The following is a 57,671-nucleotide window of genomic DNA, read 5'->3' as shown; positions in this document are numbered from 1 at the left end:
CCCTGATTGCCAAATACACTATAGCCGGACCGCGCTATACCAGTTATCCCACCGTCCCGTTCTGGAACACGGATAACTTTTGCTACCACGAATGGCAGCAGCGACTCATCACGACCTTTGCCGACACCAACGCCCGCCAGGGAATCAGCCTGTACATTCACCTGCCTTACTGTGATAGTTTATGCACCTTCTGCGCCTGTCATAAACACATTACCCGCAATCACGATGTGGAAAGATCCTACATCGACGCGCTACTGACTGAATGGCAACTGTATATTGAGTTAATTGCCCAACAGCACGGACCGGAACGACCCCGGATTGCCGAACTACACCTCGGGGGCGGTACACCGAGTTTCTTTTCACCCCATGAACTTCGGCGGTTGTTAACGGGCCTGTTTCGCTACGCCGACCCAACAGATCAGCCCGACTACGGCTGGGAAGGTCACCCCAATAACACCACGCCCGAACACCTGCAAACATTGTACAACTTCGGCTTTCGGCGGGTAAGTTTTGGGGTACAGGATTACGACCCGGTGGTGCAGCAGGCCATTCACCGGGTTCAGCCCTTTGCGAATGTCCGGCGCGTGACGGAGCAGGCCCGGGCCATCGGCTACACCTCCATCTGCCATGACCTGATATTTGGTCTGCCCCGGCAAACGCCCGGCTCGGTGCGCCACACCATCGGGCAGACACTGGCACTGCGACCCGACCGGATTGCGTACTACGCATACGCCCACGTACCTTGGCTAAAAGGAACGGGGCAGCGCAGTTTTGACGAGAGTGACCTGCCTTCTGGCATACAGAAACGGTTGCTCTACGAAACGGGCCGTGACCAGCTCGAACGAGCCGGGTACACCGAGATTGGCATGGATCACTTCGCGCTGGCCCACGACCCACTCCACCAGGCTATGCAGGCCGGTACGCTGCACCGTAACTTTATGGGCTATACCACCCGGCAAACCACGCTGCTGATTGGGTTGGGCGCATCGGCCATTGGCGACACAGGCGCGGCTTTTTCGCAGAACATAAAAGAAATAGCGACCTATCTCCGAATCGTGCAAAGCGGTCAGCTACCACTCCTGCGCGGACACCTGCTTACGGCAGAAGACCAGTTTATACGGGGGCAGATTCTGAACCTGATGTGCCGTTTTCGTACCTCCTGGAAGCCTACCGACTGGAGTGAGCCGACCTGGGACATGCTGGAACCGCGCCTGAACGAACTGGCTGCCGATGGCCTGATTGACTACGACGACACGGCGCTATGGATTCGTCCGGCGGGTCGCCCCTTTCTGCGTACAATCTGCATGGCCATCGACCCGTCCATGCACCAACCCTGCTCATCTGCCCGGCCTGTTTTTTCCCAAACCGTCTGACCCCGAACCTGTTCTGCCAGCAGGGAAATATCGATTATGCGGGCCATGCGCTCCGTTTCACCTTCCACAAAAGCCGTCCGATCAACCGTGTTCTGACGGGATCATCCTCCGCAAACTGACGTTGTTGGTATTTACAGACGAAAGCTTCCATACACTTCTTCATCGGGCAGGGCGGGGGTGAAGTGATTAGCAGCGCCTTGTTCATGCCCATGAAGCTGTTAAACTGGAATCATCCATCCCTCAACACCATTGACCTGAAAATCAACCTATTGATTGACAGAGGTAAATTACAATTAAATTCCAGGCCATTGTTTTCACGTTGAAATTGTGTTGGTGAAGTACCAACAAGCAGTAGGTTTACACGCATTGCTCGTTTACTGTAGTAGTCAAAAAACGCCTGAATCCTACTTCGTTCATGTCACCATCCGTAACCCGTCGCCAAACGCTGGCTCTGTTAACAGCCTCCGCCGGCGCAACCCTGGCTCCCACTTCAGCAACCGCCGAAACGGTATCAACTGCCCCTGCGGCTCAGTCGCCATTCACCCTCTCCCTGAACATGAGTACCATTCGGGGGCACAAGCTGGGCTTTGTAAAAGAACTGGAAACTGCGGCTAAAGCAGGGTTTAAAGCCGTTGAAATCTGGATCGAAACCTTACAAACCTATCTGGCCAGTGGGGGCACACTGCCCGAAGCGCGTAAGCGATTGAGTGATCTGGGCATTACCGTAGAGAACGCCATTGGGTTTGCGCCCTGGATTGTGGATGACGAAGCCACCCGTGCTAAAGGACTTGAGCAAATGAAGCGGGAAATGGACCAGCTAGCCCAAATTGGCTGCAAACGGGTTGCCACCCCCCCTATCGGTGCCCAATCGCCGGGGAGCCCTAAAATAGATCTGTACAAAGCCGCCGAACGGTACCGGGCTGTTCTGGACATTGGCGACAAAACGGGCGTGGTACCACAGCTGGAACTGTGGGGTTTTTCGCCTAACCTGAACCGCTTGGGCGAAGTGATGTTTGTAGCTATTGAAAGCGGCCACCCTTCTGCACGGGTACTACTGGATATCTATCACCTCTACAAAGGCGGCTCCGGCAATACGATGCTGCCCCTGGTCGGCAAGCCCGCTATCGAGGTATTTCACGTAAACGACTACACCGCCGACTTCACTCAGGAGAAAATCACCGATGCCGACCGGGTATATCCCGGCGATGGTATTGCGCCCCTCAAGGAAACCCTGAAACTCATCAAGCGCACCGATAAACCCATCGTACTGTCGCTGGAAGTGTTCAACAAGAAATACTACGCCCAGGATGCGCAGATCGTAGCCAATACGGCCATGGCAAAAATGAAAGCGATGGTCGCGGGTGTATAAAGAGTCATTGGTGGTCATTCATTGTCATTCGCTTCGCGGTTATCGGTTATCATTTATAGGCAGAATTTGGCACCACGAATGATAATGAATGACGATTAATGACTGCGAAGCGAATGACAATATCAATGTCAATACGCCCAGGCCATCAGCCCGCCGTCCACCGAAATGGTCTGCCCCGTCACATAGCCCGATGCGGGCATGCACAGGAACGAAACGACCGAAGCGACTTCTTCCGGTTCGCCCACCCGGTTCATGGGCGTGCGTTTCAGAATACCCGCCAGTTTTTCGGGGTTAGTGAGTACGGGTGTTGCCAGGGGGGTATTGATGTACCAGGGAGCTACCGCATTCACCCGAATGCCATCCGCAGCCCACTCCACGGCGAGGTTACGCGTCAATTGCAGCATGGCCGCTTTGGTCATACCGTACAGCGACCCGCTGCTGGTATGCGCCAGCCCGGACACTGACGACACCATCACAATTCTGCCCATTCCCGACGATTTGAGCAATGGGTAAGCCGCCTGGGTCAGTTCATAAGCCGAGCGCATATTAGTATTCAGTACGTGGTCATAGTCAGCCGGACTATAATCCACCGTAGGTTTCCGAATGTTCGTTCCGGCATTATTGACCAGAATATCCAGCGTATCACCCGTTTGGTAGAGGGCCGCAATGATAGCACTAGCCGCACCTGGCTGGCTTACATCTGCGGCAATCCCCCCCACATCGTGCCCCTGATGCCGGTAATCGGTAAGCTGCTGTTGAAGCAGCGCGTTATCACGCGCAACGATAAATACCGACGCGCCGAGGTCAAGAAACTGACGAACGATGGCTTCGCCGATGCCTTTTGTGCCACCCGTTACGAGGGCGCGTTGGCCGCTTAGCGACCAGAGAGACTGATTCATAATGGTCAGGTAATGTGTCTTTCTGCAAACCTACGCAGCCGGTTTATGGTAATATGCCCGCTCGCTACTATTTTTAACGTTTTCAGACAAACTAATCTCATGAAGATACGAATCGGGTTATTGGTCGTATTAAGTACCACCCTGAGTGTGGCACTGGCACAGAATAAGCCCAAAGCGGAAGATGTTCAGACCTTCACGCTCAAAAACGGCATGAAATTCATGGTTCTTGAAGACCATTCGATTCCCAATGCCAATTTCTATACGTTCTGGAAGGTGGGTTCCCGCAACGAAGTACACGGCATTACGGGGCTATCTCACTTTTTTGAGCACATGATGTTCAATGGGGCGAAAAAATACGGTCCCAAACAATTCGACCGTACCATGGAGGCTAATGGCGGCTCGAACAATGCCTATACCACCGAAAACACAACCGTTTATACAGACTGGTTTCAGAGCGGTGCCCTCGAAACGATATTCGACCTCGAAGCCGACCGTATCCGCGACCTCGCCATTGATTCCAGCATGGTGGAGAGTGAACGTGGTGTCGTCTTATCGGAGCGGAGTACCGGTTTGGAAAACAGTAACTACCGGGTGCTGAGTGAGCTGGTTGGCGCAACGGCCTTCGTTGAGCACCCATACATGTTTCCGGTCATTGGGTTCGAATCCGACATCAAACGCTGGACTCAGGCCGACCTCGAAAAATACTTCAAAACGTATTACTCCCCCAACAACGCGGTGGCCGTTGTGGTGGGCGATGTGACGCCTGCCCAGGTAAAAAAACTGGCTGAACAATACCTGGAACCCATTCCGGCTCAGAAATTACCCGACAGTCTGCGCACGGTAGAACCCCCGCAAAATGGCGAACGCCGGGCAACCACCTACAAGGACATTGCCACCCCGAATATTCTGCTGGCTTATCACATACCGGCTACCCGTCATCCGGATTACTACGCACTTGATTTGCTGAGTGGGGTGCTGAGCTCGGGTAATTCCTCCCGTCTGGTGAAGTCGCTGGTACTGGATTCAACCCTGGCATCGCGGGTGTTTACCAACGTAGAGCTATCGTTCGACCCAGGCCTGTTTACCATTTATGGTATTGCCGCCAATGGTATTTCGGCCGAAAAACTGGAACATTCGATCGAGTATCAGATTGACCGGATTATAACTGAAGGAATTACCGATACCGAACTCCAAAAGCTAAAAAATCAGAAGCTGATGGAGTTTTACCGGACGATGGAAAGCATCAACGGTAAGGCGAACTCGCTGGGTACGTACGAACTGTTTTTCGGCGATTACAAAAAGTTATACGAGGCACCGGCCCTCTATAATAAGGTAACGAAAGAGGATATTCAGCGGGTGGCGAAAACGTACCTGACCAGCCGAAATCGTACCGTAGGCTACCTGCTGCCCGAACCGAAAACCAATCCATCAAAAAACAACTGATTCCAATTCGGGACTATTACGTCTTTTCAGGACTTACATTCTAAGCGATTTTTGCATCCCGACGCAGGAGGGATCTCAAGTGTTAGGATAATTCAAGATCCCTCCTGCGTCGGGATGACAAAAAAACTTCATGAAACAGATACCCCTAATTATTCTAGCCCTGTTGCTCACAGGTGCTTCCTGGGCGCAAACGTTCAAACTGCCCCCTTTCCAGAAGTTCAAACTTAAGAATGGGCTAACCGTCTACCTGATGGAACAGCATGAGGTACCGCTCATCAACGTGTCGGCGGTGTTCGATGCAGGCGCCGTGCAGGATGGGAATCGCTACGGATTGGGCAACATGACTGCCGAAGCGCTGTTGTTCGGGAGTGCAACGTACACGAAGGCGCAACTGGAAGAAAAAGTGGAGTATGTGGGTGCCAGCCTTGATACCTACGCGGGCAAAGAAACGGCAAAACTAACCGCTTCGTTTGCCGTAAAAGATGCCGATTTACTGTTCGGCATTATCCAGGATGTACTGACTAAACCCACCTTCAACCAGGCTGAATTTGACAAGTATAAGCAGCGGCAACTGCTCCAGTTAACGCAGCAGAAGGAAAGCCCCAGGAACGTAATTAATTCGTATTTCAACAAGTTTCTGTTCGAGGGCCATCCATATGCCAATCCCATCACCGGTACCCCAACGGCCGTATCAGCTATTACGGCGGCCGATGCCCGGCAGTTTTACCAGAAAAACTACACCACCGATCGGGCCGCCATTGCCATCGTGGGTGACTTCGATACGGCCGCTATGAAAAAACGCATTACGGACCTGTTCGGAAGCTGGAAAACGGCAGCTGCCACCTCGCCCGCTATTTCGGAGCCAACGGTTGCGTTCGACAAAAGCCGGGTACTGCTGGTGAATAAGGATGATGCCCGCGAAACCACCTTCCTTATTGGCGGCAAAGGCATCACGCAGAGTAACCCCGATTTTATTCCCGTCACGGTGGTCAACACCATTCTGGGCGGACGCTTTACGTCGTGGCTAAATGATGCCCTGCGGGTCAATTCAGGCCTGACGTATGGCGCGGGAAGTCGATTTAGCACGCTTCGCAAAAGTGGTACGTTTGCGATTTCAACCTTCACCAAAGTGAGCACCACCACTGAAGCCATCGACATGGCTGTACAGGTGCTGGATAGTTTGCACCGAACGGGCATCGACGAAAAAGCCCTTACATCGGCTAAAAACTACGTAAAAGCCGATTTTCCCCCTCGCTACGAGTCGGCCAGCGAACTGGCAGGTCTACTGACGGATATGTTCAGTTTAGGGTTCGATGAATCGTTCATCAATAATTTCCAGAAGAATGTTGACGGTATTACGGTCGCTAAAACCCGCCAGATTATCGACCAGTATTTTCCGAAAAACAACCTTCAGTTTGTACTCGTTGGCAAAGCAGATACCATTCGGGACAAAGTCAAAAAGTACGGTACCATTACCGAAAAGGAAATAAAAGCCGACGGGTTTTGATTAATCAGAAATAAATCTTTGACAAAGCTGGTAACGCGGTTAGCCAGGAAACTATACGATCAGCTTTGTCAAAGTTGGCAACTGGTTTATCATGCAAACTATTAAAACCTATCTGGCCCTTTCGGCGTGGTTAGTTCCCCTCCTGGGTATAGCACAACGCATCGACAATACAGCCTCGTTCCGGCAAACGGGATCGGATAAGTCTATTCGCCTGCATTACGACAACGACCTTTTCACTGGCACCGATTACTACTACACCCAGGGGTACACTATTGAAGTCGTTCATCCGGCTCTTCGAAAAAACCCACTTACCCGATTGCTTCCCAACGTAAAAGGTAGTCAGACACCGTACGGACTGGCCTTTGAGCATTTGGGATTTACGCCAACGTCAATTCGGAGCAACACTATTTTGGTGGGTAACCGACCATTTGCGGCTTGTATGGTGCTCAAATCATTCAGTGTATCGACCGATACGCTGCGCCGGGCCAGGGTGTCGTCGGTGTTGAGTACGGGTATGGTGGGGCCGGTTGCCCTGGGAAGCGAAATCCAGACAGCCCTTCATCGGCTCACAAACGGGGTTGAACCGCACGGCTGGCAGTATCAGATCCGGAATGACGTTATCCTGAATTATACCCTCAGTTACGAAAAACAAGTTTATGCCTATCGTCATGCACTGTCGGTAAGTGCTATGGGGCAGGCCCAGGCTGGTACGTTCTCGGATAGGTTGCAAGGGGGTATTGTGGTAATGACAGGGCAATTCGATTCTCCGTTTGGCCCTGCTCCGAACCGCCGTCGGTTACCGTGGCAACTGTATGTTTATGCCCAGCCCATGATCAGTTTGGTGGGCTACGATGCTACCCTGCAGGGCGGCCTGTTCAATCGAAGTAGTCCATACGTGATTCCGACCGACCATCTGACGCGTACTACGCTCCAGACGAACATTGGCGCGGTGTTCACGTACAAAAAGTTGTACCTGGAATACTACCAGTCAGCGCTAAGCCGCGAATTTGAAACGGGCCTGTCGCACCGCTGGGGTGGGGTAAAAATGGGTCTATTGTTCTGAAAGAATCGCGCCGTACCAGGCATCCACTAGCTATATCGCTCGGCAAAGCGACTGATACGTTCGTTGTATTGATCGAGCATCGCATCATCAACTGACTCGGCCTGCTCCAGTTCAAACCGGAGAAAATCAATCCGGTCAGCCCCTTCGATCATGCCTTCGAACTTGAGTTCCTCTTCCACCCATTCCGCCGTTTTCTGTAGATCAACGGCCTGAGCAAGAACGGCCTGAACAATAGCCGTTGTCCGGTCCGGGTCCTGCGTCGTCAGGAGCAGCGTACGGATGGCCATTGTATAGTCAGCGTACGTCAGTCCCCGGACTGGTAATTCAGCACGAACCCATTGCACGGTTAGTGTCTGAATCAATTCTTTGCAGGGCGGGCTTTCGAGATCGTTGGGGCGAATACGTCGGTTCACGGGTCAAATATACGAATTTGGCACCAAGCCATTTCGAAAGAGACGGTTACGACCGGAAAGCAACCTCCCCCGACAAACCAACAAGAATGACAATAGCACTAGCTAGTCGAGTTATCAGGCGACCGAATGGCAGCGGGCATCACTATTTCCAAAATTTCCGTTACTTTTGCCCTGAGTTTTCGGTGCCTGATGTCGTATCATAGCGACTTTCAAGGCTTAAAAGGGAAGTTGGTGTGACGCCAGCGCTGTCCCCGCAACTGTAAGTCTCTTACCCAATCCGTTCAACCTACATGGTCACTGTGCTTACAATCAGCACGGGAAGGCCCGAACCGATGAGACGAGCCAGGAGACCTGCCGACAACCATTCGTTGTTCCGGTGTTCGGAGGAAACACCCCAACCGCGTGCTGATAGTCCGATAGTTCGGCAGTCCGATGTTTCGGCAATTTGAACTGTCGGTAGTGCACAAACTTTTTTATACGTTCATTGTGAAAAAGCAAACCCTTCGCTGGTGGGTTTTAGGGCTTTTTTCTGGCTTCATCCTTAGTCAGGGGAATTGTTTTGCGCAGGTCGATTCGTCCGGTCTGGCGCAAAAAAGCACCGGTGTATCACTATCAGCCGTGACGGTGCGGGCCATCGCACCCGAACGATTCCTGGCCGGGCAGAAAATCCAGCACGTTGACTCGATAACGCTTCGCCAGTTCCAATTTGGTTCGCTGATCGATTTACTGGCACTCAACACACCCATCGCTTTCAAGAATTACGGCCCCGGTCAGTTGGCTACGGTCGCCTTTCGGGGCACCTCGGCCAACCATACGGCGGTACTCTGGAATGGCATTAATATCAACCAGCCCAACCTCGGCCTGACAGATTTTTCGACCTTACCCGTGGCGGGTTTCGACCGGCTGGCGGTGCAATACGGCTCTTCGGCCAGCGTGGTTGGGTCGGGCGCCGTGGGTGGGAGTATACTGCTGGGAAGTAATGCCGACTGGCAGCGTACATTCAGCGTAACCCTGGGGCAGCAGTTTGCCTCGTTTCAAAATAACCAATCGCAGGCCGGTATTCGATACGCGACATCACTGGGTCAAAACTGGAAACTGTCGGGCAAGACGTTTGCGTACCGAAACAAGTTCAACAACATATACCCTTACACCGAACGCCAGCGCTATTTTCTGGAACCATCCACCACCGCCCAGCGCGGTTTCGTCCAGGACCTATACTTTCTGCATAAAAGCGGCAAACAGTTTTCCGTCAATGCGTGGCTCTCGGACAATGACCTCATCATCACCCCACTCGATACCATCGCCCGCGAGCGTACCCGAACGCAGTCGGCAAGGTTGCTGGCAACGTACGAAGTCAACAACCTGACTATTCGGCTCGGCTGGATTCGGGATGTGCTGGATTACGCTAAAAGTGATTTCAATGCGCCCAGCCACACCGAAACCGAGCGATTAATCAGTCGGGCCGAACGTGAATTTACCCTAGTTTCTACACCATCGCGCCAGTTGAATCTCCGGATTGGGGGCGAGTGGTCGCACTACCGCACCCGAACGGATGGTTACGGAGGCCAGCTGATTCAGGAAGACCGGGAAGATTTGTACGCGCTGATGCGCTACCGGACGCCCCGGTGGCTGTTATCGGCCAATATTCGTCAGGCTTTCGTTACGCGTTTCAATCCACCCATTACCCCTTCGTTCGGGGCCGAATATCAGTTGATTCAGGGAAGTCATTTTACGCTGACGGCCAAAGGGTCGATTAGCCGAAATTATCGCGTACCGACGCTGAACGAACGGTATTGGATAGAACTGGGCAACCCCAACCTCAAGCCCGAAAGCGGAGTCAATATGGAAACCGGCCTGGCTGCCAAAGCAACATTGTCGGATAATCTTGCCCTAACAACGGAGCTTACGGCTTACCACAACCGGGTCGATGACTGGACATACTGGAACCCGGCTAAAGAGTACCACGTCGAGAATCTACAACTGGTGGTAGCACGTGGACTCGAATTCAATACGGGGCTGGTGTATACCCAAAACCGGTGGCAGGCGGGTGTCCGACTGGGTTACGCCTACACCCGCTCATCGCAGGAGCGGGTGTACGATGCCTACGCACAGGACGTTGTGGGGAAGCAACTGCCGTATGTACCCATCCACACGGGTACTGCCAACGTATGGATGCAACGGGGAAAAACCCGGCTATCGGTACAGGCGCAGGCTAACTCGCGCCGGTACTTTACGGCCGATAATAGTCAGTTTCTGAAAGGAAACACACTGGTCAATCTGCTGCTTGAACACAGTGCCAAACTGGGTCCGGTCCCCGTTCGGGTGCAGGGTAACATCAATAACCTGTTCGATGCGCTCGTGGTGGGCGTCAAACAAAATGCCCTACCGGGCCGAAACGGATCTATCAATCTTATCGTTAATTTTTCTTCCGTTAATTAATTCATGAACAACCAATTGAAAAAATCAATGGCTATCGGGCTGGTTGCCCTGAGCGTGTGGAACTGTAAAACCTCCGACCCAGAGCCAATGCCCTATGGTGACGGGGTTTACGTTATCAATCAGGGTGCTTTTCTGAAAAACAATGGTAGCCTGTCCTACATAAGCCGTATCAGTAGCACAGTGGCGACCAATATATTCATACAGGCCAATCCATCGCTTGCTGTTAGCGGTGGTTCGGGGCAGGGAGGAAATGTACAGGACTATACCGAAGTAAACGGGAAAGGCTTAATTCTGGTCGATAACGGTACCGTTGGGCAGGACAAAGTCGAAATTGTAGAGGCAGGAACGTTTGTGTCCCGCGCCACCCTGAAAGCACCAGACATCGAGAATCCACGGCTGGTTATCCAGGCTGGTCCGAACAAAGCGTATGTTAGCTGCTGGGACGTTTCGGGCGATTATAATGCCGGGACGTTCTACAAAGACCCCGGCTACATTGCCGTAGTGGATTTGAATACCGGTACCGTCAGCAAAAAAATACCGGCGGTAAAAGGCGTAGAACGAATGGTTCTGGTTGGGAGTGAGGTATTCGTGGGCAGTAATGCCTATAGTGGCGATAAAACGTTGCTGGTTATTGATGCCAACACGGATGCGGTGAAAGAAAAAATAAATTTGGGTAGTACTCCCGAGCCAATTGCGCTTGATGCCAACGGAAAACTCTGGATTCGGGCCGGTAAGGATATGGTCAGAATTAACCCACAAAGCCGGCTTGTTGAACAACGGCTGACGTTTGCTTCATCGCTCGGTACCATAGCTATTGGTGCCGACAAAAGGACATTCTACTACACGCTAAGCGGTAAAACCTCCCAGTTTTCCATTGAAGCAACCACCGCAGCGGGTACGCAGGTATTGAACCGTTCTTTTAGTGGCGCACTGGGTATCGACCCAAAAACAAGACAGATCTACGGCAGCGTTATTCCAACCTACGACCAGGCTGGCTACGTGATCCGCTACCAGCCCGACGGCTCACTCATTGACTCGGTAAAAGTAGAAATAGCCCCGTCCGGGTTCTTCTTTAGATGAGCACCCCACGCGCCATTATGAACTGGAGCGGAGGCAAAGACTCCGCTCTGGCCCTACACCAAGCCCAACAATCCGGCCAGTGGCATATTCACCATCTGCTGACATCGGTGAATGAACAACACGGGCGCGTGAGTATGCACGGCGTTCGGACGGGACTGCTGGAAGCACAGGCCCAGCGACTCGGGCTGCCCCTGCAACTACTGTCTTTACCCGGCGATGTGAGCCTGGAAACGTATGACCAGCGCATGAACGAATTGCTTCGAAACGTCGAAGCAATCGGCATTACCCATTCCATTTTCGGAGATATTTTTCTGGAAGATCTGCGGCTGTATCGCGAAACGCAACTACTACGGGCAGGCCTGATCGGTTCGTTTCCCCTCTGGCAACGTAACACCACCGAACTGATACACGAGTTTGTGGATCTGGGTTTCCGGGCGGTGCTCGTCTGCATCAATGAAAAGCACCTCAGCGCCGACTTCGCTGGTCGGGAGCTAGACCTGGATTTACTGAAAGACCTGCCCACCACCGTCGACCCCTGTGGCGAAAACGGGGAGTATCACTCGTTTGTGTATGATGGCCCTATTTTTTCGTCTCCCATTAGTTTTACCAAAGGAGAGGTTGTCCGGCGCACTTACACGCCATCGGGCGGCACGGATTGCCATAGCGATGAACCAGCTCAAAACTGGGACACCGGTTTCTGGTATCAGGATCTACTAGTGGCCGGTTAGCTACTGAGCCAAATTTCATCACAACCAATAAGCCCTGTCACAAACTGAAAGTTGGCAGGGCTTATTGTTTTACAACCTGTTCCCTCATCACTTCGTCCTTATGCTGACCGGCTGATTATCATGGACAAATCTGTTGATCGGGCATAGTAAAATATCCTCTAGTGTCTCTTTTAAAGCAAGCTTTTGAAATTCTCCTACCCGGTGCTGATTACAGCGTGCCTGCTTTTCTTTAACCTTTAACAACTATTTTACGATGAAACCGTCAAGACGAAATTTTCTACAGTCAATGGGCGTTGGGGTAGCCAGTTTGGGAATCGCTCACCCATCGACTGCCGCTGGTGCGTACCTGCCTAAGTCAGCGAAGCCCGTCGGCGACGAGCAGATTCTGTTTGTGGGAGACACGATAGCAGTGGCCAACACAGAATACGGGAAGGTCAGAGGGTTTATTCTTCGGGGCATTCACCAGTTTTTAGGCATCCCCTACGGAGCCGATACATCGGGAAGGAATCGGTTCATGCCCCCGAAAAAGCCCCTGGCCTGGACCGATATTCGTCCCGCTCTCTGGTGGGGGAATTCCGCTCCCCAGATCATGGAAAAGCGATACGCCAATCCGTATGCTTCGTTTGTTGACCATTGGAACTATGACGATGTTTCGGAAGACTGTCTAAAACTGAATATATGGACGCCTGCACTGGATACGCAGAAAAGGCCGGTTGTCGTCTGGCTTCACGGAGGTGGTTTCACCAATGGGAATGGGATTGAACAGGACGGCTATCATGGCGAAAATCTTTCCCGCCTGGGCAACATCGTTTTCTGTTCACTCAATCACCGACTCGGCGCCCTGGGCTATAGCCATCTGAAAGCGGCTGGTGGCCAGGGGGATGGACCGCTTGCCGCGTCGGGTAATGTGGGTAATCTGGACATGGTAGCGGCCCTCGAATGGGTTAAAAATAACATTGCCAATTTTGGGGGCGACCCTACCAACGTAACCATCATTGGTCAGTCGGGGGGAGGAGCAAAAGTGACCAGCCTGATGAATATGCCCGCTGCTAAAGGGTTGTTCCATAAAGCGGTTGCGCTCAGCGGCAGTTCGCTGGCAGGCACCGATAAGGCCTATGCCGAAAAACTAGGGCTAACGATTATGGAAGAGGCTGGTCTGAAGCCCGGCGAAATTGACAAACTCCAGCAAATTCCGTGGCGGGAATACATCGACATCGCCAATCGGGCCGTCGGAAAAATGACCGACGAAGCCAAACGGATGGGTATTCAGCGGGGTGGCTTTTCGCCCGTGGCCGACGGAACCCATGTGAACGCAGGGAATTTCTTCACAGACCCCAATCAGTTCTCGGCCGATATTCCACTGATGCTCTGCTCTACTTTTCACGAGATGAATCCCGACCGGACCGATGCCAGTCTGGAAAACATTTCGCTGGCCGAAGTGAAAGAAAAAATCAAACCCCGCTTCGGCGAGAAAACCAGCGACATTGTGGATGCCTACGCCCGAAATTTCCCCAGAGCCCGCCCAATCGAGTTGTGGGCGCTGATTGTTTCCAACCGAAAGAATGTTGTTGCCACCGCCGATGCGAAAGTATCGCAACAAAAAGCCCCCGTGTACGTGGCCTGGTTTGGCTGGCAGCCACCGCTGTTTGATGGTCGGATGCGCGCTTTCCACTGCGACGATATTTGTTTTTGGTTTTACAATACTGATCTGATGCTTACGCATACTGGCGGAGGCAAACGCCCAAAAGCGTTATCGGAAAAGATGGCCGGTTCGTTCCTGAATTTCGTTAAGAACGGCAATCCAAACGGGGGTGGCCTACCTACCTGGAAACCTTATACAACCCAGAACGGAGAAACCATGATTCTGGATGATACCTCTGTATTGGCCAACGACCCTGACCGGAGTGCCCGGAAATCATTGGCATAACCAGTAACGGACATGCGGCATAAAAACGCAAAAGCAACTGGATAGTCGGATTTTATCAGTAACTACCTACTGTTTAGTTGCTTTACCCTGTACACTCCCCGGATGATATTTTTCTGTTCTATGGCCTATACCGGAACAATATTTTCATCGTTGATGAGGATATTTATACTTGATTACCCTTTTAAATCAAACTCAGTTGTATAACCGTATGAAACGCAGAGAAGCCATCCAGCAGGCAGCCCTCATGATGGGCGTCGTTCTGTCGGCACCCACCCTGGCCGGGGCCATGGGGCGCATTACCAATACTGGCCCCAGCCTGTCCGTTTCGCCCGGCCAGGAAGCCCTGCTGGCCGAGGTAGCCGATATTATCATCCCAACCACCAGCACACCGGGCGCCAAAGCCGCCGGCGTCGAGAAGTTCATCGTTCGGGTCATGCGCGACTGCTATCCGAAAGAGGACCAGGAGAAATTCTACGCCGGCCTGGCCAAACTGGATGCCGATAGCAAAACCAAATTTGGTAAAGAATTTACAACACTGGATACGGCCCAGAAAAACGAAATGGTCAAACAAACCATGACGGCCGATAAACCCTTTTTCCTGCGCATGAAGGAGTTAACCACTACGGGCTACTTCACATCCGAAATTGGCGCCACAAAAGCCCTCGAATACCTACCCGTTCCGGGCCAGTTTAACGGTTGCATGCCCATCAAACCCGGCCAGAAGGCGTGGGCGTTATAGTTAGTATTAGGAGCGAGGAGTAAGGAGTGAGGAGCCGTCCGGCGGCAAAAAATCAGCCGTATGCCTTCTCACTCCTCGCTCCCAACTCCTCATTCCTTAAAAAAATATGAACCTCAATATTGACGCTATAAAAGACCAGACGTACGATGCCATTGTCATCGGGTCGGGTATAACGGGTGGCTGGGCCGCCAAGGAACTAACCGAAAAAGGGTTACGGGTACTGATGCTGGAAAAAGGGCACCAGCTCGAACACGTGACGGGGTATGAATCCGCCACCAAAGACCCCTGGGAAACAAAATACAACGGCCGCCTGACGGAAGAGCAGAAAAAAACGCACCCGAAACTGGCCCGCGATTACCCCTACAATGAAATGACCGAAACGTACTGGATGAAAGATACCGACTCGCTCTATAAAGAAGAGAAACGGTTCGACTGGTACCGGCCAAATATTGTTGGAGGAAAATCCATTATGTGGGGACGGCAATCCTATCGCATGAGCGATATTGACTTTGAAGCCAACGCCAAAGAAGGTATCGCTGTTGACTGGCCAGTTCGCTACAAAGATGTAGCCCCCTGGTATTCCTACGTCGAAAAATTCGCTGGTATTTCGGGCGAAAAACTCAATCTGCCCCAACTGCCCGACAGTGAGTTTCTGCCCCCGATGGAGATGTACTGCGTGGAGAAAGAGGTCCGCAAGCGCATCGAAAAGAATTTCCCGGGTCGGAATATGACCATTGGGCGGGTCGCTAACCTGTCTAAAGCCGGTGAAGCCCAACTGGGCGTTGGCCGCGCTCCGTGCCAGTACAGGAATAAATGTTCGCTGGGTTGCCCCTACGGCGCCTATTTCAGTACCCAGTCCTGCACACTGCCCCCGGCGGCAAAAACCGGTCGGTTAACGCTACGTCCCGACTCGGTGGTGACAGAAATCAAGTACGACGAAAACAAACAGAAGGCTACGGGCGTACATGTAGTCGATGCCGTTACCCTCCAGGGTAAAGAGTATTTTGCCAATATCATCTTCGTGTGCGGCAGTGCGCTTGGTTCAACGGCCCTTATGCTGAACTCAACCTCCAGCCGTTTCCCCAATGGACTGGGTAACGATTCGGGTGAGTTAGGCCATAATCTGATGGACCACCACTTCCGTATTGGTGCCGCCGGCGAGTGGGAAGGCGACTTGGACAAATATTACATTGGTCGTCGGGCCAACGGTATTTATGTACCCCGTTACCGGAACATCGGTAACGACAAGCGCGACTACGTGCGTGGCTTTGGCTATCAGGGTGGTGGCAGTCGGCAGGGCTGGCAGCGCAACGTGGCCGAAATGAGTTTTGGGGCCGATTACAAGGAAGAACTGACCAAACCCGGCCCCTGGACAATGGGTTTGGGTGGATTCGGCGAAACCCTCCCCTACCATGAAAACTACATGTACCTCGACAAAAACGAGAAGGATAAGTGGGGCATGCCGCTCGTGGTGTTCAACGCCGAACTAAAGGAAAATGAGAAGAAGATGCGCGTCGACATGCTGAATGATGCGAAAGAAATGCTGGAGTCGGCAGGCGTGAAGAATGTACGTGCTTACGACCGTGGTTCTTACCTCGGCATGGCCATTCACGAGATGGGAACCGCCCGCATGGGGCACGACCCCAAAACGTCGGTTGTCAACTCAAATAACCAGCTTCACGCCGTCAAGAATGTTTTCGTTACGGATGGTGCTTTCATGACATCGGCTTCCTGCGTCAACCCATCGCTTACCTATATGGCCATGACGGCCCGGGCTGCGGATTTTGCCGTGAAAGAAATGAAGCGAAAAAACCTGTAAGCACCCAACAAAATAGCGATGAACCTCACTATAGACTCCATAAAAGACCAGACCTTCGATGCCATCGTGGTTGGTTCAGGTGTGTCTGGTGGTTGGGCAGCCAAAGAGCTGACGGAAAAAGGACTCCGCGTACTGATGCTGGAACGCGGCCACGCCCTCGAACACGTGACGGGGTATGAATCCGCCACCAAAGACCCCTGGGAGCTGAACTATGCAGGTCGGTCAACGATGGCGCAGCGGGAAGCTTTTCCGCAGAAAAACCGGAACACGCCCGTCAACGAAACCAACGAATCGTACTGGATGGCGGATAAGGACGCTTTCTATCGGGAAGACAAGCCATTTTCCTGGTATCGGCCCAACATCGTTGGGGGAAAGTCCATCACGTGGGGGCGGCAGTCGTATCGGTTCAGCGACATTGACTTTGAAGCCAACGCTAAAGAAGGCATTGCTATTGATTGGCCCATTCGCTACAAAGACGTAGCTCCCTGGTACTCGCATGTGGAGAAATTCGCCGGTGTTTCGGGCGAAAAACTCAATCTGCCCCAACTGCCCGACAGTGAGTTTCTGCCCCCGATGGAGATGTTCTGTGTGGAAAAAGAGGTCCGTAAGCGCATCGAGAAGAATTTTCCGGGCCGAAACATGACCATTGGGCGCACGGCAAACCTCTCCAAAGCAGCTCAGGCGCAGATGGGTGTTGGCCGTGCCTCCTGCCAATACCGCAACAAATGTGCCCTCGGCTGTCCCTATGGGGCTTATTTTAGTACCCAGTCCTGTACATTGCCTCCGGCGGCAAAGACCGGTCGTCTTACCCTCCGGCCTGACTCGGTGGTTAAGGAGATTTTGTACGACGAGAATAAAAAACAGGCAACGGGCGTACGCATTGTTGATTCCGTTACGCTCGAAAACAAGGAATATTACGCCCGCGTCATTTTTATGTGTGCCAGCACCGCGGGTACAACGGCCATTATGCTGAACTCGACCTCTAACCGCTTTCCGGCAGGGTTTGGTAACGATTCGGGGCAGTTGGGCCATAACCTGATGGATCACCACCTGCGCGTGGGTGCGGCCGGTGATTGGGAAGGCGACCTGGACAAGTATTACATTGGTCGGCGGGCCAACGGTATTTACGTACCCCGTTACCGGAATATTGGCAATGACAAGCGCGACTACGTGCGTGGCTTTGGCTATCAGGGTGGTGGGAGTCGGCAGAACTGGCAGCGAAACGTGGCCGAAATGAGTTTTGGAGCCGATTATAAGGAAGAGCTGACCAAACCCGGCCCCTGGACAATGGGTTTGGGCGGATTCGGCGAAGTGCTCCCCTACTACGAAAATCGGATGTATCTGGACCCGAACCAGAAAGATAAGTGGGGCATGCCCATCGTCGTGTTCGATGCCGAAATCCGCGAAAATGAACACAAAATGCGGAGCGAGATGCTGAACGATGCCATCGAAATGCTGGAATCGGCGGGACTGAAGAATGTAAAAGGACACAATGACCAATATGCCTTAGGCATGGCCATTCATGAGATGGGAACCGCCCGCATGGGGCACGACCCCAAAACGTCGGTACTGAACGCGCACAACCAGGTACACGAAGCCAAAAACGTGTTTGTAACGGATGGAGCCTGCATGACATCGGCCGCGTGCGTTAATCCGTCGCTTACCTACATGGCCATGACGGCCCGGGCTGCGGATTTTGCCGTGAAAGAAATAAAGCGGAAAAATTTGTGAAAAGGCTACAAAAAATCCCCCGTTATGAAACATAATTTCACAACGGGGGATTTTTTGTACAATCAATCTAGAACAATCTCCCTATGAAGATGAGCACAATAGCACCAACTACTGCAATGAGCAGGTTCATAACCAAGCCGTCGTTATCGGGGTCGTTGCCCAGTTTACGGGCAATAAAACCACCGACAAATCCGCCTACGATGCCCAACAAAATGTTGACGATAGCCGAATTATGGCTATCCATAATTACACTAGCGAGATAGCCTGCAATGCCGCCGATTAGAATCGAATACAGAAAACCCATGAGTTTAAGTGTTTAGGTGAAATGCCAATGTGGCGATGCAATTGTACATAAAAGGTATCACACTTGAATTATTACAGGAAAAAAAATGATTAAAAATCCAAGATATGACAGGTAAAAAGACGTGTTATACTAACTTTACAACAGAGGTAACTGTTTGAAAATCTTTTATAAAATACGACTATCAACCGGCAAAAAATATGACTCCTTTTTTCAAGAATAAACGTACTGCTTTTTTCCAGAGAGCCCTTTTCCTCTCTACGGCTGGTCTTTTTATCGGCAGTGTATTCATCGGAGCTTATCAGAATCGAAACCTGAACGCAGCATCGGACGGTTACCTGACCCGCCTGTTTGCCCGGTTAAATGACGATGATAAGCATGACCCCAAGTATGCAGTTGGCAGTCTGAACGTAGCACCGGGCCTGGAAGCGACACTGTTTGCAGCCGAACCCATGCTAACTAATCCGACGAACATCGATGTAGATGAACGGGGGCGGGTGTGGGTATGCGAAGCCTACAACTACCGCCCGGCCATTACGGGTAATCCAACGCATAAGGAAGGCGACCGGATTGTGATTCTGGAGGATACGAATGGGGATGGCAAAGCCGATGTCTCGAAAGTTTTCTATCAGGATCCAAGCATCGAATCGCCCCTCGGAATCTGGGTGCAGGGTAACAAAGTCATCGTTTCCGACAGCCCGAATGTGTGGATATTGACAGACGAAGATGGCGACGATAAAGCCGATAAAAAAGAACTACTCTTTACGGGTATTGGTGGGGAGCAGCACGACCACGGCATGCACACCTTTGTTTTTGGCCCAGATGGAAAATGGTACTTCAACTTTGGCAACGCGGGCGAACAACTTCTTGACAAAGACGGGAAACCCGTTATCGATATCACCACCGGGAAAGCCATCAACAAGCAGAATTTTAAGCAGGGAATGGTATTCCGCTGCGATCCGGGCGGGAAGAATGTGGAATTGCTGGCACAGAATTTCCGGAATAATTACGAAGTAGCCGTTGATTCCTACGGTACCCTCTGGCAGTCGGACAATGACGACGATGGTAACAAAGGTGTTCGGATTAACTACGTAATGCCCTATGGCAACTACGGGTATACGGACGAAATGACTGGTGCGGGCTGGCAGGCCAACCGGGATAACCTGGAACCCGAAATCCCCCGTCGGCACTGGCACCTGAACGACCCCGGCGCGGTGCCCAACCTGCTTCAGACCGGAGCCGGTTCGCCAACGGGTATTATCGTGTACGAAGGCAAGTTATTACCTCAGGTATTTCAGAATCAAATCATTCACTGCGACGCTGGTCCGAACGTGGTGCGGTCGTACCCGGTACAGAAAGACGGCGCGGGCTATACGGCCAGCATTGTTAACGTACTGGAAGGTACCCGTGACCAGTGGTTCCGTCCGGCGGATGTCTGCGTAGCACCCGATGGTTCGCTGATTATTGCTGATTGGTACGACCCCGGCGTAGGTGGTCACCAGGCCGGTGACCAGAATCGGGGGCGTATCTATCGGGTCTCCCCACCGAATTCACCGTACACCATGCCGAAAGTGGATGTTACCACCACCAGTGGAGCGATTGAAGCACTGCAAAGCCCGAATATGGCCATCCGGTATGCGGGCTGGCAGAAACTACACGACCTGGGTAAAAAAGCCGAAAAACCACTGGCAAAACTCTACAAATCGTCCGACAATCCACGGATGCAGGCTCGGGCCCTTTGGCTGTTGAGCCAGTTGGATAACGGGTCGAAGTACGTCGAAACAGCCTTAAAAAGTGATAACCCGGATTTACGCATCACCGCACTCCGGGCTGCCCGCCAGCTCAAAACCGATATTATTCCGTACGTAAAGCAACTCGTCAACGACAAAAGCCCACAGGTTCGCCGGGAATGTGCTATTGCGCTGCACCGCTCGCAATCTGCCGAAGCCCCGGCTTTGTGGGCGCAGCTGGCCAGTCAGTACGATGGGAAAGATCGCTGGTATCTGGAAGCGCTGGGCATTGGGGCCGAGAGCAACTGGGACAGCTACTATACCGCGTGGGTAAAGCAGATGAACAACGATCCGCTGGCGAACGTGGGTGGTCGTGACATTGTGTGGCGGGCACGGACGAAGGAATCTGTCCCCCTGCTGGCCAAGCTGGCTGGTGACCCTTCCGTTGATTTGAATCAGCGATTGCGGTACTTCCGGGCGTTTGATTTTAACCCCGGTGCCACTGAAAAATCGAATGCGTTACTCGGTATTTTACAGGCTAACAGCAATTCTACCGACGTCACTAAATTAGCGTTACGCCACCTCGACCCGGACTTTGTCAAAAATTCACCCGTAGCTGCTGCCGCCTTATCCAAGTTAATGAAAGAGGTTTACGGAACGCCCGAATACGTTGAACTGGTGACGCGCTTTGAACCAACGTCCGAAAACGCAAACCTGCTCAAACTGGCTATCGCCAAAGCCATGGACGGTATGGGCCGGGATGCGGCCCGCCAGTTACTCAAGCAAAAAGGAGAGGCCATGGTGTGGGACGTTATCAATGGACGGTCCGACGGTTCGGGCGATCCGGATGCGGCTAAAAATGTGCTGATGGCCTTGCGCCGGGTTGGTAATACCGAATCCATCAACATACTGAAAACGGTTGCTTTGGACGAGAAAAGACCCGTTCTGCTACGGAAAGAGGCAACCCGCTCGCTGGGCGGGAGTAGTGATGGCGAAGATCTTGTTATTGCGCTGTTGAAATCCGGTGCTATCAAAGGAGACTATAAGGTTACTGCCGTTCAGGGTGTAAGTGGTGCCTGGCGTAAAAACATCCGGAAAGAAGCGGCTGCTTTCCTGGACAGCAATCCAACTGCGGAAGGTAAAAAACTGCCCGGCATGAATGAATTGCTGGCTATGAACGGCGATGCGTCGAAAGGGCTGAGCGTGTTCAAAAACAACTGCTCTACCTGCCATCAGGTGAACGGCGAGGGCATGGATTTTGGCCCTAAACTGTCGGAAATAGGCTCCAAATTGCCGAAAGAAGGACAGTATCTGGCTATTTTACACCCCGATGCGGGCATCAGCTTTGGCTACGAGGGCTGGGAAGTGAAGTTTAAAGACGGTAGTTCCATGACAGGAATTGTATCCAGCAAAACAGAAACGGACCTGCAAATGAAGTTTCCGGGTGGGGTAGTCCAGAATTACAAAATGGCCGATGTTGTGTCGATGAAAGAACTGGACTCTTCTATGATGCCATCCGGTTTGCAGGAAGCTATGAGTACGCAGGAAATGGTCGATCTGGTGGACTATTTGTCAAGTTTGAAAAAGAAATAAACGAGTATACCCTTCTCTAACGCTGGTAGAAACCAGTTGAATGAATCAATTATGCAACGACGCAACTTTGTAAAATCAACCTTTGGAGCGGCTGGATTAGGTCTGGCTGGTGCTGTAGTTTCGGGTGAAGTTCTGGCGGGCAACCGGCATGAACCGGCAGCTCCGCTCGCCAAAAACAACTTCAAACTCAAATACGCCCCCCATTTTGGTATGTTTGAAAACAGTGCCGGTAAAGACCCCATTGACCAGCTTAAGTTTATGGCCGATATGGGATTTACCGCCATGGAAGATAACGGTATGATGGGCCGTGACCCGGCGCTGCAATCGAAAATTGGTGAAGAAATGGCCCGTCTGGGTATGGCAATGGGTGTTTTTGTGATCGACAAGGGTGGCAATGGGCAGAATACCCTGGCCGCCGGCAAGCCTGAATACGTCGAGATATTTTTGAATGGATGCCGGAAAGCGGTAGAAACTGCCAAGCGCTGCAACGCTAAATACGCCACCGTTGTACCCGGTGATTTTGATCGTAACATGCCCATTGGCATCCAAACCGGCAACGTAATTGATGCCCTGCGCCGGGGAGCCGACATTCTGGCACCTGCCGGACTAGCCATGGTATTGGAGCCGTTGAGCGACACCCCCAACCTGTTTTTGCGAACGTCCGATCAGACCTATGAAATCTGCCGGGCCGTGAACAGCCCATCGTGCAAGATTCTGTTCGACATTTACCACATGCAAAAAAACGAAGGCCACATTATTCCGCACATCAACTGGGCCTGGGACGAAATCGGCTACTTCCAGATTGGCGACAACCCGGGCCGGAACGAACCTACTACGGGCGAGATCAATTACAAAAACATATTTAAGCACATCTACGAAAAGCAGAAAGCAGCCGGTCGGGAATACATCCTGGGTATGGAACACGGTAAATCGCAGAAAGGCAAAGAAGGCGAAATGGCGCTGATCAAAGCCTATCAGGAGTCGGATAGCTTCACTGTGTAATTTTTTGTCACGCCAACCTCAGACGAGCTCTATGCTGAGGCAGGCATGGCAAGACACAAAGAAGGGGTAATTGGCTGGTCGAAAATGACAGCCGATTACCCCTTCCTTTTTTCTGCTAAATTTCTTTCCTAGAGAACAACAACCGAGTTCTCTTCACCTGAAACACCGCTGGCCACGTATTTATCGGCTGCCTCGTCGTTGGTCCATGTCGTGCCATCCAACACATAGCGATATTGGTACTCGCCACCCACTGGCAGTTCAACGGTTGTCTTGTACGAACCGTCCTTTTGCTTCTTCAAAACCTGGGCAGAAGGATCCCAGTCATTAAACTCACCGGCCAGAGCGACCGTTTTAGCACCATTGACAGCCTCAGCCGTCAATTCGAACGTTACTTTTGCAAGAGGCTTGCTTTTGAGGAATTGTTTGGCGATTGCCATATAAGTTTATTGTTTGTTTTCAACGCAAAGTTATAATACAAAAATGTTAATAACATAATTATCAGCTCTTTATAGCCTAATTTTCTTTAAATTATACTAATTAATATATCTTGTTTTATACTTATATATCTTAAAAAGATCCTATTTCATACCCTGTAAACCAGAAAAATTACCTATCCGGCCAATGGGATCATCAAGTATCGTTGCCTGTTGATTAGAAGCCATTTACTCTTTAACAAACACATATTCACCCGTACCAAATGGTTTCATCACTAATTGACTGGCATTGATTGATAGGATGTCGTATAGTTGCCCATCCAAGGATGACATACAGAGTGCGCGGATTCTGACCTTATTACCTTCTATCGAGTAATTTCCGCTACCGCAACCCAGAAAACTGTACTCGACCGGTTTTGTGTTTTCGTAGGTCTCATTAAACCTCCCGTCGTTGCCAAAAAAGACGAACACATTTTTACCCGCAGGAACCGTAGTCGATGTACAGGTCGAATTGCTTGCCGGTTTACAGTAGGTGGTCAGCCGCCAGATACCCGCCAGCCCATTATCACTGGGTACGGCATCATTCGACGTTGAACAGGAGAAGAGCAGTAAAAGCGAGAAAAACAGGGCGTATTTCATGATTGATTATCTTGTCTTTTGCTGATAGACCTATCTACCAGGAAAACCGTTGGAACAGTTTTCAAAAAGAGTTAATTCGGGCTTTTTTGCATTGGGTATGCCCGATATTCGCGTGTCCAGTGCCAGAGACCCTGAATGGCAATCAGGCAGAAGAAAGCGTATTCGATACCAACCAGTTTTACACCCTTCACAAAATACATATACGTGCTTATCAAATCGATAACCAGCCAGACCCACCAGCATTCCAGTTTTTTATGAATCATCATGAACGTGCCGATGATGCTCATCACGCTCGTAAACGAATCCAGATACGGAAAGGCACTCGGTTTACTGAACAGGATGGGAAACAACGTATGTAGATTCTGAGCGAACATACCCAGCAAACCAGTTGCCAACACGCCACCCAGTAGCGTCGAAACCAGCGGTCGGCCCACCAAACGGGTAATGCGCAGTTCGCGACGCTGGTCTGCTTCCTGAGCAACCGGGTGGGTCCAGCGCCACCAGCCCTGTAGGTAGGTGATGAAGAAGAATACCTGCAAAAACATGTCCGGGTAGAGCTGCACCTGATAGAACAGGAAGAAAAACAGGAAAACACTCCCTACCGCAATGGGCCACGTCAGCACATTGGCACGGGCCGCCAGCCAGGTGGCGACTCCTCCACTTAGCACGCCAAAAAATTCGAGGTAACTCATGGGGTAATCCCATAGCGTAAAGAAAATGGTATGAATGTCAAAAAAATTGGGCATATCCGGGTTAATCAACGGAGATTTCTCCTATTTAGCGGTGCGAAAGTACGGATTAACCCCTTAACTGAACTCTTACCCTATGCAACGTATTGCTATGCTCGGCGGTGGCTTCATTGGCCGCTTCTACGCCGAATCCATTCACGGCCAGCGCAGCCGCGACAAAGTAACCGCCATCTACGCCCGCCGTCAGGAAACTGCCGATAAATTCAAAGCCGATTACGGCTGCGACGTTGCCTCCACTGACATGGAAGCCGTCATTGCCCACCCCGATGTGGACATGGTTTGCATTGCCCTGCCTAACAACATTCACGAAACGGCCGTCAACCTGTGTGCGAAACACAAGAAATCGGTGGTTTGTACCAAGCCGCTGGGTCGCACGGGAGAAGAAGCCCTGCGGATGATGAAAACGGCCGAAGAAGCGGGCATTTTTGCCGGTTATCTGGAAGATTTGTGCTACACACCTAAGTTCCTGAAATCGCTGGAAAGCGTCAAAAATGGTGCTTTAGGCCGAATTCTGTGGGCCAAATCCCGCGAAACGCACCCCGGCCCCCACTCCGACTGGTTCTGGGATAAGGAACAGGCCGGGGGCGGCTGTATGCTTGATTTGGGTTGCCACTGCGTTGAGATCTCCCGGAATTTTATCGGTAAAGATGTAAAGCCCGTAGAGGTTATGTGCTGGGCGGCCACGCAGGTGAAACCCATCGACGCCGAAGACCACGCCATTGCGCTGGTAAAATACGAAAACGGGGCCATCGGGCAGTTTGAGGTGAGTTGGACCTTCCGGGGTGGTATGGACCTCCGCGACGAAGTGATGGGTACCGAAGGCACCATCTGGATCAATAATTTCCTCCGTACCGGCTTCGAGATGTTCACCACAGGGGTAGGGGCCGATTACGTGGCAGAGAAAGCCGAATCGAATACGGGCTGGCTCTTCCCCGTGGGTGATGAAGTGAATGACCTGGGCTACAATCACATGTTTACCGACATGTTCAAGTCGCAGGAGGAAGGTCGCGAACCCGCCGAAACCTTCTACGACGGCTACATCGTGAATGCCGTGCTGGATGCCGCGTATAAATCGGCAGAAACCAAACAGTGGGAACCCGTGCAGTTGCCGGTTTGGCGCGGTCAGGAAGGACTAAAACCCGAATCGACTCTGGTGGAATACGATGCAGACCACTACCTCATCAAGCAGGAAATGACCCACGATGGCCGGAATAAACTGATTCTGAAAGAGAAAGCCAGCGGAAAGATTATTGAGCGGGATGTGGCTTGACCAGTTGGCAGGTTTACTTTCTATACCTGTCCGGCCTTTTTATTTAAACAAATACCCTAGATCCAGTTCCATCCCCGTAACGGGGTCAGTCATCAATCCGCTCGACCAGGTTTGGGTAGAACTATCGGGTAGTAGCGCCTGTAAAATACGAAGGGTTGGTATGATAATCCATACGACCTGTACGCCAGCCGGAAAGTACAGATTTAACGCTTTGTCGGTCAAGTCAGTGACCGCTTGTTTAGGCGATAGTACCTCTATCGCAATAATTGGTGGCTGGTTGAAATACATGATATCGTTGAACCAATCGACAGGCAGGTTTTTATAGACGGCTACGTCCGGCTTGCACTTTCCTGTCGATAATTCAAGTTCTAACTCCGGAAAAACATCATAATTATCATCATACCGGCTGAGCGCAACGCTTACCCGATTGATAATACGTGAGTGATTCAGCGACATGACATCTTCCGATTGGTATTCTTCGATGAAGTCGAATTGGTTCGTTTCCACAGAGAACTGAGTTTTTATCAAAGATAATCAATACAACAATCATAGCCGCCGGTTGGCGTTCAGCAGTCTATTTCGTTTCTTGCAGACTCAATTAATATTCCAAGCACATGCTACGTGTAAAAGCCATTTACGACGGTAAAAGTATAAAACTATTACAGCCAGTGAATGTGAAGGCTCCTCAAGAGGTCATCATTACCTTTTTACAGGATAAACCGGATGCTTCCACGAAGGCGGACGATGTGCGTGGTGCCAATATACAGCAGCTTGTTGAGCAAAGTAAGGCATTTGCTTTTCTTGCTGAGGAGGAGGAAGACGTATATACCGATGCTGATTCAAAAGTTACGTATTGATGGACCGGGGAACAATTGTGCTGACCAAATTTCCTTTTACGGACACTAAGTTCTACAAAAAGACGACCTGCTATCGTATTGTCAGGGAACAATCCTGCCGATTCCGATGTATCGTTGCTTTCATCTCATCAGTCACTCCTGCTTTACCCGGTACGGCCGATTATGTCCTGAAAACGTCTCACAATGATTTTAATGACACGGGGCTGAGTAAAGCGTCGGTTTTTAAAATGGACAAATTGGCTACTCTCGATAAATCTATCTTTACCAGCGAGTTAGGGCAAGTGTCCGACACGATTTACGCCGAACTTAAAAACCGTTTACGGCTTACATTAGACCTTTACTAATTTCAGATTCAATGTGGTTAGATAATAAAAAGATTGTTGTCATAGGTGGTACAACGGGTATGGGCCTGTCGGCCGCGCTGGCGTTCGTACGGGAAGGCGCTCATGTTGTGGTGGTCGGACGCAATTCCGAAAGTTGTGCAACAGCCGAAAATCAGTTAGAAGGTAACGGCCTGGCCATGTCGGGTGATGCGTCCGATCCGCAAACGGCTCCCAAAGCCATTGCGCTTTGTCAGCAGATTTTCGGTGGTTTTGACGGACTATTTCACGTAGCGGGCGGTAGTGGCCGACGGTATGGCGATGGCCCTCTGCATGATATTACGCTCGATGGCTGGAACTACACGGTTAACCTGAACCTGACATCGCTCATGCTATCCAATCAGGCGGCTGTACGGGCTTTCCGGGCGCAGGGCGGGGGTGGCACCATTCTGAACATGGGATCGGTGCTGGGGTCGAGCCCCTCCCCCACGTACTTCGCCACGCACGCGTATGCCGCCATGAAATCAGGCGTAATCGGCTTTACAAAATCAGTGGCAGCTTATTACGCCAACGAAAACATCCGCGTCAATGTACTGGCGCCTGCCCTGGTTGAAACACCCATGGCACAGCGAGCTACGCAGGATGATACGATCATGGCTTTTACTAAAACCAAGCAGCCCCTCGATGGCGGACGCATTGGTCACGCCAACGATCTGGATGGAGCCGCCGTTTATTTCATGTCCGATCAATCGGCCTTTACCACCGGGCAGGTGCTCACAGTCGACGGTGGCTGGAGCGTGAGCGAGGGGCAATTATGAACAGGATTACTCCATGCTTGAGACCCCACGCCTAACCCTAATTCCGCTTACCCTGGATCACCTTCGACTATACATAGCCGACAACTACAGGCTGGAACAGGCGATAGGCATAAAGAAAGGGTACAGAACGCCCGTTGAACCAACCCGGAGTATCGTTACCCATTTTACGATACCCCGCTTGCAGGACCCTACGCTGGACCCACTTTATCATACCATGTGGCTGGCTATTGACCGGGAGAAACAGCAATTTGTGGCTGAAGCAAAATTCAAAGGTGAACCCGACGAAACGGGTTCGATTGAGATTGGCTACGGTACCTATCCTACCCTCCGCCGGCAAGGGTACATGACCGAAATGGTGGGCGCACTGGTTAGCTGGGCGAATCAGCAACCCCATGTAGAGCGAATCGTAGCCGATACGGAAGCCCAGAATATAGCGTCTCAAAAAGTGCTGGAAAAAAATGGCTTTAGTCTGTTCGGCCGGGTAGAAGATATACTGTGGTGGGAATACATTATGGAGTAGATAAAACACATCAGGCAACTTTTTTCGATGCACAACGCATCGTTTCCCCGAATAATGGAATCCTTAATTCGCCAATACATTGCCGCTTATAACGCCATGAATGTTGCTGACATGGTGGCCCTGTTGCACGATGTAATCGTGTTTGAAAATGTATCGAATACGAACGAAATTACCACAACGAGTGGCAAAGCCGCTTTCGAGGCTCTGGCACGGCAGTCGATAGGTTTGTTCAGAATCAGGCAACAAACTATTCGCTCACTGACACTGAGCGACCGAACAGCCGCCGTTGAAATTGACTACAACTCGATTCTGGCCGTTGACTTACCTGCCGGAGCAAAAGCCGGGGAAGTTCTATCATTACGGGGCGTAACCGTTTTCGCCTTCAGCGATGGCAAAATTGCCCGTATCAGCGATTATAGCTGATGAGCCAATGCCTGAATTTTGATTCGTATATAGTGCTTTAACTAACTACTGATTTGCAACCCGTTCCTATCAAAACTACCGTTGTCGGCTCGATGCCATTTCCGGGCTGGCTTGAATTCTCCAGCCAGAATCTTTCGCAGTTCGGCCCGGCTGATATCAATGAAATGATTGACGATGCCGTGATTGCTTCCGTTCACGACCAGGTAGCAGCTGGTCTGGATGTTATTACCGATGGCGAGCAAACCCGGTTTGATTTCAACCTTTCCTTTTACGGGTATATCAACGGTATTCAGAACAACGAATCTGAACTACGGCGGTTTGGCCCACCTGCGCACGACCAGCGGGGTAAGCACAACATTGTTGAGCCTCTAACTGCGCCGGGCGGATTGGGCGTAGTGGAGGAATATCTGCGGCTCAAACGACTGGCTCCCGAAGGGCAGGGCTTGAAAGTCTCTATTCCCGGTCCGTACACGCTGAGTGGCCGTTTGTTGCCGGGTAGTTTATATAAAGACCGTTGGGAGGTAACAGAAGCGCTGCTACCGCTGGTCAGTAAGGAAATTGCTACCCTGGTTGAATTGGGCGTACCCGAAATCTGCGTCGATGAGCCCTCCATGTCGTGCTATGCCTACCGGGAAGACACCAAACGATTTGTCGATATTTTCAACCGGACGGTGGCACCGGGTGTGGGCAAAACCCGATTATCCATGCACCTGTGCTTCGGGAACTACAAAGGCCGCTCGGTTGGTAAAAAGACAATTGCGCCTATGCTCCCCGATTTTCTGGACATGACCGTCGATGAACTGCACTCGGAAATGACCATCCTGAACTTCTCCGAAGTGCATCTGCTGGAACGCTTTGCCGAGAAGTTCGATGTTGCGGTGGGTGTCATCGACGTAAAAAGCTACTACATCGAAACGCCCGAGGATGTGGCCGAACGCATCCGTAAATGCCTGCCCCACGTACCGGCCGAAAAACTAGCCGTTGCCCCCGACTGTGGCCTGAGCCAAACCGCCCGCTGGGCCGCCAAACAGAAACTCACCAACCTGGTGGCTGGGGCAAAAATCGTTCGGGGCGAGTTGTAAAATTACCTCGTTGTCATCCCTTCTGTCCTTGTCATTTTAACGCCCGTGCCGAGAAATGACAAGGACAATGTACTTTTTACCCTCGTCAAAAAAATTTCAACAAATTAACTAATAGATTAGTTGTAAAACTAAATCATTAGTCATACCTTTCACTGACCATCTTACACAACCGAGAAGACTATGCCGATACGTGAACTGACCAAAGCAGAAGAAGAAATAATGCGGGTGCTGTGGCAACTCAAAAAAGGATTCGTCAAAGACGTACTTGCCGAGTTACCTCTTCCAAAACCCGCTTACAATACCGTTTCCACCATTATCCGAATTCTGGAGAAAAAGGAACTGGTTGGCTACACTGCGTACGGTAAAACGCACGAGTATTTTCCGCTCATTACGGAAGAAGAATACCGCCGTTTCCAGACCGAGCAACTGATGGCCAACTACTTCGACAATTCCCTCAAAAAGCTGGTGTCTTTTTTCGTGCAGGACAAAAACATCAGCCTGAAAGAAGCCGACGAAATCATCAATCTCCTAAACAAACAGAAAGACCAATGAATGCACTCGACTACCTGCTGAAAGCCAATCTGTACGGCCTGCTGTTTGTAAGCTGCTATTGGCTGTTCCTTCGTCGGCATACCTTCTTCAGTCTCAACCGGGCATACCTCCTCTTGTCGGTGGTACTATCGCTGGGATTACCGTTCGCTGTCCTGCCCACAAAAACGGTCGAAACATTGCCTCAGTTATCATTACCAACGACCTTCGTTACATTGCCCGAAACAATGGCTATGTCTCCCACTACCCAGACGTTACCTACCAACTCTGGTATGGACTGGGAGCAAATGGGCCTGATAATATACGGATTGATAGCCCTATTTATACTGGTTCGGCTAGTCATTCGGATTAGTCGGTTGCTTTGGTTAATTCGGCAATCACCCCGGCAGGTGGAAGACGAGTTTGTGCGGGTGCAACCTGATGACCCAGCTGTAGCAACCTTCTCTTTTTTCCGGTTCCTAATACTCAATCCGTCCGATACGGATAACCCGCTTATTCTACGGCACGAACTGGTTCATATTCGGCAGTGGCACAGTGCCGATGTGATCGGCATGGCCATCCTGCGAGCCATTTTCTGGGCTTTTCCCACGCTCTGGCTCACCGACCGGCTACTGCGGCAGGTTCACGAGTTCCTGGCCGACAAACAAATCCATCAACCCAGCGCTTACGCCCGCTTCCTGGTCGAATACAGTTTCGGCCTGCAAACCAACTCACTGACCAACGGCTTCTTCACCCCCTCCCTGCTCAAACTCCGCATTCAGATGCTCCACCAACGGGCCACGGCTCGCTGGGCACTGGGCAAGTATGTACTGGTATTACCGCTGGTATTCGGACTACTGGCCATGACCACCGCACGGGAGCAAATTACGGCGGTAGTAAAACAGGCAACCGATGATACGATTAGCGTATCTGGCCAGGTGAAAAGTGCGGTGGATGGGAAGCCGTTGCCGGGTGTAACAGTTATTGTTAAAAAGCCAATGCAGTTTACCAGCACTGGTTCAGATGGTCGATATAAACTATTGAATGTACCGAAAGACGCTACATTAGAGTTCAGTTTTGTTGGATTTATCAAACAAAGCGTACCCATTAACGGCCATACGACTATACACGTGCGAATGGCCGTTGCTACAACGGGATTAGAGCCAGTAGTGGTGGTAGCTAACGGCCCAAAGCCGGAACAAGAAAAACCCATTATCTCAACCACACCGACCAGCAAGACCAGTAGTAACGGTGAAGTTTTTACGGTGGTTGAGCAACAACCTGAATTTCCGGGGGGGATGAAAGCTCTGAGTCAATACCTTATTCATAACATCCGCTACCCGACAGAAGCCCAAAAGAATAAAGTAGAGGGACGGGTTTATGTACGGTTCGTCGTTTCTAATACGGGTGAAATCCAGGAATTACGCATTTTGAAAGGTATTGGTTTTGGCTGCGATGAAGAAGCGGTGCGCGTGGTGAGCCAAATGCCGAAGTGGAATCCCGGTAAGCAAAACGGTAAACCTGTATCTGTACAATACAATCTGCCCATTCAGTTCGAACTGGAAAAGAAAGAAGACAAGCGCACCGGCATGAATCAGAATCCACCTATTCGTTTTCAGGCAGGTGATTCAGTCCACGCTAACGTTGAAACAGGCCAAATCGACCTATACGATGCCGGTTCTGCAAAGCCTTCATCTTTTTTTATCAATCCTATGAAGAATACCAGCGATGGCGACACAGATAGTCCTAATAGGTATGCTATGCCACTCCCCGATTCACTTAACCGTTCTGGCACTTCGGTCCGAATCAGGGGGAATGCGCTCAACGGTGGCAAACCGCTTTACATCATTAACGGCGTTGAAGCTCCTAATAATGACATTAGTACGCTCAGCCCGAATAACATCCAGTCGATTGATGTCCTGAAAAACGCATCGGCAGCGGCTGCGTACGGTCCTAAAGCGCAAAATGGTGTTGTAATTATAACCACGAAGAAGAAATGACAACGCTCTCTTACCTCCTGACCGCAAGCCTGTACCTGCTGCTATTTTACGGTTGCTATGCGTTACTCCTCCGCCGAAATACGTTTTTCGGGCTGAATCGGGCGTATCTATTGGCTTCGGTGTTGCTATCGCTCACATTACCATTGATTGAGTTGCCGGGTGGAGCGGCCAACTCCTTGCCCGTTGGTACAATTACGTTACCCTCTTTTTCGGTGGGAAATTCACAGCCAGCGCAGGCTGATGGGTTGAGCATTATCCAGTGGGTTTGGCTACTCTATGGAGGGGGCGTGGTGCTCATGCTTATCCGGCTGGGTATGCAGTTAAGGGCGGTGTTCCAATTGATCAGGCGGGGCGATACCGAGCGCATGGATGCTTTTACCCTCATCCAATTACCGGACAACACCACTCCGTCATTCTCCTTCGGCCGGTATCTAGTGCTGAATCAAACCGATAGCCTGACCAAACCTGATGCCCTGATACGCCACGAAGCCGCCCACATTCGTCAGATGCATACGGCGGATGTAATTTTTCTGGAAGTGATACAGGCTTTTTTCTGGTTCAATCCGGCGCTTTGGCTCTACAAACGCGCTTTACAGGAAGTCCACGAATTCCTGGCCGACCGGGCCGCTGTTCATCAAACCACTGATACCGAAGAAACGATTAGCTGCGCCAATACGCAACCGACGTATGCCCGTCAATTGGTCGCCTACGCGCTCGATGTACCGTTGACGGCTCTAACGACCCCTTTTGTCTCAAAATCAACCCTCAAACAACGTATCGTTATGCTACAAAAACCACCAACCCCTCGCCGGGCGTTGCTCGGCTACGCGCTGGCCCTACCGCTGGCCGCCCTGCTGGTCATGTGTACCCAACCCGACCAGACTATAATTGAATCTGCCGTAGCAACAAAGCAAAATGCAGCCCGAACACCGGCAAACGTAGAGGGTGAGATTTTTACCGTTGTGGAGCAGCAACCCGAATTTAAAGGCGGGATGGCCAAACTAGGGCAGTATTTGCAGAGTAGCCTGAAATACCCGGCAGCGGCTCAAAAAGCCAACGTTCAGGGACGAGTTTTTGTCAATTTTATCGTGGATAAAACAGGCGAGGTGAGCGATGTGAAAATTCTAAAAGGCCTTGGCTTTGGCATTGATGAAGAAGCTATCCGAGTGGTGCAGAATATGCCCCGCTGGAAACCAGCTATGCAAAGTGGAAGAGTAGTAAACGTACGCTTCAACCTGCCAATCAATTTTGAACTAGATGATAATGATCAGCCAAATGCGAAGACAAGACTCGCTCCTCCACCTCCCCCACCAGTTCCGGCCAATGATGCCTCTGCGCTGAAGGATGTGAAGAACTTTATGATCAACGGGAAAGTAGTAACGAAAGAAGACGTCACTGCGCTTTCACCTAACAAAATTGCTCGCGTAGACGTCAACAAAGCATCAGGTACGATAGCAATCACCACAAAATAGAAATTGTGTCACTTCCTTCTCCTGTCCTGCCAACAAAAGAGACTAGGAGAAGGAAGTGAAGTTAGCACCACCCAACCCGAATGGACTGAGCAGTCAACCTCGGTATTGGTTGATCAGGGAAAGCTCATGACGGAGAATAACCCGTTCGGGCTGATTAAAATTCAAGGTCAAACTTACTCCTTAATTACTTTCTTATTCACGGTGCCATCCGGCGTTTGGATTTGCAGGAAGTACAGGCCCTTTGGCAAATGCCCAACCTCTATCGTAGCGGTATGCTGTCGGATGCGGAGGGCGGACTGGGCTACGGTACTACCGGTCAATGTTTTAATTGATAGTTGTTCGATAGTTTGCGATCCGGGCAAATCGACCGTTAGCGTACTGCCAGCGGGGTTCGGATAGATAGACAACGCATCGGCCCAGTACGGCTCAATGCCCGTAACGGTGAGTACGTTGAAGGAACGCTCAACGGGGGTAGCAGCCGCAAACTGGTCGTTGCCCGTCTGAATTGCCTGCACCGTCACCAAACCGACGCCGGTGAATTTCAGCGTCGAACCGGTCAAATTCGCCGGACCACTTTTCACCAGAAAACTAACGGGCAGGCTGGATGAGCAGGTGGCATTTAACGTCAGGTCACCCTGGTTGCTATACCGGTCGGCAATGGCGTTAAACGTAATGGTTTGCGTCGCTTTCTGAACAATGGTACGCGTACCCTGCGTGTACCAGACCGGCCATTTAGCCCCGGTGTATAATACGGTGGCTTTACCACTAAAGGTAATTTTATCGGCCCCCATGTCGACTCCCGACACGTCTTCGCTTTTTCCATTTTTCGTACTGAACACCAGTTTATTATCTAGCCGGGAGTAGCTTGGGAAACCCAGCGTATTGTTGTCGTAGGCATTGCCTTTGCCGGTGCTCAGGTCAATAGCCACAACCTGATAGGTGCTATTCGTTTCGTCCACATAATCGAAAGCGATGATGTCGGGCGAGTTTTTGGAGAATGACGGGTTACCAATACTTTCGCCCTCTTCCAGCGAAGAAAATATCTTTTCGATGTTTCCCTTCGTAAAGTCCCCGGCCGTGTTACTCCATACGTTAATGAAGCCCACGTCCCAGTAATCAATAGCCTTACCCGAATTGTTTTTGAGGGCGTTGTACGCATCGTAAACAATGTTTTCGCCCGCAAAATCCCACTCAAAGGAGTCGGCATACTGCACATCACCGGTTTGAACACCCTCCGTATAGGTAGGATTGTACAGTTTAAACTGCGCCCATTTTTTCTTCGCGTAGCTATACACGTACACCACCCCGTCGCGGTCGGCGGTGAGGGCGGCCAGTTTAGTGCCATCCTTCGAGATGGCCACGTTGTCCCAGATAGTCTCGGCAGAGATGATGGTTTCGGCAGGGGTTCCGGTCAGGTTCACCGCCCGGATTTTTTTATCAGTCGTCACGTAGTACGCAAACTTTCCATCATCCGTCACGCTGGGTCGATGCACCAGCCCCAGAGACGATTTTGGGTCGAACTTAGCCGGAGAGACACCTACTACGGTCGAATAAAGTTTGGCATCAATGGCATCGGCCAGTAAGAGCAAATCCTGGCCCGACGCTACCGGCACATCAGGTTGCTTGCCGGGGGTACTCTGCGTTCCTTCGGTAATACCCACCGCATCGAAGGCATTTTTGGCGGCTGTCACTTCTGCCCCCGTTGCTCCGTATAAATCACCGGTAGCTTTGATGATGGCCAGGCGCAAATCCAGAAACTGGGATGTACGCACGAGGTAAGTCGTCAGGGCACGGTAATACACTTTTTCGGCCTTGTCCTTCCCGACTACCGTGGCAAATTTATAAAAGGCAAAGTTTGGAATCCCGCTGTTGATGTGTACGCCCCCATTATCGCTGGAGGTGTTGTCATACTGACTCATGGTGGCAGGCTGGTAGCCATTTGGGTCCCTGCTTTTACCACCCTGGTTGGGGTTGGATAAATCCCGCAGCGCACCAGACGGCAGGATGGAGGGAGTAGCTACGGCTTCACCAATGGTCCAGTTGGCCCGGTCTATCATGGCCCCAAACACATCGGCAAAGGACTCATTGATGGCTCCCGACTGACTTTTGTACTGCAAATTGGCGGTGTTCTGAATAACCCCGTGCGTCATCTCATGACCGGCCACATCCAGGCCACCTGCCAGCGGTTTCAGGAGTTTACCATTGCCATAGGCCATTATCTTCCCATTCCAGTACGCATTATCCATGGGTTTACCATCGTCATCGGCCACGTTAACGACGGATACGATGGTTTCGCCAGTTCCGCTCAGGGCGTTCCGTTTAAAGGTATTCTGGTAATAATCGTAGGCAATACCCGCGTTGTAATGCGCAGAAACGGCGGTAGGTGTCCAGTCGGCATTGTTGCCGGACGTAATCTGGTATAGTTTCTGATTGTCCCCAAAGGTATTTTTTGCGTCTATCGTCCAGAGTACCCCTACCGGGTCGTCCGGCATTTTAGACCGGGTTGCGTTAAACATCGGGCGCGATGCATCGATCAGAAAATAGCCAGTGCCGGGTTGCTGATAGGTTTGAAAGGTGCGCGTCACGCCGTTCAAATCCCGGCCCGATGCGGTAATTGGCCCCAGAAAGGAGCAGGTATGGTTGTATTTATCCAGCACCTCACCCGTTTGGGCATCAATCACGTATTCCCAGCGTTCGAGCATATTAGGTCGAACCGTAAGCGCATAGGCAAGTTTTGCACCACCATTAGCCGTTGGGAACAGGCACAACTCCCCTTCCGACGAATTCATTTTCAGGATATTATCCCCAAACGACCGCACCTTCGATGTTTTTCGAACATCGTTAAGTGCCTGTGCCGAAGCGTCGGCAATGGCCAGTTTGGGCGTTATTGAAAGACCAGCGACTATGGGTTGGTAGCGTCCGTTCAGCAGTGTTATTTCCCCATCCGTGAGGTGGGCAACCAGTTCTGAATTCAGTACGGGTACGCCCCGGTACGTTTGCGCCAGCCGAACGTGCATCTGCCCCAGGTCGTCTGTTTCGGTGCGCGAAACGGTGAAGTTCTCTTCCGGCTTATCTAACTGGAGTAAATTACCCACCTGCCCAATAAACTGAAAGGCAGCGGATGCAGCCGCCGTTGCAGAAAGGCGCGCTCCCGATTTATTCGCCTGATTGGCATCAGTGGCAGCGCTCCGTTTTCGCTCGATAAATACGGGTAACCCGGTGCTGGAATCCCGGACTACCCTCAGGCGTAGCGGTTCCAGAGCCCGCTGTCCGGCACTGGCTCCCAGCAATGGCTGACGAGCGACTCTGTCTTTCAACAGCGGGACAACGACCGCGTTTAACCGTTCGGCCAGCCCCGGCGATGGAGAAGTTGTTTTGAGTTTACGGCCAAAACCCGCATTGTGTTGCTGCGCCCATACGCTCGTGACAGTCAGGAGTAGTAAAAAAAATGATTTCATCAGGGTAAGTTTTTAGGTAATCTGTCAACTCAACAAGTCAAATCTGTAGTCTAATCCAGCGTCTTAAACGCGGGAAGCGTTGCCATGAACGAGGTATATAACCGGGGGTAGCTGGCCGGTACCGTTTCACCAATATCTCCCCAGGTTACCTTGTAACTCTCTTCTCCTTTTTTCCACTGGGCAAACTTGTAGGTGTTGCCAGGGTGGTCAAAGTTTGTGGTCTTGATGGCACAGTCTTGTTCCGCCGTTTTAAACACCTGCTTTGTATTGGCTCTGGTTTGTCGGCCAATAAACGTGAATACAGTATCGCGGCTGCTCCGACTAAAAATCTTTCCATTTGCCAGCAGATAGTATGTAGTAGAGAAACCCGTGATTCCTCCTCCATTACCCAGCATAAGCTGGCTGCCTTTATAATTGGCAGGGGTCGCATTCCGGCTACACGATGTCTGGGTCCAAATAAAACCTATCATCAGGGTAAGCGATAGGGCGGTGAGGAGACGTTGTTTCATAAAGCAATTGGCGACAGGTAGTAAAGCAAATATATGTTTATCAGTAAGTTGTGAAACAGCATAATTATTTGACTTGAGATAATCGGCTGACGAAACGGATAAAAACGGATGCAGAATGTCCCTAGGGCGGGGTAATCACACCATAGGTAAACTGCGAAAACGTAACCGATTTACCCAGCAGCCCACGCCGGATATTCACACGAAGCAGGTTATCAAAATCACCTGATTCAATCTTAGTCATTGCTGGTTTGGCACCCAGCCCTCTGGCAATCTCCAGAATCGTGTTGCTATGACCAACCACCAGAACAGTTTTACTACGGATTTGACTGACACGTTTAACGATAGCCTCCGTAGGTTTCGCCGGGTAATCCATCAAAGGAATACCCCGTCGTGTGGCAAGCGGCTGTGCCGTTTGGCGCGTCCGTCGATAGGGGGTAGTAAAAATGGAGTCGATACCCTTCGTAGTCAGCGTGTCAGCTAACGCTTCTGCCCGGGCATATCCGGCTGGAGTGAGATTCGTGGTATCAGTCTCGTTTACCTTTTCGGCATGACGAACAATGTAGACGGTAGTGGTAGAGCAGGCTGTTAGTAACAAAATGGCCAGCAGAAATAGGTAGTAGAGTAGTCGCATAGAAACTTTATTTCAGACGATGAACTAACATACATCAATGATACGAAAAAGCCCCCGGCATTTACCGAGGGCCTGTCTGTTATTCGTAAGCGGTGAGCAATTATAAGGGTCGAATCCAGATATTGCGAAAGCCAACCGGGTTGCCGTGATCCTGCAATAAAATAGGCCCGGCACCGTGTGGCTGCACTTTTGGATAACCAATGTATTCCGTTGTACCGCGAATGGCCGCGTGGTTTTCTACCAATATGCCATTGAGCAGCACCGTAACGTATGCGTAATCAACCATCATACCCGCTTTATTGAAGCGGGGAGCCTGATAAACAATATCGTAGGTTTGCCACTGACCCGGTGGGCGGCTGGGATTAACCAGGGGAATGGTCTGCTTGTAAATCGAGCCAACCATCCCATCTACATACGTTGGATTGTTGTAGTTGTCCAGCACCTGCAACTCGTAACGGCCCTGCAAAAAGATACCGCTGTTACCCCGCGCCTGACTGTTGCCTTCTACTTTTTCGGGAGTTTTGAACTCAACATGCAGTTGAAAATCGTTAAACTCCTTCTTCGACCGGGCCGAAAAGCCTTTGGTCGAGTACATAATCCCATCGGTTACTGGCCATTTAAGGGGTCCTTCGTTCGTGTTCTCCCAGTTAGCCGGCGAGTAGCCTTTAATCGCCACCCATTCGTCGGTATTCTTACCATCGAAAAGTACAATGGCATCAGACGGAGGGGTAGTGCCGCTGGTATTAGCCGACACGGTACCCGGTGTCACAACGGGTGGTACTGGCTCCCATATTTCGGTCGATTGGGGGGTTTGCTTACCTGGCTCCGGCTGAGCCATAACCTTATTTGACAGGGCGAGGCTGGTAATAGCTGCACACACAGCCAGGGATACATGGAGGTTTTTCATAAGAACTAATTCGGGTTAATATATTCTTTGGTAAAAACACCCAAAGATAAGGTAAATGTCTAATAGCGGTCTTTTAGCTGGAAAAAATGTAATTTTAACCCCTTAAACCTGACGACATAATCTATGATAACCACTACCGTTTCGGCTTGTTTCCGTAGGTTACTGGCGGTTAGCGGGGCTGTTGGTCTTGGACTGACTGGGCCATTACTGAGCCTGGCCCAACCCGCACCAGTGCCCGGTACAGCCATTCAACTTAACGACCTGAGTGCGTTTGTTTCCCCTACGCCAAACTGGCGTATTGTGGGAAGCGTTCGTGCAGACCTCAACAAAGCCAATACCCTGACGACCGGGAAAGGCACGGGTGTCCTGGCCAATGTACCAGCCGATGCCAGCTTTGGTCAGAAATATAACCTGCTGACAAACGTCCAGCATGGCGATATTGATCTGGAGCTAGAATACATGATGGCCGCCCAATCGAACTCGGGTATTTATTTACAGGGACGGTACGAAGTGCAGTTATTTGATAGCTGGAATGTTCGCCGACCTAAAACAGTAGACAATGGGTCTATTTACGAGCGTTGGGACGAAAAGCGCCCCGATGGACAAAAAGGGTATGAAGGCCATCCTGCCCGCCAGAACGCCAGTCGCGCCCCTGGTTTGTGGCAACATGTAAAGATCTCCTTCCAGGCACCCCGTTTCAATGCGGGTGGCCAAAAGACTGAAAATGCCCGCATGATTCGGGTTGAGCTAAACGGAGTTGTTATTCACGAAAACGTTGACCTGACTGGCCCAACCCGTTCGGCTGCTTTTGAGGACGAAAAACCACTTGGTCCGCTTATGCTTCAGGGCGACCATGGAGCCGTTGCTTTCCGTAACATTCGCTATGTGCTATATGACAAACCCCGCCCCGAACTACTCGACCTTAGTTATGCCGTGTATAAAGGAAAGTATGAGAAGGAGTCTGATTATGTATTCGGGGGAAAAGCACCGGAAGCAGAAGGAGCGACTAAAGTACTGTCGGCATCAGTAAGCCGGATTCCCAACGAATTTCTCATTCGCTATACCGGCACCATGCGCGTGGCCGAACCCGGCGAATACCGCTTTAACCTGGGTGTTCCGGGGGGTGGAGGAATACTAAAAATAAACAACCAGACGGTTGTTGCATCGGTTGGCAGGGATGGTAGCGGAAAGGCAACCCTGCCCAAAGGCGATCTGCCTTTTGAACTGCTCTACAGCAAATTTATCGATTGGGCGCAGCCTGCGGTGGGCCTCACCATGGCCGGACCGGGTGTTCGTGAGTTTGCCGTAAGCGAAGGAGCTGGTGGAAACGGAAGTGATGTGGACCCCATTATTGTAGAGGCACAGACGAATACCCTTCTCCGAAGTTTTATGGATATTCCGGCAGAATCTGCACTGGGGCAGCAGGGCCGCGGACTTCGTGTAACCCACGCCATTTCAGTAGGCAGCCCGGAGCAGATTCATTACACGTACGACCTGGACAAAGGCGCGCTGGTGCAGGTTTGGCGGGGTAATTTCCTGGATGCTACACCAATGTGGCACGACCGGGGCGACGGATCTTCCCGTCCCACGGGCATGGTGCAGCGGATGGGGACTCCGGTATTATTTCTGAGCAAGTTACCCTCTCCCCAGGCCAACTGGCCTACCGATACAACCGGCTCTGCCTATCGACCAAAAGGATACGTGCTGGATGAAAATGACCGCCCTACGTTCCGCTACCAAAGCTACGATGCATCGGTTGATGATAAAATCCGGGTGCTGGCCGAAGGCAAGGGTATTCAGCGGGAAGTGACCGTCAGGAATCCGTCTGGCAGTCTATATGCCCGGCTCATTAGCGGCACAACGATCAGTGCGCTGGACAATACTATGTATCTCGTGGACGGGCAGGAATTCATCAGGCTTGATGATGTAGGAGGTGCTAAAGCCATCATTCGTGAAAGCAATGGCCGACAGGAATTAATTGTGCCGGTGAAAGAAAAAGTGACATACTCGATTTTGTTCTGACATGAAAAGACTACTAACAACCCTCTTCACGCTAGCCAGTTTTACGCTGCTATGGGCGCAGGAATCGCCGAAGGAGGAAGACTTTTTTAAGATTCTGAAAGTGACCGCTCCCGAAGGCACACTGCTCGAAGTAGGCGGTCTGACCGTACTACCCAACGGTAATCTGGGCGTAGCCACGCGTCGGGGCGATGTATGGATTGTAGAAANCCCCACCAGCCGCAGTCCTTATTTCCGGAAATTTGCGTCGGGACTGCACGAAATATTGGGCCTTGCCTACAAGGATGGTGCCCTTTATTGTGCCCAGCGGGGTGAACTCACTAAAATGGTTGACTCCAATCAGGATGGGAAAGCCGATGTATTTGAGACGATTTTCGCCTGGCCTTTATCGGGACATTACCATGAGTATAGCTTCGGTCCTAAAATTGCCCCGGACGGGCAGTTTTTTGTGACGGGCAACGTAGCCTTTGGAAATGAAGAATGGTGGCGGGGCGAGAGTCGTGTTCCCTGGCGCGGATGGACCATGAAAATTAGCGAGAACGGCACTATGCAGCCCTGGGCCACGGGTATGCGCTCCCCCGCCGGACTGGGCCTCTTCGACGGCGAACTTTTCTATGCCGACAATCAGGGAGACTGGATAGGTTCAGGAGGTATTGTTCACGTTAAAAAAGGGTCGTTTGTTGGGCATCCTGCAGGTTTGCGGTGGACGGGCATGACCAACTCGCCGGTCAAACTGACCACCGAGCAATTCGACGCGCAGATTGATGAACGCCGACGACGGGACGAAAGCGGACGGGCCATAAAACCCGAAAACGTAGTCAACGAAACCCCTACACTCTTATACACGCTGAAGGACAAGTTTCCGGGAGCTGCCATTCAGGTACCCGCCGTTTGGTTACCGCATGGTATTCTGGGTATTTCAAACTCCGAAATTGTGGAGATTCCACAGGGTGCATTCGGCCCCTTTGCCGGGCAATTGCTGGTGGGCGATCAGGGCATGAGCAAAATTTCGCGGGTGTTCATGGAAAAAGTAAATGGCGAGTATCAGGGTGGCGCCATCGAATTTCGAAACGGGTTTAAGTCGGGCGTATTACGAATGGCGTTTGCGCAGGATGGATCGCTGTTTGTGGGTGAAACGAACCGGGGTTGGGGATCGGCCGGAGAAGCCAACGAAGGTTTACAGCGACTGGCCTGGAATGGAACCTTACCATTTGAAATGCGCACGGTAAAAGCCATGCCCGACGGCTTCGAGGTTGAGTTTACCAAACCTGTCGACCGGAAATCAGCTGAAGACCTGTCCTCCTACCGGGTGGAGAGTTTCCTGTACAAATACCACGCTGTCTATGGTAGCCCAACCGTCAATAAAGAGGCCCTGCCCATCAAAGGAGTGAAGGTTTCGGCTGATGGGATGAAAGCCCGTTTGATCGTTGGTGATTTGCGGAAGTATTACATCCACCAGTTGACGCTGGAGGGCGTTCGGGGAGTCGAAGGGTCTTATTCACTTGTTCACCCCATTGCGTACTATACGCTTAACAACATCCCAACAGGAGACAAATTAGCGATGAGCGACGTAAGCACCCGCCGTGGAGACGGAAAGAATTCAGCCGCAACATCAACGGTAGCCGTACCAGTGGTAGCTGGAAAAAAGGAAGCCACCAAAACCGGCGGTAAGCCCAGGTTAGTGGAAGGGCAGGCCGTAACGATGGCCAAGGCTCCGACTTATGAGCAGGTGAAAGGATTGCTGACACGCCACACCTGTTCGGCCTGTCATCAGGCCGAGAAAAGGCAGGTTGGCCCCGCTTTTGCGGATGTGGCCAAACGCAAATATACCAATGACCAGATCGTCGAACTGATTTACAACCCCAAGCCGCAACACTGGCCCGAGTACGCCACCGAAATGCCTCCCATGCCGCAGGTTCCTAAAGCCGACGCCCTGAAGATTGCCGCCTGGATTAATTCGCTCGCACCCGCCAGCGGAAGTAACTCTACTGGTGCGCCTAAACCGTAGCGACCATTTGGGGATTTTTTGTAGACGGGATAGCTCATTGAACTATCCCGTTTTTTTTATTGAAATGCTAGAACTGACTTATGCTTACCACTTTTAAAAACCTGTTTACCAGACTTATAAATACATAACACGTCATTTTAAGAAAACAACGACTACTACGGACTTTGTAATAAAATAGTAGAATTACCAGTCTGAAAAATCATTAACAACTGGCTCAAACAAAGAATTTACCCCCTAAAAATCTCCGGGATATCACAACAATGCAGCGGTAATCCAGATATAGTATGCATGCATAATAATAAGAGGAAAGTGCTTATATTCGCAGACGAATGCGTTTTCTGCATTAGTACATCCTGTCGCAGCCTATTCGGAACAGACAACGGATTGGCGGGGCGCAAAATAGTTAATTACATTTAGCCAACTTCAAGTGTTGTTACCCAACAGATTATGAAGCAGACTCACAATACAAATGTTGTATCATTATTGTACCAACAAAAAAGGGAGCCACGATTTTCAATCGTAACTCCCTGGTTTTTGAGGGTGGTGATGGACGGAATCGAACCGCCGACACAAGGATTTTCAGTCCTTTGCTCTACCAACTGAGCTACATCACCGTAACGGCGGAACCGTTTAAAACGTGGGTGCAAAAGTAAGGCGTTTTCGTCTTCCTGCAACAAATAGACTAGAATATTTTTTAACAACGTTCTTTCGACTGTCGTATTTTATTGATTATCAGTCGAAACAAGCTTATCAAATGAATGGAAATTATTCAGCAGATTTTATTTGTCGCGGCATTAGCTGCCGTAGTCTGGTACATTAGCAAACGTGTCCGGCTTATTTCCCGCGCTATCAAACTTGGGCGGCCAGAAAACCGATACGACCATGCCGGTGAGCGATTGAAGACAATGGTGTTAGTAGCTTTTGGGCAGAAAAAGATGTTTACCAATCTGCTCGTTGGCCTGATGCACTTTGTTATCTATGCCGGGTTCATCATCATCAACATCGAAATTCTGGAGATAATACTCGATGGTATTCTGGGAACTCATCGCTTGTTCGCGCCGTCCATCACGCCCGTTTATTCTATTTTAATTGATATTTTTGAACTGCTGGCATTTGGGGTTCTGAGCGTATGTGTGGTGTTCCTTTGCCGTCGGTTTGTGGCACGGGTCGCCCGGTTCCAGCAGGAACGTCACCGCGAAATGACTGAATGGCCCCGTACGGATGCCGCCATCATTCTTATCGCCGAAATCCTGCTGATGATTGCTTTCCTGACCTGGAATGCCTCTGATAGCGTTCTGAGGGACCGGGGTGTCGGTCATTACGGCGAGTTGCGCGGGATTGTACCTGATTTCCTACTCAGTCAGTACCTGAAGCCCCTGTTCACCAATTTCAGCGATACGGCGTTGATAGCCTACGAACGTACGGCCTGGCGGCTCCACATTTTGGGCATTCTCGCCTTTGCCATTTACGTAACGTATTCCAAACATCTGCACATTGCGCTGGGCTTTCCCAATGTTTACTTCTCCGACCTTCAACCCAAAGGTGAGATGCAGAATATGCCCGAAATCACGAAAGAGGTGCAACTGGCACTTGGCTTACCACTCTCGACGAATGCCGATGGGTCACAGGCAAATGATAACGGGGAGCAACCGGGCGAATCTGCATCTGGCGTGGATTCGCCGGCAGACATTGGTCGTTTCGGGGCGAAAGATGTGTACGACCTGAAATGGATAAACCTGATGAACGCCTACAGTTGTACAGAATGCGGGCGTTGTACCTCGGCCTGTCCGGCCAATATTACCGGCAAACAGTTATCTCCCCGGAAAATCATGATGGACACCCGGGACCGGCTTGAAGACATCCGGCGTGGCTGGCAAGCGAATGGAGACGATTACAAGGACGATAAATCACTACTTGGCGACTACATTACTGCGGAGGAGATAAACGCCTGCACAACCTGTCAGGCCTGTATCAATGCCTGCCCTATCAATATCAATCCGCTGGATATTATTCTCCAGTTGCGCCGGTATCGGGTTATGGAAGAATCTCAGGCACCAGCCTCCTGGAACGCCATGTTCAGCAATATTGAGAATAATATGGCTCCCTGGAAATTTTCTCCCAGTGACCGGTTCAACTGGGCAGACCAGGTGAATGATTAATGGTTTATGCTTTACGGAAGTTGGTTTTGTGGTTGGCTGACGCGCCCTTATTGTCTACGTCAGTCCCGGCGGGGAACCGCAACTATAAACCAACTACAAAATACTGATCACTTTAATTATGACTACTGAAAAAACATACACCGTACCAACCATGGCTGATTTGGCCGCAACGAACGAGGAACCAGAAATTTTGTTTTGGGTTGGCTGCGCCGGGTCATTTGACGACCGCTATAAGCGGGTAACGATTGCCTTTGTCCGCATTTTGAATCACGTAGGTATCAAGTTTGCCGTGTTAGGACCAGAGGAAACCTGTACTGGCGACCCGGCCCGTCGGGCAGGAAACGAGTTCCTGTTTCAGATGCAGGCGGTGGCTAATATTCAGGTATTGAATGGCTATAATGTCAAAAAGATTGTGACAGCCTGCCCGCATTGTTTTAATACGCTCAAGAACGAATACCCTGAATTGGGCGGTAATTACGACGTTGTTCACCACTCCCAGTTTTTACAGGGCCTTATTGATGAAGGCCGTATAAAGGTAAAGGATGGGGAGTCTTTCAAAGGCAGGAAGATAACATTCCACGATTCATGTTACCTGGGCCGGGCCAACAAAGTGTACGAAGCGCCCCGCGATGTACTGGCAGCTTTGGATGCCGATCTGGTCGAGATGAAACGCGTGCGGGCCAACGGCTTGTGTTGCGGGGCGGGAGGTGGCCAGTATTTTAAAGAGCCAGAACCAGGGAATAAAGATGTGAACGTGGAGCGGGTAGAAGAAGCACTCGCTACGGGTGCCGACACCATCGCGGTAGCCTGCCCATTCTGTATGACGATGATGTCCGATGGTGTTAAAAACAAGAACAAAGAGGATACCGTACGTGTTTACGACATTTCGGAACTCATCGCCCAAAAGCAAGGGTTATGAGTTTAATGAAGGGTAAAGAATGATACTGCTTTATGATTCTGCTCTACACTCGTCATTATACACTCTCCACTGAACATGTACATCGATTTCGACCAACTACCGGACCAGGCCCGCGTTTGGGTATATCAGGCTAACCGCCCGCTGATAACGGATGAAGTAAAAACGATTGAGGAGGCACTAAAGCCTGCATTGAACCAATGGGCAGCGCATGGGCAACCGTTACTGGCGTCCATGCAGGTCATCGACAATCGATTTGTTATTGTTGGTGTCGATGAGGGCTATAACCTGCCCAGCGGCTGTTCGATCGATGCATCTGTACGATCCTTACGGGAGATTGGCCAACAGTTGAATGTTGACTTTTTTGACCGCTCAGCCGCCATTCGATTAGCCGATGGAACCGTTTCGACATTTGCATTACCAGGGCTGAAAACTGCCGTTACCGAAGGTATCATTACCCCTGATTCGACAGTACTAAATACGTTGGTGGCAAAAAAGTCGGAGTTTTTGACAGGCTGGCATATCCGGGCATCCGACTCATGGTTGAAACGTTATTTTAAATCGGCCACGGTTTAATTAATCAGTAAGATACGTAAAGCCGACCTGTTTGCCACTTTTAGTGGTGGATAGGTCGGCTTTAACATGAGAAGACCTGTAAACGTTCACTGCCAATTCGTCATACAGACTTATTTTTGAACCTTATTTTTAAACAAAGGATTGGTTTTTGCAGTGAGTTAGACTACAAATCAGGAATTTGATGTGGTTTATTCGCGAATTCCTTAAGAATGGCCGACACTAAACGGCAATTTACCCTTACTTTTATGGCGACCATACACCCAGTTATGTCAGATACGCCAACTCGCGACGACGACCAATTGCTTCCTAACGGTGATGCTGTTCAGCAGACCCCGGACGAAACCCCTGCCCGCCGATACACGGATGAGCAGAAGTACCAGGTATTCAACAAGGAGTTCATGCCTCACATTGACTCCATGTACAATTTTGCCTTTCGGCTAACAATGGATGAGGACGATGCCAATGACCTCGTCCAGGATACCTATTTGAAAGCTTTTAGGTTTATTTCGTCGTTTGAGCAAGGAACTAACGCCAAAGCGTGGCTGTTCCGCATTCTGAAGAACAGCTTCATCAACGATTATCGGAAGAAAAGTAAAGAACCGGCAAAAGTAGATTATCAGGATGTTGAAACCACCTATAATTCTGAAGATGCCGAATCTGAACATACAGTTGACCTACGGGCTGAGTCTGTTTCTGATTTAATTGGGGATGAAGTAGCGAATGCACTGAATTCACTGCCAGTTGATTTTCGGACGGTAATTATCCTTTGTGATATCGAAGGATTTACATATGAAGAAATGGCAAAGATTCTGGATATACCAATTGGTACTGTCCGTTCCCGTTTACACCGTGCTCGTAACCTGTTGAAAGAAAAATTGCGCGATTACGCATCGTCAATGGGCTATAAAGAAGAAAATGGCGACTAAACCGAACTTTTCCTACGTCTAAATTGGTTCTGCTCATAACTTAATGGTATTATTATTCTTGGAATAAATTAAATTTTTCCAATGCAAACCTCATTGCCAACATCATCTTCATCCAGTGTAAAGCCAGAGATGAAAGAAAAATGCGATCACCGGGCCGATTGCCTGAAGATGATTCAGTTGATTTTGGACGGAGAAGCTACCGACCAACAACTAGCCAAAGTAAAAGCCAACTTAGAATCCTGCAAACCCTGCATTGAGATGTATAATCTTGAACGGGAAGTTAAGGAACTGTTGACTAAACGAATGGAGAAAAGGTGTTGCCCTGATCAACTGGTGGATACAATCAAATCCAGAATTCTGAGTTTTAGTTAATACGAGTCTAAGCAATTGGGGTAGTTGAGGTAAAGCTTATGATGGCCACCTCAGTTACCCCAATATTTTTTTTACTTAACCATCGCCACTGTGGACGGTAAACTTATCATTTTTTCAGCCCCCTCTGGTTCCGGAAAAACTACCATTGTCAAGCATTTGCTAGCCGAGAATACGAATCTCGGCTTTTCCATTTCAGCCTGCACCCGCGACCGCCGGGGTCGTGCTGAAGAAAATGGGAAAGATTATTACTTCCTGACTCCCGAAGATTTTAAACAAAAAATTGATGAGGGTGAATTTGTTGAATGGGAAGAAGTATATACGGGTGCGTTCTATGGAACCTTGAAATCAGAAATTCAGCGTCTTTGGGACAGCGGAAAACACGTTCTCTTCGATGTAGATGTACAGGGAGGGCTAAAACTAAAAGAGTTTTATGGCGATAAAGCATTAGCTGTTTTCGTGAAGGTACCTGATGAAGAAACCCTCCGTGAACGGTTGATTGGCCGGGGTTCCGAAACGGAAGAAAGTCTGTCCAAACGCCTTTTTAAGGTTCACTTTGAAATGAGTTTTCAGAACCGTTTCGATGTGGTTCTATTGAACGATGACCTGCACGAATCGCTGAAAAAAGCGCAGACTCTGGTCGATAACTTTATCGAGGAGAACAAAGTACCAGCGAAAGCAACCCTAATTTAACAGTATCAGGAGCGAGGACTCAGGAGTGAGCGTGCTGACGCGTAGTATTCTCACCCTTAGCTCCTCACTCACGACTCTTATGAAAATTGGCTTGTTTTTTGGCTCCTTCAACCCCATCCACATTGGCCATTTGATTATTGCCAACACGATGGCTACCAACACCGACCTGGAACAGGTTTGGTTTATTGTATCCCCCCAAAATCCGTTCAAGAAAACCAGAAGTCTGTTGCACGAATTTGACCGGCTCGACATGGTAGAGCGAGCTATTGCTGACAATAGCCGTCTTAAAGCGAACAGCATTGAGTTCTCGATGCCTAAGCCCAGTTACACAATTGACACGTTGGCACGTCTCAGCGAAAAGTATCCGCAACACGTATTTCGACTCATTATGGGCGAGGATAATCTGGAGCAGTTTACGAACTGGAAGAATTACGGTAAGATTCTTGACTACTATGGTTTGTATGTGTATCCACGCCCTCGCAGCAAAGAAAGCGAACTGAAAGCTCACGCGAATGTCCGATTGGTTGAAGCACCTTTACTGGATATATCAGCCACGTTTATTCGTGAGAGTATCCGGGCGAATCGATCTATCCGGTACATGGTGCCGGAAATGGTAGAGGAGATGATTGAACGAAAGAAGTTTTACCGCTAGAGATACTCAGGGCAATCCATTTTGAAACGTAATCTCTGTCGCTATACCCATAGCACTCATCCGAATAGCTACCGAGCGGCTCTGTGATTTAACACCCGGTTGGTCGCAATGAGGTCCTTTCTCCAGGAAGTAAATATAGAATTTCTGATTCCGGTCGGCAATCTGGTTAATGTCCGGCCGACCTAACAGGTCGCCAATGGTATTGGTCATTTTGCCCTTCAGGTTTTGTACTTCCGACTTGAATGCTGGCACAAGCGTCGCCCGAACGCCGTTGCATCCACCCCGGTCACCCCGCCATTTCTTCAGGTCCAGTTGGCCGAATTGGTCTGGTGTAGAATTACAGCTAATGAATAGGGCAGATAAAATACCGACAAGAAAAAATACGTTCACCCTCCATCCCCGTCCATTTTGACTCTGCATTCCAATACGCTCTAATTCGCTCTTTCGCTTTTTCACTCCGGTTCGACGTTCCGATTTACTCATTGTATAATACCTGTAATAGAGTCTGTCCGACGGCTTTTAGGGTTCCCCGGTCAATATTTCTCATGTCATCAGCTAGTGTGTGGTGAGCCGGGAAAAAGCCACCCGTTTGCAAATTCATCTGAATTATGTCGATGGTTGGAATTTTGGCGATAGTATTAGGAGCAATATGATCATCCGTGATTTCCCCGCCTGGTGTATTAACAAAATATTGGCTGTAGCCTAACCAGCTGGCCGTCTGCCATACGTTATTTACAACGGTTGGTGCCACTTTCGTCGAGTACCCCTCTTTAGGGAATGTAGCGCCTTTACCACCAACCATATCCAGCAAAATACCGTAATAAGCCGAATAGCCGGGTTTATGCAAATTCTTAGCCCAATAGCGAGACCCTAATCCATAGCCCAAGTAATCAATAGTTCCGCTTTCTTTTTCGTAATCCTTAGCCGCCTTGTCACTGTTGCCCAAATCTTCGACATCAAAGCAGATAAAATCGATACCGATGGCTGGATTCGATTTGGATTGCTGAATCGTTCGGGCCAATTCGAGCATCACCCCCACTCCACTGGCTCCATCGTTAGCAGCCGGTACGGGCTTCGTTTGGTTGGCTGGTATGGTATCACTATCTGCAATGGGTCTTGAATCCCAATGGGAGGAAATAAAGACGCGTTTGGCAGCCTGTGGGTTAATACTGGCAATAATATTTCGGGCATTCCATTTCTTGCCATCCCAGGTAGTAGCCACAAAGTTCTGTTCCGTTACCGTACAGCCAAATTGTTTGAATTTAGCCACGATGTAATTACCCGTTTGCACATGGGCCGGCGTATTAGGGACACGTGGACCGAAATTTACCTGCTTTTCAACATAAGCGTAGGCCGAATCAGCATTGAACAGAGGAGCCGAAACGGTTGCCACCTGCTCAGTCTGGCCGGTATCGGTTTGTTTAGGTTTCTCTTTACAGGAGATAACGGCGAATGTTAGGCCCGCGAGAAAAAGAGTGAATTTTGTCATTTGGTTGGCATTAATCGTCATTACTGTTAGTCAATCGCCACTGGTTGTCATTCAATAGTTCGTCAATGAATGACAAATAATGACTGCGAAGCAAAATGACTAACGTTTTACTCTTCGTAAGCCCAGTCAATCTGGTGTTTCATATCTTTGATAGCCAGCCCCTGCGCCTTAAAATACGAACGAATTTGATCTACTTTGTCGTATTGCTTTTGGTCCTTGTATTCCCGGTAAAGAGTGAGTAATCCTTCCAGTACAGGTTGATTGTCCATTCCTTCTTCCAGCAAACCCAGTACCTCATGCATGAATGTAGCAAATGATTCTTTAAGCAGATTAAACACTTCCTCGCCCAGAGCCGACACCTGAAGCTGGTTCAGGTAAAGCATATTGATATACTTTAACAAGGTAAACAGTTGGGCAATGCCAACAGCCGTGTTGAGGTCGTCGTTCAGTGCCTCATAAAACTGCTGAACGGCCTGCCGGATATCCTGCTGCTTTGCTTCATCAGAAGCACTTTCGTTTGCAGGTGCGTAGGTTAACTTTCTGCTTATCCTCAATCCATTAGCCAGCCGACGATAGCCTTTCTGAGCCGCTTTTAGGGCATCGTTCGAAAAATCAAGCGTGCTGCGGTAATGCGACTGGAGCATAAAAAACCGAACGGTCATAGGGCTGTATGCCTGCTCCAGCAGGTGGTGAGAACCCGAAAACAATTCGGCTGGCAAGAATGAATTACCCAGCGACTTCGACATTTTCTGGCCGTTAACCGTCAGCATGTTCGAGTGCATCCAGTACCGAACCGGGTCGTGACCGGTTAGCCCATCGCCCTGAGCAATTTCACATTCGTGGTGCGGAAATTTCAAATCCATTCCCCCGCCGTGAATATCAAATTGCTTACCTAAATATTTGGTACTCATGCAGGTACACTCCAGATGCCAGCCAGGGAAACCTGCTCCCCAGGGCGAATTCCAGCGCATGATGTGTTCAGGAGAAGCGTTTTTCCAAAGGGCAAAATCAAGCGGGCTGCGTTTTTCGGACTGCCCGTCCAGTTCCCGGGTCTCATTCAGCAGGTCGTCCAGAATCCTGCCTGATAACTTTCCGTATTGCCCCCCCCGCTTATTATACGTTTCAATATCGAAGTAAACCGAACCGTTCGACTCGTAGGCCAGTCCGTTAGCAAGCAATGCCTGAACCGCTTCGATTTGCTCGACCATATGGCCGGTAGCCGTAGGTTCAATACTGGGCGGAATGGTGTTGAACTGGGCCATCACCGTATGAAAATCATTGGTGAACCGTTGCACGATTTCCATCGGCTCCACCTTTTCCAGTTTGGCCATGCGTCCAATCTTGTCCTCGCCCTCATCGCCATCACCTACCAGATGACCAACATCGGTCAGGTTACGAACATACCTGACCTTGTAACCAATAAAAGTCAGGTAGCGGTAGAGCGTATCGAACGTCAGAAACGTACGGACATTACCGAGGTGAACGTAATTATACACCGTTGGTCCACAAACGTACATGCCTACATAAGGTGGATTCAGCGGTTCGAACAGTTCTTTTTTTCGGGAAAGCGTATTGTATAAATGAAGCGGTTGCATTGATTGATAACTGGTTTCAGGAAACTGATGAGGAAACGAACTACCGAATGGTAGTAGTGGTGTAAGCGCACTTGTTCAGTAACAACAACAAGCGGATAAAACGGTGGTTCTCTTAGTCAGCATGGCCGAAATGGTCCTGTTCATACCGGCGAAGTTACGGATTGTTACGAGTAAAACGGTAGCGCAACCGAAGCGACTCGGTCACTTTTGGCTATATTCGCTTTTTGTTTTTCTATTTGCCCCGTTTTAGGTCCGTAATGCAGCTAGTTGAAGTAGGCGGAAACGCTCAGTATCAGAAAGAATTTATCCAGTTTCCCGTTCGTCTCTACAAGAATGATCCGTGCTGGATTCGTCCGCTGGATACTGATGTAGAGGAGATATTCGACCCATCCCGAAACAAACGATTCGAACATGGTGAATGCGTACGATTCCTGCTATTAGATGATAAGAGCGGCACCATTGGACGTATCGCGGCTTTTATCGACCGCGAAATTGCCAACCTGGATAATGACCAGCCCACAGGCGGCACTGGTTTCTTTGAATGCATTGACGACCAGAAAGCGGCTTTCGCTTTATTTGACGCGGGAAAATCATGGCTTCAAAACCGGGGTATGGAAGCGATGGACGGCCCCATCAACTTCGGTGACCGCGACCGTTGGTGGGGATTACTGGTGGATGGTTTTGACCGGGAGCCAAACTACTGCATGCCCTACACAAAGCCGTATTACATTCCGTTCTTTGAGAATTACGGCTTTAAAGATTACTTCAAACAATTTACGTTTGGTATTCCAACAACCTGGGCGAAACTAACTGAAATGTCGCAGGCGGTGAAAGACCGGGCAAAACGCATTTACGAAAATCCGGATTACACGTTTCGGACAATCGATAAAAAACACCTGCCCGCTGCCGCCGAGCAGTTTCGGCATATTTATAATGCCGCCTGGGGAGGACACAGTGGCGTAAAGGAAATGTCGCCCGGTCAGGCCCAGTTGCTGATGGAAAAGCTCAAGCCGGTCATTGACGAAAAGATCATTTATTTTGCCTATTACCTTGACGAGCCGGTTGCTTTTTTTGTGTGCCTCCCTGAATTAAATCAGGTATTCAAGCACGTAAATGGCAAACTGGATTTGATAGGAAAGTTGAAATTCCTGTGGCACATGCTACTAAAAACCAACCATAAAGCTTTTGGCGTGGTATTTGGCGTAGCACCGGAACATCAAGGGAAAGGCGTTGAAGCAGCTATAGCTTTACGGATGCCACACGAAGCCGACCACAATCCCAACTTTCAATACACCGAATTGGAGATGAACTGGGTGGGTGATTTCAACCCGATTATGGTGCGCTTTGTCAGTCAGTTAGGCTCAAAAATCGTTAAAACGCACATTACGTACCGCAAACTTTTCGACGAAACGAAACCATTTAAACGCTGCCCGGTTATTGGGCGAAGAAAATAAATTTGCGGGTTGAGGGTTTATGCAGGGCCGCCGTTGCATCATAAACCGTAAACCGTAAACTATAAACCAAGCAAAAATGAGCTTATTAACCGTTGGTTCCGTAGCATTCGACGCACTGGAAACCCCATTCGGCAAGACCGACAAAATTATTGGAGGTGCCGCTACCTACATTACCCTTTCAGCATCGTACTTCACGGAGGACAACAACCTGGTTGCTGTTGTGGGCGATGATTTTCCACAAACAATGATTGCTGACCTTAATCAGCATGGCGTTGATACTGAAGGACTTCAAATCAGACAGGGGGAGAAAACGTTCTTCTGGTCGGGGAAATACCATAACGACATGAACACCCGCGACACGGTTGAGGTGCAACTGAACGTTATGGAAGATTTCGACCCAATTATCCCGGAATCGTATCAGGACTGTACTTATTTGATGCTGGGCAATACGGCTCCTGCCATCCAGCAAATGGTAATTGAGCGGTTACACAAACGACCCAAGCTAGTTGTGCTGGATACGATGAATCTGTGGATTGAAATCGCTAATCCTGATTTAATGAGTCTCCTGAAATTGGTGGATGTGCTGGTTGTTAATGACGAAGAAGCGCGCCAGTTGACGAAAGAATATTCACTGGTAAAAGCTGCAGCCATAATTAAGACCCTGGGTCCCAAAACCGTTATCATCAAAAAAGGAGAACATGGAGCACTTCTTTTCAGTGAAGATAGAATCTTCTTCGCGCCTGCCTTACCCCTTGAGGAAGTTTTTGATCCAACAGGTGCGGGCGACACCTTCGCAGGTGGCTTCATTGGCTATCTGGCCAAGACAGACGATATATCGTTCGACAACATGAAGCGTGCCATCATATACGGCTCAGCCATGGCTTCGTTCTGTGTCGAAAAATTTGGGGCCGAGCGTATCATGAACTTAACGCAGGATGAAATTCAGGCGAGGGTTAACGAATTTGTAATACTGTCTGCTTTCGGTCTATCAAACTAGTAACAGGAGTCAACAGACAGCAGGCCGCCGGGAAACTCCCGGCGGCCTGCTGTCTGTTGACTAAGTTTATTGTTATTTTACTTGGCAAAGAAAGGAGCAACAACGGCCAGCACCTGATCCTTCGTGAGCGGTTCATCAAAAGATTCGGTAACCATGTCCATGGTTATTGGAATTTTAAGACTTGCGTTGCCCACCAGCGCATTTGCCAGGTTAACACCGGCCTGCACTACATTCTCTTCACCAGCGTAGTTGCCATTTACTACTGCAGGTAGACCCTGCATAGCGGCAGTACCACCCGTAATCCAGCCTTTTTGCCCGCGCAGGTAACGTACATTGGCAGCGTGAGCCGCTTCAGTAGCGTGAATCTGTAGAGCCACCTGTAGATAAGCAGGAGCATTCATCAGGTTAGGTGCCTGCCCTTTGTAAGCCCGAACACCTGTGTCTTCAAACGTCTGAGCGATAGCGGCAAACGTCTGGAAGTTGCTGAATGTGTCGGTAAAAATACCGCCCGCTGAGAAGTCAAACTTTGGCTCTGGGATAGCAGCAGTTAACAACACTGATTGAAGTAATCGTACGTGTACCTGCTCATGACGGCGGATAACCTCAAAAGCATCTTTATACGCTGATGGAATCATGCTCAGGTTATTCCCGATATCATAAAAGCGATATTCCAGGTATTCCAGTGCAAGCGCAAAGTTAAATACATCCGCTACATTGGCAGGAATGTGGTTACCGTACGCCTTATTAAACATAGAAGCCATCACAGCCGGAGCAGCTACGGCAATCGTTTTTTTGGTCAGAGAACTAAAAAGTCCACGACGAGAAACATGGGCCATGCGATCGAAGACTTCGCCATCCACTTTCTCAATTTCGCTAATTATATTTTGTAAGTTCATTGGAGTCGAGTGGTTTATGCGAGGCTGCCTACTAATGCGCTTGCGTTAATTGTTTCTTTGATGAATTTCTGTGCGATCGGCAACACGTATGTTGGCTCGTAAGCTTTGTGCAGGCCTGTATCGCTCGTGACAATGGTAGGTCCGGCGAAGGCATCTGAACGGGGATACTGAAGCTCACGAATAATTGAATGGTGACGGGTTTCAACCGATACGATCTTTCCGGCGAGGGTCAGATAATCAGCGTTTTTCAGGTACTTACCAGCACCGTTATAGGCTCCTACACCCACCAGTTCAAAGTCGGCTGCGGCAAGCAACACAGAGCCTTTGTCACTGAAGTCAACGCCCGAGAAGTCGAAGGTCAGGTTTGGCACCATATTGCCTACTACTGCTCTGAAGAACTCACGGTGTATGATTTCATGACCACCGATATCGGTAAGAATTTGCTTTTGGCCCGAAGTCATGTTCAGGAAAGGCTTCATTACAACCATTTCGTAGAACGCGGCTTCCAGTTGCTCCAGTACATAAGCAAATGCTAGAATACCCAAATCACCGGTAGGAAGATTTACAACATCACCCGCTGCACGGGCGCTACCAGTTGGCTGTACAGATGTTTCGTCTGCGGTTGAGCAGGCTGTCAGCAGTCCGCCAGTAACGGCTGCTGCTCCAGCTACTCGAAGAAACGACCGGCGACTGGCCGCAGACCCTGTCTCGGGTCGGTTAGTAACTTTTTCCATTGAGCAAAGAAGTTATGTTTTTCTCTTAGTCATTTAGCAACTAAGTTTATATATATACTAGCAGGGCCAGGAAAAAGATTTTTTATTTAATAGAAACATCTTATAGTCCTAATAGAAAATTAAACCAAATAACTGACTATAAGCACACTATAGATAGTACCCTTGGAAAACTTACTAGAAAAATGCAACCAGTTATTACACTCAATTAGGTCACTTATTAGCCTTAAAGCTTAAAATATTCTTAATTTTAACGCGAACTATGAGATCTTTTAAGCAGCTAAGGCCCATTCAGATTCACCGGAAGCGAGCAGACGGTTACTTATGTCGACGTGTGCTGTTGGCTTGCGTTCGTAAAATGAATAGGCGATTAGCGCGCCATACATGTTGACAAATGAGTTGCTGACCGACCGATGGC

At 50.1% G+C, this 57,671-nt stretch carries 51 protein-coding genes, 1 tRNA gene and 1 riboswitch (1 of these 53 running past the window's edge); of the genes, 35 read left to right on the top strand and 17 right to left on the bottom strand.

The annotated features are described in order from the left end of the window. Both hemN and B157_RS0115790 read left to right on the top strand, forming a co-directional pair. A protein-coding gene (gene hemN, locus B157_RS0115795; protein WP_026308733.1) for an oxygen-independent coproporphyrinogen III oxidase crosses the window boundary here: on the top strand, positions 1–1,373 show its 3' portion. The gene continues 10 nt to the left of window position 1, outside the view; only the last 1,373 of its 1,383 coding nucleotides appear in the window; its start codon lies off the left edge, out of view; the stop codon is at positions 1,371–1,373. Between the two features lie 415 nt (positions 1,374–1,788). Next, on the top strand, positions 1,789–2,742 hold the full coding sequence (locus B157_RS0115790) for a sugar phosphate isomerase/epimerase family protein (protein WP_020604271.1): 954 nt from the start codon (positions 1,789–1,791) through the stop codon (positions 2,740–2,742). Between the two features lie 128 nt (positions 2,743–2,870). On the opposite strand, the gene B157_RS0115785 is transcribed toward B157_RS0115790, so the two are convergent. After that, positions 2,871–3,641 (bottom strand): SDR family oxidoreductase, encoded by a 771-nt coding sequence (locus B157_RS0115785; RefSeq protein ID WP_020604270.1) that lies wholly within the window; start codon positions 3,639–3,641, stop codon positions 2,871–2,873. 99 nt (positions 3,642–3,740) lie between these two features. Here B157_RS0115785 and B157_RS0115780 point away from each other — a divergent pair, with 99 nt between their 5' ends. The 3 genes from B157_RS0115780 (at position 3,741) to B157_RS0115770 (ending at position 7,654) form a co-directional block, all read left to right on the top strand. Beyond that, a complete protein-coding gene (locus B157_RS0115780; RefSeq protein ID WP_020604269.1) occupies positions 3,741–5,084 on the top strand; it encodes a M16 family metallopeptidase in 1,344 nt (447 codons plus the stop codon). 130 nt (positions 5,085–5,214) lie between these two features. Continuing rightward, complete coding sequence (locus B157_RS0115775) at positions 5,215–6,591, top strand: M16 family metallopeptidase (RefSeq protein ID WP_020604268.1); 1,377 nt, start codon at positions 5,215–5,217, stop codon at positions 6,589–6,591. A gap of 91 nt (positions 6,592–6,682) precedes the next feature. Then, positions 6,683–7,654 carry a lipid A deacylase LpxR family protein gene (locus B157_RS0115770; RefSeq protein ID WP_020604267.1) on the top strand — a complete coding sequence of 324 codons (972 nt, stop codon included), beginning with the start codon at positions 6,683–6,685 and terminating at the stop codon, positions 7,652–7,654. Between the two features lie 26 nt (positions 7,655–7,680). Here B157_RS0115770 and B157_RS0115765 read toward each other — a convergent pair whose 3' ends face one another. Beyond that, on the bottom strand, positions 7,681–8,067 hold the full coding sequence (locus tag B157_RS0115765; RefSeq protein ID WP_020604266.1) for a hypothetical protein: 387 nt from the start codon (positions 8,065–8,067) through the stop codon (positions 7,681–7,683). Between the two features lie 163 nt (positions 8,068–8,230). Beyond that, a riboswitch (cobalamin riboswitch) is annotated at positions 8,231–8,440 on the top strand. Between the two features lie 113 nt (positions 8,441–8,553). Between B157_RS0115765 and B157_RS0115760 the strand changes: the two genes are divergently transcribed. From B157_RS0115760 to B157_RS0115730, 7 genes are all read left to right on the top strand, one after another. Continuing rightward, positions 8,554–10,506 carry a TonB-dependent receptor gene (locus tag B157_RS0115760; RefSeq protein WP_245565094.1) on the top strand — a complete coding sequence of 651 codons (1,953 nt, stop codon included), beginning with the start codon at positions 8,554–8,556 and terminating at the stop codon, positions 10,504–10,506. Between the two features lie 3 nt (positions 10,507–10,509). Next, positions 10,510–11,586 (top strand): DUF5074 domain-containing protein, encoded by a 1,077-nt coding sequence (locus B157_RS0115755; RefSeq protein ID WP_020604264.1) that lies wholly within the window; start codon positions 10,510–10,512, stop codon positions 11,584–11,586. After that, the gene (locus B157_RS0115750; RefSeq protein ID WP_020604263.1) at positions 11,583–12,314 is read left to right on the top strand and encodes a Dph6-related ATP pyrophosphatase; all 732 of its coding nucleotides are present in this window, start codon (positions 11,583–11,585) and stop codon (positions 12,312–12,314) included. The genes B157_RS0115755 and B157_RS0115750 overlap by 4 nt, the downstream gene beginning before the upstream one ends. Before the next feature lie 253 nt (positions 12,315–12,567). Further along, a complete protein-coding gene (locus B157_RS0115745; protein WP_026308731.1) occupies positions 12,568–14,241 on the top strand; it encodes a carboxylesterase/lipase family protein in 1,674 nt (557 codons plus the stop codon). Between the two features lie 208 nt (positions 14,242–14,449). Beyond that, complete coding sequence (locus B157_RS0115740; RefSeq protein ID WP_020604261.1) at positions 14,450–14,980, top strand: gluconate 2-dehydrogenase subunit 3 family protein; 531 nt, start codon at positions 14,450–14,452, stop codon at positions 14,978–14,980. A 106-nt stretch (positions 14,981–15,086) separates the two neighbouring features. Further along, positions 15,087–16,799 (top strand): GMC oxidoreductase, encoded by a 1,713-nt coding sequence (locus tag B157_RS0115735; RefSeq protein WP_020604260.1) that lies wholly within the window; start codon positions 15,087–15,089, stop codon positions 16,797–16,799. A gap of 18 nt (positions 16,800–16,817) precedes the next feature. Then, positions 16,818–18,530 (top strand): GMC oxidoreductase, encoded by a 1,713-nt coding sequence (locus tag B157_RS0115730; RefSeq protein WP_020604259.1) that lies wholly within the window; start codon positions 16,818–16,820, stop codon positions 18,528–18,530. Between the two features lie 67 nt (positions 18,531–18,597). On the opposite strand, the gene B157_RS0115725 is transcribed toward B157_RS0115730, so the two are convergent. Beyond that, positions 18,598–18,834 carry a GlsB/YeaQ/YmgE family stress response membrane protein gene (locus B157_RS0115725; protein ID WP_018617843.1) on the bottom strand — a complete coding sequence of 79 codons (237 nt, stop codon included), beginning with the start codon at positions 18,832–18,834 and terminating at the stop codon, positions 18,598–18,600. 197 nt (positions 18,835–19,031) lie between these two features. On the opposite strand from B157_RS0115725, the gene B157_RS0115720 reads away from it, so the two are divergent. Then, positions 19,032–22,154: a PVC-type heme-binding CxxCH protein gene (locus tag B157_RS0115720; RefSeq protein WP_020604258.1), complete on the top strand. Its 3,123-nt coding sequence runs from the start codon at positions 19,032–19,034 to the stop codon at positions 22,152–22,154. 51 nt (positions 22,155–22,205) lie between these two features. Further along, a complete protein-coding gene (locus B157_RS0115715) occupies positions 22,206–23,156 on the top strand; it encodes a hydroxypyruvate isomerase family protein (protein WP_020604257.1) in 951 nt (316 codons plus the stop codon). A gap of 128 nt (positions 23,157–23,284) precedes the next feature. Here the strand turns inward: B157_RS0115715 and B157_RS0115710 are convergent, their stop codons facing one another. The 3 genes from B157_RS0115710 to pnuC form a co-directional block, all read right to left on the bottom strand. Continuing rightward, positions 23,285–23,593: an isoamylase early set domain-containing protein gene (locus tag B157_RS0115710; protein ID WP_020604256.1), complete on the bottom strand. Its 309-nt coding sequence runs from the start codon at positions 23,591–23,593 to the stop codon at positions 23,285–23,287. Positions 23,594–23,818: 225 nt separating this feature from the next. Beyond that, positions 23,819–24,229: a lipocalin-like domain-containing protein gene (locus B157_RS0115705; RefSeq protein WP_020604255.1), complete on the bottom strand. Its 411-nt coding sequence runs from the start codon at positions 24,227–24,229 to the stop codon at positions 23,819–23,821. Between the two features lie 71 nt (positions 24,230–24,300). After that, complete coding sequence (gene pnuC, locus B157_RS0115700) at positions 24,301–24,975, bottom strand: nicotinamide riboside transporter PnuC (protein ID WP_020604254.1); 675 nt, start codon at positions 24,973–24,975, stop codon at positions 24,301–24,303. 79 nt (positions 24,976–25,054) lie between these two features. Between pnuC and B157_RS0115695 the strand changes: the two genes are divergently transcribed. Continuing rightward, entirely contained in the window at positions 25,055–26,248 is a 1,194-nt protein-coding gene (locus B157_RS0115695; RefSeq protein WP_020604253.1) for a Gfo/Idh/MocA family protein, read from the top strand. Positions 26,249–26,287: 39 nt separating this feature from the next. Here the strand turns inward: B157_RS0115695 and B157_RS0115690 are convergent, their stop codons facing one another. Beyond that, on the bottom strand, positions 26,288–26,755 hold the full coding sequence (locus tag B157_RS0115690; protein ID WP_020604252.1) for a Uma2 family endonuclease: 468 nt from the start codon (positions 26,753–26,755) through the stop codon (positions 26,288–26,290). Between the two features lie 107 nt (positions 26,756–26,862). Between B157_RS0115690 and B157_RS0115685 the strand changes: the two genes are divergently transcribed. The 9 genes from B157_RS0115685 (at position 26,863) to B157_RS0115645 (ending at position 34,268) form a co-directional block, all read left to right on the top strand. Further along, positions 26,863–27,105: a hypothetical protein gene (locus B157_RS0115685; RefSeq protein ID WP_020604251.1), complete on the top strand. Its 243-nt coding sequence runs from the start codon at positions 26,863–26,865 to the stop codon at positions 27,103–27,105. Beyond that, a complete protein-coding gene (locus tag B157_RS35475; protein ID WP_020604250.1) occupies positions 27,105–27,449 on the top strand; it encodes a type II toxin-antitoxin system PemK/MazF family toxin in 345 nt (114 codons plus the stop codon). Before B157_RS0115685 ends, B157_RS35475 begins: the two co-directional genes overlap by 1 nt. 11 nt (positions 27,450–27,460) lie before the next feature. Further along, positions 27,461–28,243, top strand: coding sequence for an SDR family NAD(P)-dependent oxidoreductase (locus B157_RS0115675; protein WP_020604249.1), 783 nt, complete (start codon positions 27,461–27,463; stop codon positions 28,241–28,243). 13 nt (positions 28,244–28,256) lie between these two features. Next, on the top strand, positions 28,257–28,763 hold the full coding sequence (locus B157_RS0115670) for a GNAT family N-acetyltransferase (protein WP_020604248.1): 507 nt from the start codon (positions 28,257–28,259) through the stop codon (positions 28,761–28,763). A 54-nt stretch (positions 28,764–28,817) separates the two neighbouring features. After that, positions 28,818–29,186 (top strand): nuclear transport factor 2 family protein, encoded by a 369-nt coding sequence (locus B157_RS0115665; protein WP_245565093.1) that lies wholly within the window; start codon positions 28,818–28,820, stop codon positions 29,184–29,186. A 53-nt stretch (positions 29,187–29,239) separates the two neighbouring features. Further along, on the top strand, positions 29,240–30,268 hold the full coding sequence (locus B157_RS0115660) for a hypothetical protein (protein ID WP_026308729.1): 1,029 nt from the start codon (positions 29,240–29,242) through the stop codon (positions 30,266–30,268). A gap of 180 nt (positions 30,269–30,448) precedes the next feature. Further along, positions 30,449–30,820 carry a BlaI/MecI/CopY family transcriptional regulator gene (locus B157_RS0115655; RefSeq protein ID WP_020604245.1) on the top strand — a complete coding sequence of 124 codons (372 nt, stop codon included), beginning with the start codon at positions 30,449–30,451 and terminating at the stop codon, positions 30,818–30,820. Next, the gene (locus tag B157_RS0115650) at positions 30,817–32,796 is read left to right on the top strand and encodes a M56 family metallopeptidase (RefSeq protein WP_020604244.1); all 1,980 of its coding nucleotides are present in this window, start codon (positions 30,817–30,819) and stop codon (positions 32,794–32,796) included. Before B157_RS0115655 ends, B157_RS0115650 begins: the two co-directional genes overlap by 4 nt. After that, positions 32,793–34,268, top strand: a complete 1,476-nt coding sequence (locus tag B157_RS0115645; RefSeq protein WP_020604243.1) for a M56 family metallopeptidase — start codon at positions 32,793–32,795, stop codon at positions 34,266–34,268. The genes B157_RS0115650 and B157_RS0115645 overlap by 4 nt, the downstream gene beginning before the upstream one ends. Positions 34,269–34,441: 173 nt before the next feature. On the opposite strand, the gene B157_RS0115640 is transcribed toward B157_RS0115645, so the two are convergent. The 4 genes from B157_RS0115640 to B157_RS0115625 all read right to left on the bottom strand — a co-directional run bounded on the left by B157_RS0115640 (position 34,442) and on the right by B157_RS0115625 (position 39,773). Continuing rightward, positions 34,442–37,726: a M4 family metallopeptidase gene (locus B157_RS0115640; protein ID WP_020604242.1), complete on the bottom strand. Its 3,285-nt coding sequence runs from the start codon at positions 37,724–37,726 to the stop codon at positions 34,442–34,444. 50 nt (positions 37,727–37,776) lie between these two features. Then, positions 37,777–38,235 (bottom strand): hypothetical protein, encoded by a 459-nt coding sequence (locus B157_RS35470; protein WP_020604241.1) that lies wholly within the window; start codon positions 38,233–38,235, stop codon positions 37,777–37,779. Between the two features lie 121 nt (positions 38,236–38,356). Further along, on the bottom strand, positions 38,357–38,866 hold the full coding sequence (locus B157_RS0115630) for a SixA phosphatase family protein (RefSeq protein ID WP_020604240.1): 510 nt from the start codon (positions 38,864–38,866) through the stop codon (positions 38,357–38,359). A gap of 100 nt (positions 38,867–38,966) precedes the next feature. Continuing rightward, a complete protein-coding gene (locus tag B157_RS0115625) occupies positions 38,967–39,773 on the bottom strand; it encodes a 3-keto-disaccharide hydrolase (protein ID WP_020604239.1) in 807 nt (268 codons plus the stop codon). 123 nt (positions 39,774–39,896) lie between these two features. Between B157_RS0115625 and B157_RS0115620 the strand changes: the two genes are divergently transcribed. Both B157_RS0115620 and B157_RS0115615 read left to right on the top strand, forming a co-directional pair. Continuing rightward, the gene (locus B157_RS0115620) at positions 39,897–41,795 is read left to right on the top strand and encodes a 3-keto-disaccharide hydrolase (protein ID WP_020604238.1); all 1,899 of its coding nucleotides are present in this window, start codon (positions 39,897–39,899) and stop codon (positions 41,793–41,795) included. A gap of 1 nt (position 41,796) precedes the next feature. Continuing rightward, on the top strand, positions 41,797–43,800 hold the full coding sequence (locus B157_RS0115615; RefSeq protein ID WP_020604237.1) for a c-type cytochrome: 2,004 nt from the start codon (positions 41,797–41,799) through the stop codon (positions 43,798–43,800). A 541-nt stretch (positions 43,801–44,341) separates the two neighbouring features. On the opposite strand, the gene B157_RS0115610 is transcribed toward B157_RS0115615, so the two are convergent. After that, positions 44,342–44,414: transfer RNA gene (locus B157_RS0115610), tRNA-Phe, on the bottom strand. 144 nt (positions 44,415–44,558) lie between these two features. Between B157_RS0115610 and B157_RS0115605 the strand changes: the two genes are divergently transcribed. The 7 genes from B157_RS0115605 to nadD all read left to right on the top strand — a co-directional run bounded on the left by B157_RS0115605 (position 44,559) and on the right by nadD (position 50,091). Beyond that, positions 44,559–45,959, top strand: a complete 1,401-nt coding sequence (locus B157_RS0115605; protein ID WP_020604236.1) for a 4Fe-4S dicluster domain-containing protein — start codon at positions 44,559–44,561, stop codon at positions 45,957–45,959. Positions 45,960–46,077: 118 nt separating this feature from the next. Next, positions 46,078–46,878, top strand: coding sequence for a (Fe-S)-binding protein (locus tag B157_RS0115600; protein ID WP_020604235.1), 801 nt, complete (start codon positions 46,078–46,080; stop codon positions 46,876–46,878). A gap of 75 nt (positions 46,879–46,953) precedes the next feature. Continuing rightward, positions 46,954–47,451, top strand: coding sequence for a hypothetical protein (locus B157_RS0115595; RefSeq protein WP_020604234.1), 498 nt, complete (start codon positions 46,954–46,956; stop codon positions 47,449–47,451). A gap of 245 nt (positions 47,452–47,696) precedes the next feature. Further along, positions 47,697–48,377 (top strand): sigma-70 family RNA polymerase sigma factor, encoded by a 681-nt coding sequence (locus tag B157_RS0115590; RefSeq protein ID WP_211225000.1) that lies wholly within the window; start codon positions 47,697–47,699, stop codon positions 48,375–48,377. A 129-nt stretch (positions 48,378–48,506) separates the two neighbouring features. Then, entirely contained in the window at positions 48,507–48,749 is a 243-nt protein-coding gene (locus B157_RS0115585; RefSeq protein WP_020604232.1) for a hypothetical protein, read from the top strand. A gap of 90 nt (positions 48,750–48,839) precedes the next feature. After that, positions 48,840–49,439: a guanylate kinase gene (gmk, locus tag B157_RS0115580; RefSeq protein ID WP_020604231.1), complete on the top strand. Its 600-nt coding sequence runs from the start codon at positions 48,840–48,842 to the stop codon at positions 49,437–49,439. A gap of 79 nt (positions 49,440–49,518) precedes the next feature. Then, entirely contained in the window at positions 49,519–50,091 is a 573-nt protein-coding gene (nadD, locus tag B157_RS0115575; protein ID WP_020604230.1) for a nicotinate (nicotinamide) nucleotide adenylyltransferase, read from the top strand. Positions 50,092–50,097: 6 nt separating this feature from the next. On the opposite strand, the gene B157_RS0115570 is transcribed toward nadD, so the two are convergent. The 3 genes from B157_RS0115570 to cysS all read right to left on the bottom strand — a co-directional run bounded on the left by B157_RS0115570 (position 50,098) and on the right by cysS (position 53,175). After that, on the bottom strand, positions 50,098–50,574 hold the full coding sequence (locus tag B157_RS0115570) for a hypothetical protein (RefSeq protein ID WP_020604229.1): 477 nt from the start codon (positions 50,572–50,574) through the stop codon (positions 50,098–50,100). Next, complete coding sequence (locus B157_RS0115565) at positions 50,567–51,580, bottom strand: M28 family peptidase (protein ID WP_026308727.1); 1,014 nt, start codon at positions 51,578–51,580, stop codon at positions 50,567–50,569. Before B157_RS0115565 ends, B157_RS0115570 begins: the two co-directional genes overlap by 8 nt. A 107-nt stretch (positions 51,581–51,687) precedes the next feature. Next, positions 51,688–53,175 (bottom strand): cysteine--tRNA ligase, encoded by a 1,488-nt coding sequence (gene cysS / locus B157_RS0115560; RefSeq protein ID WP_020604227.1) that lies wholly within the window; start codon positions 53,173–53,175, stop codon positions 51,688–51,690. 257 nt (positions 53,176–53,432) lie between these two features. Between cysS and B157_RS0115550 the strand changes: the two genes are divergently transcribed. Then, positions 53,433–54,629, top strand: a complete 1,197-nt coding sequence (locus tag B157_RS0115550; RefSeq protein ID WP_020604225.1) for a hypothetical protein — start codon at positions 53,433–53,435, stop codon at positions 54,627–54,629. A gap of 76 nt (positions 54,630–54,705) precedes the next feature. Further along, positions 54,706–55,626, top strand: a complete 921-nt coding sequence (locus B157_RS0115545) for a PfkB family carbohydrate kinase (RefSeq protein ID WP_020604224.1) — start codon at positions 54,706–54,708, stop codon at positions 55,624–55,626. A 77-nt stretch (positions 55,627–55,703) separates the two neighbouring features. Here the strand turns inward: B157_RS0115545 and B157_RS0115540 are convergent, their stop codons facing one another. Continuing rightward, positions 55,704–56,522 carry a ferritin-like domain-containing protein gene (locus tag B157_RS0115540; RefSeq protein WP_020604223.1) on the bottom strand — a complete coding sequence of 273 codons (819 nt, stop codon included), beginning with the start codon at positions 56,520–56,522 and terminating at the stop codon, positions 55,704–55,706. A gap of 14 nt (positions 56,523–56,536) precedes the next feature. Continuing rightward, on the bottom strand, positions 56,537–57,256 hold the full coding sequence (locus tag B157_RS0115535; RefSeq protein WP_020604222.1) for a ferritin-like domain-containing protein: 720 nt from the start codon (positions 57,254–57,256) through the stop codon (positions 56,537–56,539). Positions 57,257–57,671: the final 415 nt, after the last annotated feature.

The organism is Spirosoma spitsbergense DSM 19989 (assembly GCF_000374085.1).
In the GTDB taxonomy this organism is placed as follows: Bacteria; Bacteroidota; Bacteroidia; order Cytophagales; family Spirosomataceae; genus Spirosoma; species Spirosoma spitsbergense.
The sequence above is the reverse complement of the archived record's forward strand: the minus strand, read 5'-3'. Positions and strand labels throughout refer to the sequence as shown.

Bases quoted from the DNA above. Each gene is read 5' to 3' on its own strand.
- B157_RS0115790 (WP_020604271.1), top strand. From the start codon at position 1,789: ATGTCACCATCCGTAACCCGTCGCCAAACGCTGGCTCTGTTAACAGCC.
- B157_RS0115785 (WP_020604270.1), bottom strand. From the start codon at position 3,641: ATGAATCAGTCTCTCTGGTCGCTAAGCGGCCAACGCGCCCTCGTAACG.
- B157_RS0115780 (WP_020604269.1), top strand. From the start codon at position 3,741: ATGAAGATACGAATCGGGTTATTGGTCGTATTAAGTACCACCCTGAGT.
- B157_RS0115775 (WP_020604268.1), top strand. From the start codon at position 5,215: ATGAAACAGATACCCCTAATTATTCTAGCCCTGTTGCTCACAGGTGCT.
- B157_RS0115770 (WP_020604267.1), top strand. From the start codon at position 6,683: ATGCAAACTATTAAAACCTATCTGGCCCTTTCGGCGTGGTTAGTTCCC.
- B157_RS0115755 (WP_020604264.1), top strand. From the start codon at position 10,510: ATGAACAACCAATTGAAAAAATCAATGGCTATCGGGCTGGTTGCCCTG.
- B157_RS0115750 (WP_020604263.1), top strand. From the start codon at position 11,583: ATGAGCACCCCACGCGCCATTATGAACTGGAGCGGAGGCAAAGACTCC.
- B157_RS0115745 (WP_026308731.1), top strand. From the start codon at position 12,568: ATGAAACCGTCAAGACGAAATTTTCTACAGTCAATGGGCGTTGGGGTA.
- B157_RS0115740 (WP_020604261.1), top strand. From the start codon at position 14,450: ATGAAACGCAGAGAAGCCATCCAGCAGGCAGCCCTCATGATGGGCGTC.
- B157_RS0115735 (WP_020604260.1), top strand. From the start codon at position 15,087: ATGAACCTCAATATTGACGCTATAAAAGACCAGACGTACGATGCCATT.
- B157_RS0115730 (WP_020604259.1), top strand. From the start codon at position 16,818: ATGAACCTCACTATAGACTCCATAAAAGACCAGACCTTCGATGCCATC.
- B157_RS0115725 (WP_018617843.1), bottom strand. From the start codon at position 18,834: ATGGGTTTTCTGTATTCGATTCTAATCGGCGGCATTGCAGGCTATCTC.
- B157_RS0115720 (WP_020604258.1), top strand. From the start codon at position 19,032: ATGACTCCTTTTTTCAAGAATAAACGTACTGCTTTTTTCCAGAGAGCC.
- B157_RS0115715 (WP_020604257.1), top strand. From the start codon at position 22,206: ATGCAACGACGCAACTTTGTAAAATCAACCTTTGGAGCGGCTGGATTA.
- B157_RS0115710 (WP_020604256.1), bottom strand. From the start codon at position 23,593: ATGGCAATCGCCAAACAATTCCTCAAAAGCAAGCCTCTTGCAAAAGTA.
- B157_RS0115705 (WP_020604255.1), bottom strand. From the start codon at position 24,229: ATGAAATACGCCCTGTTTTTCTCGCTTTTACTGCTCTTCTCCTGTTCA.
- pnuC (WP_020604254.1), bottom strand. From the start codon at position 24,975: ATGCCCAATTTTTTTGACATTCATACCATTTTCTTTACGCTATGGGAT.
- B157_RS0115695 (WP_020604253.1), top strand. From the start codon at position 25,055: ATGCAACGTATTGCTATGCTCGGCGGTGGCTTCATTGGCCGCTTCTAC.
- B157_RS0115685 (WP_020604251.1), top strand. From the start codon at position 26,863: ATGCTACGTGTAAAAGCCATTTACGACGGTAAAAGTATAAAACTATTA.
- B157_RS35475 (WP_020604250.1), top strand. From the start codon at position 27,105: ATGGACCGGGGAACAATTGTGCTGACCAAATTTCCTTTTACGGACACT.
- B157_RS0115675 (WP_020604249.1), top strand. From the start codon at position 27,461: ATGTGGTTAGATAATAAAAAGATTGTTGTCATAGGTGGTACAACGGGT.
- B157_RS0115670 (WP_020604248.1), top strand. From the start codon at position 28,257: ATGCTTGAGACCCCACGCCTAACCCTAATTCCGCTTACCCTGGATCAC.
- B157_RS0115665 (WP_245565093.1), top strand. From the start codon at position 28,818: ATGGAATCCTTAATTCGCCAATACATTGCCGCTTATAACGCCATGAAT.
- B157_RS0115655 (WP_020604245.1), top strand. From the start codon at position 30,449: ATGCCGATACGTGAACTGACCAAAGCAGAAGAAGAAATAATGCGGGTG.
- B157_RS0115650 (WP_020604244.1), top strand. From the start codon at position 30,817: ATGAATGCACTCGACTACCTGCTGAAAGCCAATCTGTACGGCCTGCTG.
- B157_RS0115645 (WP_020604243.1), top strand. From the start codon at position 32,793: ATGACAACGCTCTCTTACCTCCTGACCGCAAGCCTGTACCTGCTGCTA.
- B157_RS0115640 (WP_020604242.1), bottom strand. From the start codon at position 37,726: ATGAAATCATTTTTTTTACTACTCCTGACTGTCACGAGCGTATGGGCG.
- B157_RS35470 (WP_020604241.1), bottom strand. From the start codon at position 38,235: ATGAAACAACGTCTCCTCACCGCCCTATCGCTTACCCTGATGATAGGT.
- B157_RS0115630 (WP_020604240.1), bottom strand. From the start codon at position 38,866: ATGCGACTACTCTACTACCTATTTCTGCTGGCCATTTTGTTACTAACA.
- B157_RS0115625 (WP_020604239.1), bottom strand. From the start codon at position 39,773: ATGAAAAACCTCCATGTATCCCTGGCTGTGTGTGCAGCTATTACCAGC.
- B157_RS0115620 (WP_020604238.1), top strand. From the start codon at position 39,897: ATGATAACCACTACCGTTTCGGCTTGTTTCCGTAGGTTACTGGCGGTT.
- B157_RS0115605 (WP_020604236.1), top strand. From the start codon at position 44,559: ATGGAAATTATTCAGCAGATTTTATTTGTCGCGGCATTAGCTGCCGTA.
- B157_RS0115600 (WP_020604235.1), top strand. From the start codon at position 46,078: ATGACTACTGAAAAAACATACACCGTACCAACCATGGCTGATTTGGCC.
- B157_RS0115595 (WP_020604234.1), top strand. From the start codon at position 46,954: ATGTACATCGATTTCGACCAACTACCGGACCAGGCCCGCGTTTGGGTA.
- B157_RS0115590 (WP_211225000.1), top strand. From the start codon at position 47,697: ATGGCGACCATACACCCAGTTATGTCAGATACGCCAACTCGCGACGAC.
- B157_RS0115585 (WP_020604232.1), top strand. From the start codon at position 48,507: ATGAAAGAAAAATGCGATCACCGGGCCGATTGCCTGAAGATGATTCAG.
- nadD (WP_020604230.1), top strand. From the start codon at position 49,519: ATGAAAATTGGCTTGTTTTTTGGCTCCTTCAACCCCATCCACATTGGC.
- B157_RS0115570 (WP_020604229.1), bottom strand. From the start codon at position 50,574: ATGAGTAAATCGGAACGTCGAACCGGAGTGAAAAAGCGAAAGAGCGAA.
- B157_RS0115565 (WP_026308727.1), bottom strand. From the start codon at position 51,580: ATGACAAAATTCACTCTTTTTCTCGCGGGCCTAACATTCGCCGTTATC.
- cysS (WP_020604227.1), bottom strand. From the start codon at position 53,175: ATGCAACCGCTTCATTTATACAATACGCTTTCCCGAAAAAAAGAACTG.
- B157_RS0115550 (WP_020604225.1), top strand. From the start codon at position 53,433: ATGCAGCTAGTTGAAGTAGGCGGAAACGCTCAGTATCAGAAAGAATTT.
- B157_RS0115545 (WP_020604224.1), top strand. From the start codon at position 54,706: ATGAGCTTATTAACCGTTGGTTCCGTAGCATTCGACGCACTGGAAACC.
- B157_RS0115540 (WP_020604223.1), bottom strand. From the start codon at position 56,522: ATGAACTTACAAAATATAATTAGCGAAATTGAGAAAGTGGATGGCGAA.
- B157_RS0115535 (WP_020604222.1), bottom strand. From the start codon at position 57,256: ATGGAAAAAGTTACTAACCGACCCGAGACAGGGTCTGCGGCCAGTCGC.